Here is a 57,671-nt window from a genome sequence, read left to right on the forward strand (position 1 = left end):
ATGCGACACTAGCTCAGTTGGTAGAGCGCAACCTTGCCAAGGTTGAGGTCACGAGTTCGAACCTCGTGTGTCGCTCCAAACATGAAAGCTCAGCAGCAATGCTGAGCTTTTTTGTTTTCACCAATTCTTGAGGCTGATGTCGCCCGCGTAGCATTGTTTCCTCTCGTTTCTTTTTGTTCCGCTCTGTTGTTGTGTTTCATAGTGCGAGCTAATCGGCAAAATTATTAGTAAAACTTGTTGCCAGTTGATTTCTTATTGTGCTAAATTCGCGCGCAATCTCGGACGGTAGTTCTGGGGGACACGCGTAGTGACCATTCAAGCTGATTGTGACACTGCGTAGGGTAGGTATCGATAAAACCTTTTGTCGATAGACGGGATACTAATGTTGCTTAAGCAGCGGCATGTAAATGGGAAACCCAACGTTGAACTTTTTTAATAATCTCTCATTAATCAGCTTCATACTTCCTAAATGCCCTGTTTTGCAAAACAGAAGCATTACCGAGCCTTGATTTTAAGACCGACGCTATCACCATTTTTTTAGATGGTTGCTATTCCGTACCCGTTGTTTTGACGTTAATCGGAAGGCTTGGTCATGTCCCGAACACGTACTAAGAATTGCTGAGTGCGCGAGGGGGCGAGAATCATTTTTTTTATTTCAAGGGAAAATGTATGAGCACCGCCTTTGAAGTCGATACGAAAACTATCGCGACAATTTTTTCTTCTCAAGTTCCTGTTGTTGAGGGAATCTATGATTTAGCGCCAGATCAAGTGTTACTTGATCAGGCTGAACACGAGTCAGAAGTACGTTCTTACCCACGTCGTCTGCCCATCGCTATTAAGCAAGCCTATGGCTGTTTAGTGGAAGATACTCGTGGTCAAATCTTTTTGGACTGTCTTGCTGGTGCGGGTACGTTGGCTTTGGGTTACAACCACCCGGAAATCAATCAAGCGCTAAAAGAGCAATTAGATTCTGGTCTCCCGTACCAAACTCTGGATATTGCGACGACAGCAAAAACCCACTTCATCAAATCAGTGAAAGCCTTCCTACCTGAAGAGCTCGGCAACAACTGTGTGATCCAGTTCTGTGGCCCATCTGGTGCGGACGCTGTTGAAGCGGCCATCAAGCTGGCGAAACAAACCACAGGTCGCAACACCATGTTTGCTTTCCGCGGCGCATACCATGGTATGACTAACGGTACCATGGGTATGATGGGTAACTTGAACACCAAGGCTCGTCGTACTGGTTTGATGTCGGATGTGCATTTTATGCCTTTCCCATACAGCCTACGCTGTCCGTTTGGGCTGGGTGGTGACGAAGGTGCAAAAGCGAGTATCCGCTACATCGAACGTCTTCTTAACGATGATGAGGCGGGTATCATGAAACCTGCAGCAATCATTGTTGAGCCTGTTCAAGGTGAAGGCGGTGTCATCCCTGCTCCAGCGTTTTGGTTACGTGAACTTCGTCGTATCTGTGACGAACACGGTATGCTATTGATTTTCGACGAAATCCAGTGTGGCGTCGGCAAATCAGGTTATCACTTCGCGTTTGAAGAAGCGGGCATTGTTCCTGACGTATTGTGTCTATCTAAAGCCATTGGTGGTGGTCTACCAATGTCGCTACTAGTGATTAACAAAAAGCATGACACATGGCGTCCGGGTGAACACACAGGTACCTTCCGTGGTAACCAGCTCGCGATGGTTTCTGGTGCAAAAGCGCTTGAAATTATCACGCGTGATAACCTTGTTGAACACGCAAATGTGGCAGGTCAGTACCTACGTCACGGCTTAGAAAAAATTCAACAACGCGTGGATTGTATTGCGGAAGTTCGTGGTAAAGGCTTGATGCTTGGTGTCGAGATCCGTAAGCCAGGCACAGAACTGAACAAATTTGGTGAGCCTGTTTCTGATGGAAAATTGACTCTTGCCATTCAACGTGCTGCGCTAGAGCGCGGTTTGATGGTCGAGAAAGGCGGTCGTGACGGTTCGGTTATCCGTTTCCTTCCTCCTCTGATCATCTCTTTTGAGCAGCTTGATTTTGCCCTACGCATTTTGGAAGAAGCGATTCTCGCTGCCGGTGGCAATTTGAAAGCTGTTGAAGAAAATGCCGAGTGGAAAAAACACTTTATCCACACAGGTGTAAACGGCAGTAAAGAGTTCGCCTCGGTGATGAACCACACTACTGCGGCACTAAAGGACGCGTTTGAAGAAGTGGATGCACCGTACTCAGGTATGGATCCGAAAGCGTTAGAATCTGCGATTTACGCGGTTGATCTAGACAACAAAAACGCGCCTCTAAAAGAGATCATCGACGAAACAACAGAGCTCGTTGTTAAGAACTCTATCTTTACTCAGCACCCTGACTGTATCGCGCATTTGCACACGCCACCACTAATGCCAGCGGTGGCTGCAGAAGCAATGATCGCGGCACTGAACCAATCAATGGATTCATGGGATCAATCTTCATCAGCTACTTACGTTGAACAGAAAGTAATTAACTGGCTGTGCGACAAGTATGAGTTGGGTGCGAAAGCAGACGGTATCTTCACCAGTGGCGGTACTCAAAGCAACCAAATGGGCCTAATGCTGGCTCGTGATTGGATTGCAGACAAGTTGAGTGGTCACTCAATCCAGAAGCTTGGTCTTCCAGATTACGCTGACAAACTGCGCATTATCTGTTCTAAGAAGTCGCACTTCACAGTGCAAAAATCCGCTTCTTGGATGGGCTTGGGCGAAAAAGCCGTTATGACCATCGATGCACACTCAAATGGCACAATGGATGTGACTAAGCTGGAAGCCGCGGTAGAGCAGGCGAAAGCTGAAGGTTTGATCCCATTTGCTGTCGTGGGTACAGCAGGTACGACAGACCACGGTGCGATTGACGATTTGAACACCATCGCGGACGTGGCAGAAAAACACGATCTGTGGATGCACGTTGACGGTGCTTACGGTGGTGCTCTGATTCTGAGCAGTCAGAAAGCGCGCTTGAAAGGCGTGGAGCGTGCGCAATCAGTGAGTGTTGATTTCCACAAACTGTTCTATCAAACAATCAGTTGTGGTGCTGTGCTTGTTAACGACAAGCAGAACTTCAAGTTCTTGTTGCACCATGCCGATTACTTAAACCGCGAACACGACGAACTGCCAAACTTGGTGGACAAATCGATCGCAACCACTAAACGTTTTGACGCTTTGAAAGTTTTCATGACGATGCAAAACGTAGGTCCGAAAGCGCTAGGCGCGATGTACGACCACATTCTAGGTCAAACACTTGAGGTGGCGGACTTAGTGCGTAATACAGAAGGCTTCGAGCTATTGGCTGAACCTTCACTATCCACTGTCTTGTTCCGTTCCACTCTAGGTTCGGATCTGGATGAGTTGAATAAAACGCTGAGACTGGAGGCACTGACTCGCGGTGTGGCAGTCCTGGGTGAAACAATCGTAGATGGCAAAACAGCGCTGAAATTCACGATTCTTAACCCATGTCTGAAGATGTCAGATTTTGAATCTTTACTATCTAAAATCAACACTCTAGCGGCTGAGCTAGCGCAATAAAGGTAACGGAAAACTATGGCAATTTTACAAATTGGTGCAGGCGGCGTAGGCTGGGTAATTGCACACAAAGCAGCACAAAACAACGATGTTCTAGGTGACATTACTATCGCTTCTCGCACTTTAGACAAGTGTGAAAAGATCATTGAGTCGATTCATGGTCGTAACAACCTGAAAGATTCAAGTAAGAAACTTGAAGCTCGTGCTGTGAATGCTGACGATGTGGACTCGCTGGTTGCACTAATTAAGGAAGTAAAACCTGATTTGGTTATCAATGCAGGTCCTCCTTGGGTAAACCTGACCATTATGGAAGCGTGTTACCAAGCGAAAGTGTCTTACCTAGATACATCGGTAGCGGTTGATCTATGTAGTGAAGGTCAGCAAGTACCAGAAGCTTATGACGAGCAATGGAAATACCGTGCTAAGTTCGAAGAAGCGGGCATCACGGGTATCCTTGGTGCAGGTTTCGATCCTGGTGTTGTTTCTGTTTTCGCTGCGTATGCAGTGAAGCACCTATTTGATGAGATCGACACCATTGACGTGATGGACATCAACGCAGGCGATCACGGTAAGAAATTTGCAACCAACTTTGACCCAGAGACGAACCTATTGGAAATCCAAGGGGATTCTTTCTACTGGGAAAATGAAGAGTGGAAGCGCGTTCCTTGCCACACTCGTATGCTAGAGTTTGATTTCCCGAAATGTGGCAACTTCAAAGTGTACTCAATGGCGCACGATGAAGTTCGCTCGCTGAAAGAGTTCATTCCTGCTAAGCGCATTGAATTCTGGATGGGCTTTGGTGATCGTTACCTAAACTACTTCAACTGCATGCGTGACATTGGTTTGTTGAGTCCAGAGCCACTAACACTCCATGACGGTACGGTGGTTCAGCCTCTGCAAGTATTGAAAGCGATGCTGCCAGATCCAACGTCTTTGGCTCCAGGTTACACCGGTTTAACGTGTATTGGTACTTGGGTTCAAGGTAAGAAAGACGGCAAAGAGCGTAGCGTGTTTATCTACAATAACGCAGACCACGAAGTCGCTTACAAAGACGTCGAGCACCAAGCAATTGCCTACACCACAGGTGTTCCTGCGATTACTGCTGCACTGCAGTATTTCCGCGGTGCTTGGGCTGAGGCTGGCGTATTCAACATGGAACAGTTGGATCCAGATCCGTTCCTAGAAACCATGCCAGCTATCGGCTTGGATTGGGATGTGCTAGAGCTAGCTCCTGGTCAACCAACGATTCATACACTGAAGTAAGCCTTTCGCTGTATTATTCAGTCCTATCTTCAAGCCGGTGCGTTGCACCGGCTTTGTTCAGTTAAAGTGATGATAAATATGAACAAAGAGCAATTGAAAACACCATTTTTCATGATTGACGAAGCAAAGTTGATCCAAAACCTAGAGATTGCTAAGCAGTTAAAAGAAATTTCTGGGGTTAAGTTGGTATTGGCACTGAAGTGCTTTTCTACTTGGGGTGTATTCGACATCATCAAACCTTACCTAGACGGTACGACGAGCTCAGGGCCGTTCGAAGTGAAGCTAGGTTATGAAAAGTTTGGTGGCGAAACGCACGCTTACAGTGTGGGTTATAGCGAAGATGATGTTCGTGAAGTCGCGGATCTGTGCGATAAAATCATTTTCAACTCACAGTCTCAGTTAGCTGCGCACCGTCATATCGTTGAAGGCAAAGCGTCTATCGGTCTGCGTTTGAACCCGGGTGTGAGTTACGCAAGCCAAGATTTGGCAAACCCTGCTCGCCAATTCTCACGCTTAGGTGTACAGGCTGATCATATTGATCCGGCGGTATTTGATAGCATTAATGGCGTGATGTTCCACATGAACTGTGAGAACAAAGATGTGGACGCCTTCATCGCGCTACTGGATTCCATCTCTGAGCGTTTCGGTGCTTATCTCAACAAACTTGATTGGGTCAGCATGGGTGGAGGCGTGTTCTTCACGTGGCCAGGTTACGATGTAGAAAAGCTGGGTCTAGCGCTGAAAGCGTTCTCTGAGAAGCACGGCGTACAGATGTATTTAGAGCCAGGTGAAGCAATCATCACTAAAACAACCGATTTGGTTGTGACGGTGGTGGATTTGGTTGAAAACGGCATGAAAACGGCGATTGTGGATTCAGCAACAGAAGCACACCGCCTTGATACGCTGATCTACAAAGAACCAGCATCAGTGCTTGAAGCATCAGAAAATGGTGAACATGAGTACGTGATTGGTTCTTGTTCATGTTTGGCTGGTGACCAATTCTGTGTGGCTAAGTTTGACCAGCCTCTGCAAGTTGGCCAGCGTCTGCACATTCTTGATAGTGCAGGTTACACTATGGTGAAACTGAACTGGTTCAATGGCCTGAAGATGCCTTCCGTATACTGTGAACGCACCAATGGTGAGATTCAGAAACTCAACGAGTTTGGTTACGAAGACTTCAAGCGTACATTATCTCTATGGTCGGTACAGTAAGTCCGGTTATATAGATAAGATAATAGAGGAGAGCAGCCAGTTGGCTGCTCTTTTTGTTTGTTAAGACTCGATAATCACGCGAGTGTCTTCACTCAAGGATTCTAGCTCGTTGGCGACGTCTTCTATGTCAAGCTCGACAGGTAATTTAATCGCCATATTAGCGGTAAATAAACTCGAGCTTACACCACCACCGCCAGCAATGAATACGCGTTGGCAGTCCATATCAAGAATGCTGATGCCTTGATTGTCAAGCACGTGAGTAATCTCATTGACAATACCGGCACGATCATTCGAGTCGAGACGAAGTTGGAAGATGGTTTCTTTGTCGTGAGCAGTTGAATCTGAATCAACAAACTGAACAATCAAATCTGGGTGAGAGCTGAAGGCATCTTTAACGGTTTGAACGTGCTGTGATGGCATGTCAATTTTAATCACTGCGGCCACTTGGTCTTCAATGAAGTTAACCTTACTGATGAGCCATTTTCCCCCATTTTCATGAGTGATCGCCGCTAACTGTTTGATTGTTGTTGGCGAGGCTCTGCCAACGAAATTAACGATGAATAGACTGTTCATAACTTCCCCCTAGCACATCAAGCAACTTGTTGATTCAAAGAAATAATCTTTCTGTGTTCAGTGTAGAAGCTATCGATGCTGGCTAGGTTTGACTAAGGTCAAGTTTTTTAATTAATCCTTAAAGTGGAGTGACAAATTCAATCCTCGGACACAAAAAAGCGACCGGATGGTCGCTCTATGTAAGAAGTGGCTTAAAATGTGACTTTGAAATCAAATCCGTAGAACTGATTGTCGTATGCGTAGCCTGAGTCTAAAGCAAACTTTGCGGCATCTTGATTGCCAAACCAAGGGTTAGAGACGAAATTCACTTCGGCACTTCCTCCCCACGCATCAGTGACCCAATAATGAATATGGCCTACAGGGTTGAGGAAAAACAAGGAAACATCACCCATGGTCGCTGAGCCGAGCACTTCACCACCATTGGCGATAATGTTCTGCTCAGTTTCGAGCATGATTTCACCGACTACCGCACCGAAGAATGGTGTGATGAAAAGGTCCTGCCAAGATGGAATTTCGGCAAACGCTTCGACGCCATATTCCCAAAAAAAGGCAGACATAACAGAAGAGTAGAGAAACGATTCGAACTCATTGTATCCGGCGTGGCGTGCAGCAGTGTAGTAGACACCACCAAAATATGGGTGCATGACATAGTTTAAGAAATGCTCGTCTCTGTCCCAAATAGGGCCATCTGATACATTGTCTTTCCATTTTGAACCTAAATTGCTAAGGTTGCGCGCTTCGTCATCCCACTTGGTGATACTCTCAGGCAGTAAGGTCATCAGACCAACTGTCGCGACACTCAGACCAAGGATTGTGTAAGTTTGGCCCATCAAATAGTCCCAGTCTTTATCTTGCGGGACAATGTAGTGCTTAGGTTGCTTACCTGCGTCTAGATTCAACTCGTTGTTCGATTCATCTAAAGATAGCATCGGAGTAGACTTGTAACTATACAGGTTGTCGTTAGCGCAGTACTCTTGAAGACAGTTTGTGGTGTAAGAAAAATCTATGTGCTTACTGAAGTCATATTGTTCGGAAGCAGATGCAGAAGCGCTCAGGATGAGTCCGCTTAAAACTGTAGTTTTTAAGATTTGCTTTGACACAAAGGGTCTCCACATTGTGGTTAGATGATCAAGTTCACAATTATCCCTTAAAGTCGGGGATATGGGAACAGTAATCCGTCATTTAGCCGAAACAATTGGCATATAAGTTCGGTCTAACTCAAGCTGAACTGCTCCAAGAGAGAGTAAGGCTACATATTTTAAGGAACTTGATTCGTGAAAATTGCTATGTTGAGTACGGGTGAAGAAGTCCTTCACGGTGACATTGTCGATACCAATGCTGCTTGGCTTTCAAGCGTGATGTATGAGCAAGGTTTTGCCCTGACTAAGCGTTCGACGGTCGGGGATCAAATGAATGCCTTGGTCGAAGAGCTACTTATGCTGAGCTTTAACAATGATGTGGTCATCGTTAATGGTGGCTTAGGGCCAACCACGGATGATATGAGTGCGGCAGCGGCAGCCAAAGCCGCCGAATGCAAAATTGTGCTGTTTAAAGCGTGGTTAACTCGCATGGAAGAGATGTACCGTGAGCGCAATCGCCCTATGCCAGACAGCAACCTCAAGCAAGCCATGTTGCCTGAAACAGCCGAAATTGTAGACAACCCGATCGGTACGGCTTGCGGCTTCAAGATGCATATCAATGATGCCCTGTTCTATTTCACGCCGGGTGTTCCACGTGAATTTAAAGTCATGGTGGAAACGCAGATTTTGCCGGATCTCAAAGTCCAGTGGCCAAACAATGAAGCGTATCAATGTAGCCGGTTGTATACGTTTGGGCTGTCTGAGTCGGGAATTTCTGACAAGTTAGACGCACTGAAATTGCCACAAGGCTACGAGTTAGGTTACCGCTCAAGTTTGCCATTTATTGAAGTGAAATTGTTTGGACCAAAAGATGCCCTTGATGAGCGCGTCAAAGTGATGCAATTGATCTACAAATTACTGGAAAGTAACGTAGTGAGCGTGGACGAGCCGATGCTAGAACACATTGGCCATATGTTGAAAGAGAAAGACTTAACTTTAGCGACGGCAGAGCAGAGCAGCTATGGTTACTTAACCAGTTGGCTGCAATCTGAGCAGAATATTGCGGAGCAGAGTGGTCATGGCTGGGTGCTTTCGGCCAAAGGGAGTGAGACCATCGATCACAGTAATCCGCTTGCTGCAGCTTTTGCTTTAGCGGGTGCGACGCGTGAAAAATGCGCGACAGATCTTGCTTTGGTGACCGGTAAACTCAACGGAAAACAATTCTCTGTGGCTTTATCATCGCATGGTGGTGAGTGGGGGATGGTGCTGGAGTTAAACCGTGAGTATGCGCGAAACGAAGCGAATAAGCTGATCAGCACGGTCGCGGCGGATGTATTGCGTCGTTACTTAGAAAAGAAACCCATGTTTGGGGACTATTTCTCCGTCACGAAAGTCAAAGAAATGTTTGTACCGAGCAGTCTAGTGAAATAAATATGTTGAGTTAAGCGCGATTTGTTTTTGTTCACACGCTTACACAGAAAGAAAAAGAGCCAGCATATTTTTGCTGGCTCTTTGTTTCTTGGTCAAAAAAGACTAAGCGCGTTTTTCTTTTAGGACATAATTGACGTCACTCAATACCACATCTGTTTTCGCGCGGCAGATACATGGCAAAATCTCATTGCCTTGCGTATAGGCCATGGCAAAACCCACATACTCTACTTCGCCAGACTCAAGCTTGCAACGACATGCACCACAGTGCCCGTCACGACAGTTATATTCTGGTTGCAACCCTGCTTGTTCCATCGTTTCCAAAATGGTGTTGGATCGATTGGATTCAATGCTGCGTAGTTTGTTGATGCGGATTTTTGGCATTAGAGTTCAAAGCCCTCAAAATCGTCAGAGTGAACTTCGTTGTCAATTTGGCCTACCAAGTAAGAGGAAATTTCCGCTTCTTGTGGTGCCACTTGCACGTTGTCAGAAGACAACCAGGCATTGATCCAAGGAATTGGATTCGAGGTTGCATTCGGGTACGCCACTGGAAGACCAACGGCTTGCATACGAATGTTGGTAATGTATTCAACGTACTGACAAAGAATGTCTTTATTCAGGCCAATCATCGAACCATCTTTGAACAGGTATTCTGCCCATTCTTTCTCTTGCTCAGCCGCTTCTTTGAACAGATCAAAACACTGTTGCTTCGCTTCTTCTGCAATTTGCATGAAGGAGAAGTCATCTTGACCATTACGCAGTAGGTTGATCATGTGCTGAGTGCCGTTAAGGTGCAGGGCCTCATCACGAGCGATCAGCTTGATGATTTTTGCGTTGCCTTCCATAAGCTCACGCTCTGCGAAAGCAAATGAACATGCAAAGCTCACGTAGAAGCGAATGGCTTCGAGCGCGTTAACGGACATCAGACACAAGTAGAGTTTTTTCTTCAGTTCATACAGGCTAACTTTAATGGTTTCGCCATTCACCACGTGCTCACCTTCGCCAAAGCGGTGGTAGTCGTTGGTCAATTGAATCAAATCATCGTAGTAGTGCGCGATGTCTTTCGCACGCTTAAGAATGTGTTCGTTTTCGACGATGTCATCAAACACGACACTTGGATCATTGACGATATTACGAATGATGTGCGTGTAAGAACGAGAGTGAATCGTTTCAGAGAAAGACCAAGTTTCAATCCATGTCTCTAGCTCAGGAAGAGAAACTAACGGAAGCAGTGCCACGTTCGGGCTACGGCCTTGGATCGAATCAAGCAGCGTTTGGTACTTCAAGTTTGAGATGAAGATGTGCTTCTCATGATCAGGCAGTTTGTTGTAGTCAATGCGATCGCTTGACACGTCGACTTCTTCTGGGCGCCAGAAGAAAGACAATTGTTTCTCGATCAGCTTTTCAAAGATCTCGAACTTTTGCTGGTCGTAACGTGCAACGTTAACCGATTGGCCCAAGAACATCGGTTCTTTGAGCTGGTCATTTTTAGTTTGGTTAAAAGTACTGTAAGCCATGATGCCTCAATTCCTTTTAACCTCCCCTACAGGGGAGGCATTCGATAGTCTGTATTGGTTTCGATTATGAGTGGGGAAGATTAAATCTTACAACCGCCGCCTGCACAATCGTCATCTTGTGGTTGAACTGCGTCTTTTTGCTCATCTTTCGCGCCATCACGGGTGTTATGGTAGTAAAGCGTTTTTACGCCAAACTTGTACGCGGTGAGCAAATCTTGAAGCAGCTTCTTCATTGGTACTTTGCCGCTCTCATAACGAGCAGGATCATAGTTCGTGTTTGCCGAAATGGCTTGGTCAACGAACTTCTGCATAATACCAACAAGATGTAGGTAGCCATCGTTTGAGCCGATGTTCCACAACAGCTCATAGTTGTTCTTCAACTCGATGAAGTCAGGCACAACCTGCTTCAAAATACCGTCTTTCGATGCTTTGACCGACACATAACCACGTGGTGGCTCGATACCGTTCGTCGCGTTAGAAATCTGAGAAGAGGTCTCAGAAGGCATTAGCGCGGTGAGTGTCGAGTTACGTAGACCATGTTCCATGATCTCAGCACGCAGTGCATCCCAGTCGTAATGAAGGGGTTCATCACAGATCAAATCGATGTCTTTCTTGTACGTGTCGATCGGCATTAAGCCTTTTGCATAGTTGGTTTCGTGGAACAGTGGGCACTTACCTTGTTCTTTCGCCAATTCAACCGACGCTTTCAATAGGTAGTACTGAATCGCTTCAAACGTACGGTGAGTCAAACCATTGGCACTGCCATCTGAGTATTTCACACCGTGTTTGGCAAGGTAGTAAGCGTAGTTGATCACACCCACACCCAAAGTACGACGGTTCATCGTTGATTTGTACGCCGCTGGTAGTGGGTAATCTTGATAATCAAGCAGTGCATCCAGAGCACGCACCACCAATTCCGACAACTCTTTTAGATCGTCAAGTGTGTTGATTGCACCAAGGTTGAAAGCAGACAAGGTACAGAGCGCGATTTCGCCTGAATCATCTTCAACGTTCGCAAGCGGTTTGGTTGGCAGCGCAATTTCCAGACACAAGTTTGATTGGCGAACTGGTGCCACTTCCGCATCAAACGGGCTGTGTGTATTACAGTGGTCCACGTTCTGAATGTAAATACGGCCAGTCGATGCACGCTCTTGCATGAGCAAAGTAAACATCTCAAGGGCTTTAACCGTCTCTTTCTTAATTGACGGATCGTTTTCGTATTTCACATACAGACGTTCAAATTCCGCTTGGTTCTCGAAGAACGCATCGTAAAGCCCAGGTACATCTGACGGAGAGAACAGCGTGATGTTACCGCCTTCAACCAGACGTTGGTACATCAGTTTGTTCAACTGAACACCGTAATCCATGTGGCGGACACGGTTTTCTTCAACGCCACGGTTGTTTTTCAGTACCATGAGTGAGCGAGCTTCGCCGTGCCACATTGGGTAGAACACCGTTGCTGCACCGCCACGGACGCCACCTTGAGAACAGCATTTTACGGCAGTTTGGAAGTACTTGTAGAACGGAATACAACCCGTGTGGAACGCTTCACCACCGCGAATTTCAGACCCCAAAGCACGAATACGACCAGCGTTGATACCGATACCCGCACGTTGAGAAACGTAACGTACGATAGAGCTTGCTGTCGCATTAATCGAATCCAAGCTGTCACCACATTCAATCAGAACGCATGAGCTGAACTGACGAGTCGGTGTACGCACACCAGACATGATTGGCGTTGGTAGCGAAATCTTAAAGGTCGATGTCGCATCATAGAAGCGCTTAACGTAATCTAGACGCGTCTCTTTTGAGTATTTTGCAAATAGGCAAGCAGCTACCAAAATGTACAGGAACTGTGCACTTTCGTAGATTTGGCCACTTACGCGGTTTTGTACGAAATACTTACCTTCCAGCTGCTTTACTGCCGCATAAGAGAAATCGAGATCACGTTTGTGATCAAGGTACGCATCCAGTTCATCGAGCTCTGCTTTGGTGTAATCTTCAAGGATATGCTTGTCGTATTTGCCCATATCAACGAGGCGCGCAACGTGATCGTACAGCGTTGGTGGCTCATATTGACCATATGCTTTTTTACGCAAGTGGAAGACCGCAAGACGAGCCGCCAAATATTGGTAATCTGGCGTCTCTTCAGAAATCAAGTCAGCAGCAGATTTGATGATAGTCTCGTGGATATCGCTTGTCGTGATGCCGTCATAAAACTGAATGTGAGCGCGCAGTTCTACTTGTGAAACGGAGACGTTATTTAGGCCTTCGGCAGCCCAAGTAATTACTCGATGGAGCTTCTCTAGGTCGATGTTTTCTTTACGGCCATCACGCTTAGTGACGGTAAGTTGTTGGTTCATTCTGCTTTCTTTCCCTAACAAAACTGATAAAAGCCTTATTTTTGAGTGTTTCTATTGAAACGACTGTAAATTTCTTCGTGGCTTTGTGATCAAAGTCTATCTACATATTGTAGTTCAAACACAACATATAGGGGTACTATTGTTTTCGGGTTACAAGATAGTGCTATTGGCATCGGTTTTCAAGGCACAGTCTCTGGATGACTTGTGGATAACTTGCAAAATTACAAAAAACTGTAAGTAGACACTTACCGATGAGAAAAGAGCACACTTGGATGAAGAAAAGTGTGTTTTTTGGATTGGTTTATTCTTAACCGCAAACGAAAATATTTTTCTTGATCTTTATGCGCTTTTGTATGCGAAAAACGGCGTGATTAAAATGGAATCGCCAGCACAAAAAACGTGCATGCTTTAGCTAAAAAAGGCAGTAGTTTTGTGCTACTGCCTTTAAAAATAACATTCACTTTACTTTAAAACTTCTGAGTGTGAACGATGTAATTGACATCAACATTGTGCCCTAATTTGTAGGTGTCGCTCAGAGGGTTGTAGTGCAACCCAGTGATGCCTTGTTCACACAAATCGGTTTGGTCGATCATCTTAATCAGTTCAGAAGGACGGATAAACTTGTTATGGTCGTGTGTCCCTTCTGGAACGATTTTCAGGAGTTTCTCGGCGCCAACAATCGCAAACAGATACGATTTGATATTGCGATTTAAGGTAGAAAAGAACACGTGACCACCAGGCTTAACCAGTGCGGCACAAGAACGAATCACAGACAGTGGGTCGGGAACGTGCTCTAGCATTTCCATGCATGTCACAACATCATACATTTGCCCATTTTCAGCAGCGTGATCTTCAATGGTGCTTTGGATATACGTGAGTTTGGTACCCGTTTCAAGCGCATGCAGACGAGCAACCTCAAGGGGTTCTTTGCCCATGTCCAATCCCGTCACAACAGCGCCTTCTTTTGCCATGCTTTCGGCTAAAATACCACCGCCGCAGCCGACATCGAGCACTTTCTTGCCAAATAAACCATCTGCTTTTGACAGTACGTAATCCAAACGCAACGGGTTGATTTGGTGAAGCGGTTTAAATTCACCTTCTAAGTCCCACCAGCGAGAGGCCATGTCTTCGAATTTTTTGATTTCGTTTGGGTCAACGTTTTGTGTTTTAGTCATAAGCGCTGCTCTGGATGATACTGCTTCCTTGAAAATAGGACGGCATTATAACGCCTTCACTTTTTTCCTCCATAGAGAAACGACTTTTTGTGCTGAACTGGTCAAAATTACACCCTTTATCAGCAGCATAGACAAAAAATGTGCAATTTCTCTGCGATTGATTCTCAACCGAGGTCACAACCTGATAAAAGGGCGGGGAAAGTGATGCCGAACTAGGGAATTGTGTGTTATATTTTTGCACCTTACACGTATTGTACATACGATCAGAAAATAGAGGGATAATGGCTCTATGAGCGATCTAGCTAAAGAGATCACGCCCGTAAACATTGAAGATGAGCTAAGAGGTTCTTACCTTGACTACGCGATGTCCGTAATCGTGGGTCGTGCTCTTCCGGATGTGCGTGATGGCCTAAAACCAGTACACCGCCGCGTGCTTTACGCGATGAATGTACTAGGCAACGACTGGAATAAACCATATAAAAAATCTGCCCGTGTCGTCGGCGACGTAATCGGTAAATATCACCCTCATGGTGATAGTGCGGTATACGACACCATCGTACGTATGGCACAACCGTTTTCGCTACGTTACATGCTGGTCGATGGCCAAGGTAACTTTGGTTCGATCGATGGTGACTCCGCGGCAGCAATGCGTTATACCGAAGTTCGCATGGCGAAAATCGCCCACGAGCTTTTGGCTGACCTAGATAAAGAAACCGTGGATTATGTACCAAACTATGACGGTACAGAACAGATCCCTGCGGTTCTTCCTACGAAAATTCCAAACCTGCTGGTCAACGGTTCTTCCGGTATCGCAGTAGGTATGGCGACCAACATCCCTCCGCACAACTTGACGGAAGTGATTGATGGCTGCCTTGCATACATCAATAACGAAGCCATCACGATTGATGAGCTGATGGATTACATTCCTGGTCCAGATTTCCCTACGGCTGCTTTGATTAGCGGACGTAAAGGCATTATTGACGCGTACAAAACTGGTCGCGGCAAAATCTACATGCGTTCAAAAGCGGAAATCGAAGTCGAGAAGAATGGCAAAGAAACCATCATCGTTACTGAGATCCCATATCAAGTGAACAAAGCTCGTTTGATCGAAAAGATCGCTGAGCTAGTGAAAGATAAGAAAGTTGAAGGCATCAGTGCACTGCGCGACGAGTCGGACAAAGACGGTATGCGCATTGTTATTGAATGTAAGCGCGACGCAGTGGGTGAGGTGGTTCTAAACAACCTTTACGCCCAAACTCAGCTGCAAACGACTTTCGGCATCAACATGGTTGCGCTTGATAATGGTCAGCCAAAGCTATTCAACTTGAAAGAGATGTTGAAGTGCTTCGTTGATCACCGTCGTGAAGTGGTCACTCGTCGTACTATCTTCGAACTGAAGAAAGCTCGCGATCGTGCCCATATCCTTGAAGCGTTGGCGCTGGCTCTTGCGAACATCGATGAAATCATCGAATTGATCCGCAACGCAGCGACCCCGGCAGAAGCGAAAGCGGGCTTAGTGGCTCGTGGTTGGGATCTTGGCAACGTGGCTGCCATGCTTGAAAGTGCGGGTACAGATGCTGCTCGTCCAGATTGGCTTGAACCTCAATATGGCATCCGTGATGGTCAGTACTTCCTAACGGAAACCCAAGCGCAAGCGATCCTTGATCTACGCCTACATAAACTGACAGGCCTAGAGCACGAGAAGATCCTAGACGAGTACAAAGCGCTATTAGACGAAATCAAAGAGTTGATGCATATCCTTGCAAGCACTGAACGTTTGATGGAAGTGATTCGTGAAGAGCTTCAATCAGTTCGTGATACCTTTGGCGATGTACGTCGTACAGAGATCACCGCTGCGACTCACGATATCGATTTGGAAGAGTTGATCGCTCGTGAAGACGTCGTTGTTACACTGTCTCACGAAGGTTATGTTAAGTATCAAATTCTAAGCGACTACGAAGCACAGCGTCGTGGTGGTAAGGGTAAGAGCGCAACCAAGATGAAAGATGAAGATTACATCGAACGTCTATTGGTCGCGAACACGCACGACAACATTTTGTTGTTCTCAACGCGTGGTAAGACTTACCGCATGAAAGTGTACCAATTGCCTCTCGCAAGCCGCACGGCTCGTGGTAAGCCAATTGTGAACCTACTACCGCTGGAAGAAAACGAACGTATTACCGCAATTCTACCGGTAACAGAGTTCAGTGCTGATAAGTACATCTTCATGGCAACTGGCGATGGTACGGTGAAGAAGACCTCACTAGACCAATTCTCCAACGTTCGTGCAAATGGTCTTATTGCTGTGAACCTGCGTGATGAAGATTCGCTGATTGGTGTTGATATCACTGACGGTGAAAGCGAAATCATGCTGTTCTCTAAATTTGGTAAAGTGGTGCGCTTCAAAGAAGCAGAAGAGAGCCCAGTATTGGATGAAAATGGTAACCCAGTTCTTGATGAGAACGGTCAGCCAGAGATCAAGTTCAAAGGCGTGCGTCCTATGGGCCGTACCGCGGCAGGTGTTCGTGGTATGAAACTCGCTGATGGCGATCAAGTTGTATCACTGATCGTACCGAAGAATGACGGCGATGTCCTTACTGTGACTGAAAACGGTTACGGTAAACGTACTGTGCTTTCAGAGTACCCAACCAAAGGCCGCGGCACTCAGGGTGTTGTGTCTATTAAGGTTTCTGAGCGTAACGGTAGTGTTGTTGGTGCGGTTCAAGTTGAAGACGGTGACGAATTCATGATGATCACGGACGCTGGTACACTAGTACGTACTCGTGTGGCGGAAGTGAGCCAAGTGGGTCGTAACACTCAAGGTGTCACCCTGATCCGTACTGCAGAAGACGAATCGGTCGTGGGCTTACAGCGCATTGATGAAGTTGAAGAAACTGAGTTGCCAGAAGGCGAAGAAGCGGACGCAACGGAAGCGACTGAGCAAGCACCTCAGGCACAAGATCCTCAAGCAGACAACGATGACGCAGCCGACCAAGAGTAATCTTGCTTAGCAACGACATAACAAAGCCAGATAGTGCAAACTATCTGGCTTTTTTTTATTTTTGTCGATAGGAAGTTGGCAATGGGTCAAAGCAGTTGCTTAAAAAGTTTGCTAAGCTAGCCGCTCATTTTCTAAAGGATAATCATATGGATAGCTGGTTAATTATCGCGACAATTATGATGCTGTTTTTTCTGATCAGTATCTGGATGGCGGCCGCGAAATGGGCAGCGAAACAATGGTATTTACTTAGCTTATTAACGATGATCGGCGCTGTAATTACCTATGGTGTACTGCAGAGCCCCCGCCCCGAAACAAAGCCAGAAAATGCGATGTTCAGGAGCATGACGGCAGAGGATTTGATGGCGCAATTGCAAGTTCAATTAAAAGAGAATCCGAATGATGCGGGGTTGTGGTTTCAACTTGGGCAAGGGTATTTGCTCAATAAAGAGTTGGATGCTGCTTTGATCTGTTTCGACTATGCAATACAGCTGACCGAGCACCCTTCCTCTACTCAACTTGCGGCAAAAGCAACCGCATTGTACTACCTTGGGTCTCAGCAAATGAGTGGTGAGGTAAGCCTTTTGCTTGAGCAAGCCTTACAACTTGAACCTTACAATGAAGCCGCCTTGTCGCTGCTCGCGAATGATCATTTTATCTCTTTTCGTTTTCAGCAAGCGATTGATACATGGACCTATTTGCTGGATTCTAATGATCCTAAATTGGACAGAGAAGCTGTTATCCGCTCCATTCATCAAGCCAAGGCATTGATGCAAACTTCAACTCGTTAAGCGTATTGTGGCTAAGCAATACATTAATTAGCGTTGTTCAAGTAAATGTTGCCAAACATGGGATGCGTTTCGGTATTTTTGAAACTGAGTGCTGCCATATGACCATTTTCCTAACCAACTCTGCTATCCTCCTCAGGTAACTCCTTGGCACAAGCGTCAGAAACGTTGTTGTTTGGCTTACTCACTCCAAGCAAAGAGTTTGCTGTGTTTAAACAGATGGCCTGAACGTGAACTGTAACGCTAAGCTGCTAGGGTATTGTTTTAGGTATATATGGAAGTATTCTTATAGGGAGGTGACCAGGATGGAATTACTCTCAACCTATATTACGATCATTATGGCAATGCTCATTGCTTATCCGTTTGCTTTAGTTGGATTAAAAACAGCCAGTAACGGATGTGAGGTTACGAAAGTCAAAGTAACCAATCGTTTTAACTATGGATTTTCGTTGATTCTTTTGATTTTCATGATTGCGCATATCCAGACAGAAACTTTTTACGCCGCAGGTTTGTTTGAAATGTTCAAACCAGAATAAGCAACAATCGCTCAATAAAAACGTCAGCCTGAAGGCTGACGTTTTTGGTTAATTGTACTTTGTTAGTATTTAGACTCACGTTCTGCTGCGGCTTTATCCCAGTCAGGCACAACGGTTTTTAAGAAGTGTTGTTTCTCGGCGTTCATTTTCTCCATATCCATACCGAGTGCTTTTTGTGCTGCGGCTTTGCTGGAAATGTCTGGAATTTGAACTGGCTCGGTGATGCCTTTTGTAGCAAGGAGACGAACAAGCTTGGTTCTGGCATCTGCTGCACGATCGACCGCAGTACCTAACACTTCAAGTGCCACTTCAGGTGCGTGCATATGGACGCCGTGTGATGCGATTGCATAGTCCCAACGCCATTGAGCATGACGAATATCTTGCAAAATCGGCTTCATTTCTTCTTCAGTAGCGCCAGCTTTCCACGCTGCTCCCGCTTCAAAGTGAGCCGCAACGATTTGTTTTTCAGCAGTCAACTTCATGTTTAGTACTTGTGCTTTGCGGGTAGAGACAATCTCACGCAGCTGATCTTTGCTCTGGGTATGGCACTGCGCACAAGTATCTTCGAAACGGTCGAAAGGATTACCGACTTTGTGATCAGTGTAGACGGTGCCATCTTCTTTCTTCACTTTTGGCATATGGCAATCAACACAAACCACTTTATTTTTGCCATGAATACCGTCCCGCCAGGTTTCAAAACCGGGGTGCTGCGCTTTTAACATGGGTGCTTTAGAAACCGCATGCGTCCAGTCAGCAAAGCCTAGAGCGTCATAATACTCTTCCATTTGTTGTACGCCAGTACCCATGTCCCAAGGGAATTTGACCGCTTTGGTTGGGCCAGTGAAGTAGTATTCAACGTGGCACTGAGCACAAACTGATGCTTGTTTATCTAAGCGAGATTGTTGCTCAAACGGTTTGTTGATCGCTTGGAAAGCGCGTTCAACATAAGGGCGTGTCAGCGCTAGCTCAGGCTCGCCATTTTTGAACTTCTCGCTACGGGTATCGTGACAGTCGGCACAGCCAATAGGATTAGCAATTTCCGCCCCTAAACGTGCCCACTTACCTTCAAAGTAACCATCTTCGCCACGCTCATCAATGACGCGGGCAACATCTGGGCTCTTACAGCTCCAGCAAGCCATCGGCATTGGGCCTGAGTTTGCATCTTGTGGTGCGCCAGTACGCAACGTTTGTCTTACATCATCGAGCGCGTAATAGTGACCACGGGCCTTATTGTAATCTTTGGCAAAGCCATAGCCTGCCCAAAGAATCACCATATTCGGGTCTTCTGCTAAGGCATCTTCAATTTCGACGCTTTCAGAGGTTTTTTTCCAAGATTGATATTGGTCTGGGTGATTTTGTTCAAACGCGTCGTTACGCGGATCAACCAGTCCTTTTTCTTCTGCAGAGACTGCAGTGATATTCAGCAATGCTGTCATCACAAGGGCAGTCACTGAGACTGAGGAAGCCATCCAGTGTTTTATGCTCACGGTGTTATCTCCATATTCGTTTTTATTAGCAGCGTTGTGAGTTTGCTATTTCCAAATAAGAATTGGAGATCTGATGTTTATATTAGGTCAGTAACATTTAGAAAAAAATTGGCGAAAATATATTCATTGTCTTAGATCAATTTAGGCAGGTGACCGCTGTCACGATAAATTCAATATACCCCCAAAGGGGTAGTTCTATTGTTTTTTAACTCAAACAGTTAGCTTAACAACAAAGAGTAAATAGGGTGATTAATATCTCTTTTTAAGCAAATATTAGGTACTACTAAAGAGTAGTAGTTGTATGATTATCTTTAGGTATAGCGTTGTGGCTTTTCCGAAATAAGAATTGATGTCATTTGAAATAATCGTGTTATTTCGAAGGAATTAATTTATCACCAAAGAAATAATTGAAAATGATTCTCAATTATTATTTGGATAAGGAAAGGATAAAATGGGCAATATAAAATTGGCCATAGTCATAATGCTGAAATCTATTCTCGCATTCTCTTTCTATGGCTATTCATTCTCAGCGATAGCAGACACTTCTGTAGCGACAGAAGCCACTGACTCGTCGCGATTCCAGGTTGAACTGATCCGTGACCGTGATTACAAATGCGTTCAATGCCATAAGGACTCGAAGGAAACACTTTCTGGTTCTCATGGTGAAGATGCGCATAAAATTCTCGGCCGAGAAGTGAATTGTACGGAGTGTCACAACAACATTGGACCAGACCATCGAGAGGGCGCACCCCTTGTTACTAAATACTCTTCTGCGCAATCTAAACAAGGTACGGAAAAAGTGTTCATGGACACCAGTGCTATTCTGAAAGCCAACAGCGCTTGTACCGACTGTCACCAACCTCAGTATCTACAAGCAGATAGCTGGACCCATGATGTGCACGCGAAAAATCTAACTTGCTCGAATTGTCATGATGTTCATGCCAATAAAGCCAAAGTGTTGGGTTTGGAGCGTAAAGAGAAAATTAAGATGTGTGTGGATTGCCACTCTGACTTTAACCAGAAAGAAGAGGAGAGGTAATATGAGTTGTTCAAGACGAAATTTCCTTGCTGGTGGTGGCGCGTTGATCATGACAACGGGCATTGCTGGCACTTCTATGGTGACTGGGCGCTTAGCATTTGCGGAAGAGGATAAGGGCCAAGCAACTCGTTATGGCATGATCCACGACGAGACCGCCTGTATCGGATGTACGGCTTGTACCGATGCCTGCCGAGAAGTGAATAAGGTTCCTGAAGGTGTGAGTCGATTGGAGATCATACGCAGTGAGCCGCACGGTGAGTACCCGAATGTCGATTACCGTTTCACCCGTAAATCTTGCCAACACTGTGAAAACCCACCTTGTGTTTACGTGTGTCCTACCGGTGCGGCGTACAAAGATGAAAAAACCGGCATCGTGGATGTACACAAAGAAAAATGTGTCGGTTGCGGCTATTGCCTTGCCGCGTGTCCCTATCAAGTGCGCTTCTTTAACCCAGTGGATCACTCGGCCGACAAATGCAATTTCTGTCGTGACACCAATTTGGCTCAAGGCAAACTACCCGCCTGTGTGGAATCTTGTCCAACTAAGGCACTGATTTTTGGTGATTTAAATGATCCGCAAAGTGACGTGAATCGAGTATTGACTGACAAGGTCTATTACCGAGATAAAGTGCACTTAGGCACGAAACCCAAATTATTCAAAATCCCACATCAAAAAGGGGAGGTGTAGCATGAACGGATTTGAATCTGCATTCCACTTTGATTCTCTGGTCTGGGATTGGATCATTGCGATCTATCTTTTCCTTGCCGGTATGTCTGCAGGAGCGGTGATGATCACTGTGTACTTAAAACGCAAGGTGATTGTCGGCGATCCAGCACAAAATGGCATCATGAAAGCGATGGCTTGGCTGGCGCCGTTTGGCATCATTTCGGGTTTAACGATCTTGATTTTCCACTTAACCAAACCTCTTGAGTTTTGGAAGATCATGATTTTCTACAATCCAACTTCCGTTATGTCGATGGGGGTTATTCTCTTCCAAGTGTACATGGCTGTGTTGTTTGTTTGGATTGGGATTATCTTTCAGAAAACGATCGTTGATTTTCTCGGTGATAAGTTGACCTTTGTTGATGGCTTGTTGACCTGGTTCAAGCGTTTTGAAAACAGCATCGAGTGGTTCTTAGCCTTTTTGGCGTTAGTGCTCGCAGCTTATACGGGTTTCCTCCTGTCTGCATTGAAAACCTATCCGATGCTCAATAATCCGGTGTTGCCACTGCTGTTTCTTTTCTCCAGTTTGTCTTCAGGCGCTGCCGCGTGTTTGATGTTCGGTATTTTGGTGTTTAAAGAGTCAGTGAAAGATCCAAGTGTCAGTTGGGTACATGGTTTTGAGCGTCCTGTGGTCTTGTTTGAGTTGTTTGTATTGGTCACCTTCTTTACTGGGTTGATCTTTGCGGGTGGACAAGCAGAAATGGCGGCTTGGAATGCTATCTCTGGTGGATTTTGGGCGCAGTGGTTTTGGGTTGGTGTGGTGCTGATTGGTATGTTGCTACCGCTGACACTCAACTGGTTAGTACCAGCCGAAGTGAGGCATAAACATGCTTATATTTTTGTGGTCACGACACTTAGCATGGTTGGCGTTTTGATGCTGCGTACGTTTATTTTGTACGCTGGCCAGATGACGGTTGTCTAATTAAGGAGTATAGATGGAGGCAGAACTGGGCCTAATTTGCCTGATTTTTGCGGCAGTCGGCAGTAGCTTCGCAGTGATATTGCATGCCATGAATCGACTGTTATCGAAGCAAACACCCCTCGCATTAATGTTGGGTTGTGGGTATTTAGTGGCGCTCAGCTCTGCTTTTTCCTTGTTGTATCTGATTCTTGCTTTTGTTGCCGATGATTTCGCATTGGCTTATGTGGCAAGCCATTCCAACAGCCAATTACCCGTGATCTTTAAAATTGCGGCAAGTTGGGGAGGACATCAAGGCTCGATGCTGTTTTGGGTCGTCACCTTAAGTTTGTGGGCTTGCTTGATTCGATCTCGTGATGAGTTCTCATCGCAGTATAAAGCCGATTATATTGCGGTAATGCTCGTGCTTACCGCCATTTTCGCCTGGTTTACTCTGTTAACTTCGAACCCATTCGAGTACGCGCCATCACTGGCTAGTGATGGACGCGATCTCAACCCAATGTTGCAAGATGTTGGGCTCATTTTGCATCCTCCGCTACTGTACCTTGGTTATGTTGGTTTCGCTTCTATCCTAGCGTTGGGCGTGGCGGCGTTGTTACAGCCATCGGCCATCCATCATTGGTTTCAGGCAGGCCGTGACTGGGCGATGGTTGCGTGGGGCTTTCTCACCTTAGGCATTATTGTCGGCTCCTGGTGGGCATACAATGAATTAGGTTGGGGCGGTTGGTGGTTCTGGGATCCGGTTGAAAATGCCTCTTTGCTACCTTGGTTAACAGCAACCGCCTTGTTACACACACTTGTGCAATCAATGCGGCAAGGTGGGGTCAATAAATCCAGCTATGTGCTCGCGTTTTTGACCTTTGGTTTCAGTGTTCTCGGTACGTTTATTGTCCGCTCGGGGATTTTGACATCGGTGCATGCTTTTGCCGTGGATCCAACCAAAGGTATTGTACTTTTGCTGGTCATGGCGTTCATTTTTCTACTCACTTTTGCGTTATTGATCCTCAAAAGCGATAGCATTCCCGCTAAAGCCATTACCCATTGGCTAAGTCGCCAATACCTTACGCTGCTGGCGATGGGATTGTTACTGATCGCAACCAGTACCGTGTTCCTTGGCACCTTCTACCCAATGATTTATGAGCTGTTGCGACTTGGTACCATCTCAGTGGGCGCACCGTATTTCAATACGATGATTGCGCCATTAAGCCTTTTAGGGCTGCTAGCAATGGGATGGGGGCCGTTACTAAAATGGCAGCAAGGACTGTTTCAGCGACGTAAGCGCGTTTTGACGGAGTTTGTGCTCTCCGCTGTACTCGGTGCCATGCTCTATGTGCTGCAAGTGCAGGTATGGGTGCCGATGACTTTGTTGTTCTGGTGTGTTACGACTTGGGTGATCGTCAGTCACCTTCGGCTATTGTTTGTTATGCCACCAACAAAGAGGCGCCAAAAACTGCCAATGGTGCTTTCTCATATTGGTATTGCATTGGTGTGCCTCGGCGCGATGATGAATGCCCAACATTCGTTTGAACGAAATGTTCGTGTGGAACCAGACTCGTACCATCAGTTCGATGGCTTTTCCATTCGTTATCAGGGTATTGACTGGTCCATTGGACCAAACTACACCGCAGAGCGAGCGTCGGTCTCACTCATCCTCGCCGATAGGCAATTTCAATTGTTACCCGAAAGACGGCATTATCCGGTGAGGGTTATGAACATGACAGAGCCCGCTATCAAGTCTTTTTGGCATGGGGATTACTACCTGACTCTGGGTGAGAAAGTCGGGCTTAAAGCCTATGCGTTGAAGATCCAATACCGTGCTTACATTTGGTGGATCTGGCTAGGTGGTTTGATGGTTGTTGCTGCGGTGTTCACTGCATTACAGCCAGTTCAGCAACGCGTTAAGGTGGAGCGCTACTGTGAACAACAAAGTTATTAAGTTGCTTGTGTTGGTGAGCATCGTCGGCATCGTTACGTTTACCGCAGTCTTGGGCATTGAACGACAAAATGCTGGTCACACAACGCCTGCCACTGTGATTCCTTTGCCCAATATTGACGCAAAAGATCTTTTTTCGGCGAATACGATCACAACGCAAGATCTTATTTCCGATCAATACCGTGTGATGAACGTTTGGGCATCTTGGTGTGGGATTTGTCGAGATGAGCATACGTTTATTATGTCGCTTAAACAGCAGGGTATTGACGTGATTGGCTTAAATTATCGTGATAATAAGCGAGAAGCGTTGGACTATTTGGAAAGTGAAGGTAACCCTTATTCCAAGGTGATTTATGATCCAGACGGGATCGTCTCAATCGATTTTGGCGTGATTGGCACTCCGGAAACCTACTTAATAAACCCTAATGGGGAAATAATGATCAAATTTCGAGGTAAATTAGATCAAAAACAGTGGAATAAACATTTTGCTACGTATTTTAAATAGAACGTTATTATCGACATGGATTGTCTTATTCATTGCTTTTGTCTCTTTCTCTAGTCAGGCACAGAACGAGAATACAAGCTCTAATCACGTTGATTTGTTTCAGTTTCATAGTGTCGAGCTGCAAGAGAGAGCAATACGTTTATCCAAGGAATTGCGCTGCCCCCAATGCCAGAATCAGAATCTGCTTGAGTCGAATGCGCAAGTGGCGCGAGATCTGCGTTTTATTGTGTATCGCCAAATAAATGATGGGAAAAGCGATCAAGAAGTGGTGGACTTTATGACCAGCCGATATGGCAATATGGTGTTATATAATCCGCCAATAAATAGCAGTACATTATTACTTTGGATCTTTCCTGTCGTTATTTTGATCATTTTCTTTGTTATTTCGATCCGAAATATTCACACAAAAAGAATGTGACAATTATTCCATAATAAGCAATTAATTGTGCAATTATCATGCAAGCTGTTATCATTTTTGAAAATTATATGAATTAATCGTGAGATACTGATAGGTAATCAGAGTGGATACAATTAAGACGCAATTAAAAAAGGATTTTTATTCGCAAATTTATTCACTGCAATCAAGTGCAGCGTCTCACACCACGTCAACCTTGGCGCTTTTGACTGAAGAGGAAATCAGCGAGCTAGAAGCGATTTGGATAGAGCTTGTCGTGTGGAAGAAAAGCCAAACGCATTGATTGATATAGCGATTTATCTGGAACCCCAAACTGTGTTTGGGGTTTTTCATTTGTGCGCTAAGGTGAGTTACATCGGAAGTCTTGTCTTTGTATTAAGCGACTTCCGGAATAGGTTTAGGTGGTTCTTCCAGGTCGGGTTCTCTTTGCACGTTTGGAACTTGTCCTTCACCTACTGCACTGAGATAGCAGCCACTGAGTTTTATCGCAAGGTACATATCGGCACGCAGCAAAATACCCCCTTCAGTGGTACTGATCCCGGACACCTCACACCATTGACGAAGGCTTCGTTTTCGTCCGGCGAGTATTAAACGTATGCCTCGCTTTTTCAAAGTTTCATGAACGTCCGAGAGTGTGGCCATCACACTTAAATCCAAGTGGGTAAAGCTCGATACCGCGTCTACAACAACACACCCGATATCTTTGCTGTGCTCGGTGTGCTCAAGAAGACGACGCTTGAAATAGGGGGCGTTAAAGTAGGTGAGTGGCGAGTTGAAACGATATATCACCATTCCGGGAATTGGAGAGGCTTTTCCTGTGCTGTCTACTGTTCGAATGGTGCCTTCTTCATCAAGGCCAAGGAGTTGATCGCTCGGGCGCATAACGATACGCAAAAATTGGAAGAGACCCAATAGCACTGCCAAAGTAATGCCGGGAATCACGCCAACCACCAACACTGAAACAAAGGTGATCGCCGCGAGGTAAAAAGCGTCTTTATCACGTTTCCGTAACGTCCAAATACCTTTCAAATCCAGTAGGGATAGCGAAGCGATAATCAAAACAACGCCGAGTGAAGCTATAGGAATGAACTGCAACGGCTGATAGATAAACACTGCGATGATCGCAATGGTAATCGCTGCGATGATGGACACCAACTGAGACTTACCGCCGTTTGCGTCGTTCACTGCAGTACGAGAATCCGCGCCACTGATGGCAAAACCTTGTGAAAATGCGGAAGCGAGATTGGCAAACCCCAACGCGCGAAACTCTTTATCGGCATCGATATCATAGCCATTCTTGGCGGCGAAACTTCGTGCTGTCAACATCATACTCACAAAGCTGACCATGGCGAGGTTGAGCGCAGGTACGACCAACTCACGCGTGACGCCGAGATCGAACTCGGGTGTTTGAAAGTTAGGAAATCCACCTTGGGTGATCCCCACCACTGATACGCCTATTTCTTGTAGACGCAGTAACCATACTGATGCCGTGGTAACCAAAATTGCCAACATAGCAGCAGGCCATGCTGGCTTGAATTTTTTGGTCAGTAAGTAGACCACCACAGTTGCAAGGCTGAGGAGTAACGTTGGCCAATGCAAATCTGCGAGACGCTGGGGCGCTTCCCATAAACGCTCCAGTAGGTAACGCTGCTCATATTTCCAGCCGACGACTTTCGCAAACTGGCCAACAATAATGGTTAAGGCGACACCGTTGAGCAGGCCGAGCAAAATGGGGCGAGAGAGAAAGTCCGCGAGGATGCCAAGTTTCAGACGGCTGGCCAAAACACACCAAATTCCCGTCATCGCCGTCATGGTCATAACCAATTGCCAGTGTTTCGTCGGGTCACCAGCAGCGAGAGGTGTCACCACTGCAGCAATCACCGCACAAGTGGCCGCATCAGGGCCGACAATGAGCTGTCTAGACGTGCCCATCAATGCGTAAACCAGCATAGGTAGAACACAGGAGTAAAGTCCCACAATCGCAGAGACGCCTGTTAATTGTGCGTAGGCGATCGCGACGGGAAGCGCAACGGCAACAACGGAAAAGGCTGAGCGAATGTCATCGACTAGCCACTCTTTCTGGTACTGTTTCAGTGCGACAAATCCAGGAAACCACTGCGAAAATAATATTTTTGCCAACGAGATGCCCTAATGAGATGGGGTTAAGTTGCTGTAAAGTATACAGCGTATTTTTGTAACATTTGTGAGTAATTTGAGGGGCATCTCTGTTTAATTACCGTTTGGTGGGAATTTACGTTGATAACGAGGCAGCATCGATTCATTGCCAAGCAATCCGCCTTGATGGACATAGAGTAACGTTTTATCTGGATGTTGTTCTAACCAAGGCAAAAGGCAGCGCCACATTAATGGATCATAAAGCAGATCAAATTCGATATCTGTCTGCTTGAGCAGCGATTGCCAGATCTCATAGTCTGCTTGGTAGAGTTTTCCAAAATGGTGCTTGTTTGTTGGTGTAAGAATAGTGGGATGATCTGGTTCACCGAGTTCGGCAAATTGTGACGTTAAGTACTCGTCGCCACCGACACACGCACAGGTGACAACATCGATGTTATGCGGTTTGAGGTACTTGTGCAGATACAAGGCGGTCGTACCCGTACCCGACGGCAATGCCACGGCAAATTGTTGCTTGGGTTCAAAGCGAGACCAAGCCAACAGCTCAAGGGCAAGTTGTTTAATGCCTTCCTCTGCCAACGCAAAGCGCCCACCTTCAGGCACAACGTAACAGTGTGGATCAGGCTTACGAACATGATCAATGTAGTCGCGAGGATGAAACGTTGGCGCAAGCTTAGAGACTTCGATGATCTTAGCACCCAGCTCCAATGCACCGCGATAGTTGCCTTGTGGGCGTTCTATGAGCCATTCAGGAAGATGATCAACATAAAACTCGAGTTGCCACTTTTTAATGCGAGCGAGTGCTGCGAGGGAGTACAGGGAGTTGGCTTGGGCAGAGCCGTAACTGATCAATGTATTGACATGAGGTAAATCCATGCATAATAACTGCATGAATTTTCGGGCCTTATTACCCGTGAAATGAGAATGCAACAAGTCATCGCGTTTTAGATAAAAGGTATGACCCGCGTAGCAATGTTGAGTAATAGGACTGTTATCAATATTCATAACGTGTGATGTTATTGACTTAAAAGAAAATAACTAAAAAATATAAGTTGGAAAATAAGCCGATGCGATTTTAAGCGTTAGAGAAAAAAGTCTCAACACTAAGACGAAAGAGATAGGGATACTTCATCGGCTTATTGCATACAACGTTAAGGCTGGAGCGTTAGGAAACGTGCATTCGATTTCAGATCAAAAAATACTGCGGCTTATACGCATCATTCCGCTAGGTATTGTCACGATTTTTATGTTGGTGCTGGTGGTGATGGTTGTGAGTGGCAACAATACTAGAACACATCAACTGGTGGACATTCTGCGACAGGACTTTACCGACAGTCAAAAAGCGGATGTGGCTAGGCAAGTAGAAAGTGTTTACCAACAGCTTGAATATGAGCGTAGTCAAGCCCTCCCTCTTCTTAAAGAGTCTGTCAAAGCGAGGACTCTGGAGGCGTATCAGATTGTTCAAAGCATTTACAATGCCAACATCCACCTTCCGCAAAGTGACGTTATCCAACTGGTGATGGACGCACTAAGGGATGTTCGTTTCAACGAAGGGCGAGGTTATTATTTCATCTATCGGATGGATGGCACCGCAATCATGCACCCTTTACGTCCAGAGTTAGAGCAAACATCCGTGTTGGGAATGCAAGATGCCCAAGGTAGCTTTGTCGCCCAAGATATGATTAAAAAGATACGCGCCTCAACGGATGGCGGGACCTTCCTAAGTTGGTGGTTTCAAAAGCCAGGTTATGGCAAAGAGGAATTTCAAAAAGTCGGCTACGCGAAACATTTTGCTCCCTACGATTGGTTTATCGGTACAGGGGAATACGTTGTTGATGTAGAAGCCTACATTCAAAAACGCATGCTCCAATGGCTGTCTGAGTTCCGTTTTGATCGCAATGGTTATATTTTTGTCCTCAATTTAGAGGGGGAAACGATCGCCCATATCGATCGGAGTCTAGTCAACATCAATCAACCAGATCTCGTTCAGCTATTTCTCAATGAACTGAGTCAAACCGACCAGCCAAACGCTGCCTTTGTCCGTTATACCTCGGCCTATGTTCCTAGAGAGGTTGCTGATGGAGAGAAAATGAGTTACGTCAAGCTCATGCCTGAATGGGGATGGGTGATTGGTGGTGGTCTCTATTTGTCAGAAATTGAAAAGTTTATAGCGAAACAGGCTCGAGAACTAAAAGAACGTAACCGTTCTGAGTTGTTTAAAATCTTAACGTTGTGTCTACTTTTAGCATTTATCCTAGCCTCGCTTTCGCTCGCGGTTAGTCACTACATTGGTAAACGTTTTAATCAATATCAGAAGCGTATTCGTCATGATTTCAAAAAACTAGAACAGAGTCAGAAGCTGCTTTCGTACCAAGCGAAACATGATTCACTCACCAAATTGCCAAATCGTTCATTGCTGGAAGAACAAATCGTCACGGGGATGAAGCGTTGCCAGCAAACGGGCAAGCACCTTGCGGTCATGTTTGTCGATCTCGATAACTTTAAGAAGGTCAATGACCAACACGGTCATAAAGTGGGGGATGAGCTGTTACTTAAAGTTGCGGAGAAGTTTAGTAGCCTATTGCGTCCAACCGACAGTGTTGCCCGTTTTGGTGGTGATGAATTTGTTTTCTGCTTTGGTGATATCGAGAACCATCAACAAGCGGAAGTTCTGGCGGAAAGCGTGCGTAGTTCGTTAAGGGAACATTTTATTTTGCACGGTGCATTAGTGTCCACCTCATGCAGTATCGGTGTCGCCATGTATCCAAGAGATGGCGACAATGCGGAGCAGTTGATCGGCAATGCAGATATTGTCTTGTTCCGCTCGAAGATGCATCACAAGGGACAGGTGATGTTTTATGACCAGAGCATCAATGAACAGGTTCAGTATGATTTCTTGTTGGAAGATGAGCTTAAGTACGCGATTGAGCGAGAAGAGCTTGAACTTTACTATCAGCCACAAGTGAACCCTAGAACTGGGGAAATAGAAAGCGTTGAAGCATTGTGTCGTTGGACAAATGGTTATTTAGGTTCGGTTTCGCCATTGAAGTTTATCCGTATTGCTGAGCTTTCAGGACAAATATTGACTATTGGTGATTTTGTGTTGAGAAAAGCCTGTTCTGACATGAAGTGGTTATCGAAAATGACAGGTAGGACCTTGCCGGTGTCAATTAACATATCGCCGAAGCAGCTTATTCAGAAAGGCTTTGTTAATGACGTCTATTGCGTAACGCGCGAATTTAATATGGATAGTCGTTTGATCACCTTAGAAGTGACCGAAAACGTGTTTATCGAAGAGCTAGATAATGTCAAACCCATCATAGAGGAACTCCGTCATTTGGGATTTCACATTTCTCTTGATGATTTCGGCACAGGTTTCTCGTCACTCAGCTATCTCAACGCTCTACCTATCAGTGAAATCAAAATTGATCGCTCTTTTGTCAATAACATGCTCAGTAGCGAGCAAAGCGAAAGCTTGGTTAAAACCATCGTGGCGATTGGCCATTCCAATCGTATCGCGGTGGTGGCAGAAGGGGTAGAAACGGTGGAACAACAGATTCGTCTTCATCAGTTAGGCTGCGATCGTCTGCAGGGCTACCTTTTCCACAAGCCACTAACCTTAAGCGCACTCGCGGAATTATCGACAGTCGACACACCGGTTTGATTTTCGCCAATGACAAGGCTGCTAGGTCTCTTGCATCTAAGTTGATCTCGCAGTCTTTCTTTATTGCACTCCCTAACCATCTCATCCATCGACACCGCAGGCAAATTTTCTGCCACTCTAGTTTTTATACGCTAGGCTATTTATAAGCATATCAATTTAATGGTGGACTATGACCGCGCATCTCAAATTGTTGGCAAAGATAGCGTTGGCAAATTGGTTGGTGATATCTCTGATGGTTGGGTTCAACCTGCTTTCTGCGATGAGTGCGCTTATCGCTTCGATGGTCATCACAGTACTGATTGCTCAGGATAGGAAAGAACATGACGTAGAAGGAAAACAGCTGCAGTGGTTACGGCATTCGATGATCCCATTTCAACAACAGCAGCTTAAACGTTCGATCGATCTCTCTGAAACTGCAGTGGCTGAGCTACTAACAACAATTAATCAATGTACGTCACCGCTGGTTTCGCTAAATCCACCTTATTCATTAAATCCTACACAGATTGACGAAATACAAGCACATCAAAACCGTCTGATTACCTTGCTGCAGTTTGCTGACACCTGTCATCAACTCCAGCAAGGGGTGCTCGACCTTTCAGAACAATATCAACACGCTTCACCGACATTGAATGAACAGCAATGGCAGCAACACTGCGTTGAGTTACAACAGCGTCTCAATGACATCGCGAATCGAACCGAAAACGCATCCTCTGCATGGGCAGAAGGAGGGGAGGTCATTGTGTTTCATGAGCAGGGCAAATAAATGAAGAAAAACATTTTAATCGTCGATGATTCGGAGTCACTCAGACAAGTGGTGAGTATTGCGCTAACGGGAGCTGGGTTTAGCGTCATTGAAGCAAAAGATGGCGTGCAAGGGGTGGAACGTTTAAACGGCGAGCGAATCCATCTGATCATTAGTGACGTCAACATGCCAAACATGAACGGCATCGACTTCATCAAACAAGTCAAGCAGCACACCAAGTACCGTTTTACGCCCATCGTGATGCTCACTACCGAGACGCAGCAATATCTGATGGAAGAATGTAAGAAAGCGGGGGCAAAAGCGTGGCTGGTGAAGCCATTTCGTCCAGAACAGATGTTGTCCGTCGTATCGCGCTTTTTAATGGACTAAGAAATCAAGATGCAGGGAGTCGCTTGATGGCGCTGAAGAGATTTGTTTTACCTGACTGCATCACCATTTACGAAGTAACGCAGATTTATGAAGAACTCGTTCAATCGCATGAGACGTTAAATCGTATGGGGCTAAATGGGGAAAAGGTTGAGGAAATTGATACTGCAGGAATCCAGTTGCTGCTATGGCTTAACCAACAGTACACGATGAAAGTCGACCCGTGTTCGTCACTTTTGCAACAAAAACTGCACTTTCTTGGGTTAGAGCGACTCATAGGTAAGCGAGATGAATGATCCACGATTTGCGAAAGCACTGTTGATTTTCATTAATGAAGCTGAAGAGCTGTTAGATGAAATGGAGCAGGCTCTGCTGGAAAATAACGCAGAGTGGATAAACACGGTGTTTCGCGCAGTTCATACCATCAAAGGCAGTGCGGGGCTATTTGGTTTAGACGACATGGTTCGCCTGGCGCATCAAACCGAAGCGTTTTTAGTGCCCTTGCGAGAGACGAATGCTGAACTTGACGAAACGGTGCTTGCGTATCTACTTGACCAGCATGACGAGCTAAACAAGCAGATGCAAACATTGGTTCTTCAATCTAAGTCTGCCAATTCTATTTGCGACGATCTCATCGCAAAGCAAAGCGATCACCACAGCGTCTCGAATGTGATGGAATCGCGCTGGGTAATCCATTTCAAACCGAATGCCAATGTGTTCAAAGATGGTCTCGATCCAATCTCTTTCATCCGCTATTTGCAAAAACTGGGCACGGTATGCCAGCTTGAAACCCACTTTAGCGACTGCCCAACACCGCAACAGTTTGATCCAGAAGCTTGCTACATCAGTTTTCAGCTTGAGTTTCAGGGCTCGGTGAGCCAGCAGGCGATTGAAGATGTGTTTGAGTTTATCGCTGCCGATGCGCAAATCTCGATTACGCCCATTGTTGATAAAGCACTCCCTCTAGCCCCTGTAATAAAAGCGGAAATGCCCCGATTAACACAGCCCACGTTGCCAAAAGCCAGAACATTGCGTGTTGAAGCGGATAAGTTAGACAAACTGATCGATCTGGTCGGTGAGATGGTGATTGCTGGAGCAAGAACCAACTTGCTCACCCATCAAACCGGTGATGAAGCGCTAATTGAAGCGGTCGCTCAGCTGGAGCGACTGGTCGAAAGCATCCGCGATCACTCACTGCAATTGCGCATGGTGCAAATTGGCGACAGCCTCACCAAATTTAAACGGGTGGTGCGTGATGTGGCCTCTGAACTTGGAAAGGAGGTTCAACTCGTGGTTGCAGGTGGTGACACTGAGTTGGACAAATCCTTTGTCGAAAAACTCAGTGATCCGCTGACGCATATCATCCGCAACGCCATTGATCACGGTATTGAAAATATCGAAGAACGGCTGGCGAAGGGAAAAAAGCAACAAGGGGTGATCAAAATAAACGCATATCACGAGTCAGGGTTAGTGGTGCTCGAAATATCGGATGATGGGCGAGGGTTAAGCAAGTCCGCGATTGAACAAAAAGCTCGAGAGCGTGGGTTGCTCGCAGAGGGGGATGAGTTAACCCCGTTGAGCCTGAACAATTTGATTTTTGAACCGGGATTTTCCACCAAGCAAACAGTGACAGATCTCTCTGGGCGAGGGGTGGGCATGGATGTGGTGAAACGCAATATTGAATCGCTGCGCGGCAACATTGAAGTTCATAGTAAAGAGGACGTCGGCACTACGTTAACCATTCGCTTGCCGCTGACGCTTTCTATTATTGATGGCTTCATGTTTCGTGTGGCGCAAACCGATTATGTCATTCCACTAGATAGCGTGGTGGAGTGTCTTGAACTGAAAGAAGTGATTCAAGAATCAAGCATTAATGCCAATCGTTACCTCGACCTAAGAGGCGAAGTTCTCCCATTTATAGACCTTTGTGAGTGGTTTGCTGTCGAGTCTCACACACCATTCAATCGGCGTTCTTTGGTCGTATTGCAATACGGGACATTTAGGGCGGGCCTATTAGTGGATGAGCTGATTGGGGAATATCAAACGGTAGTTAAGCCACTAGGGCCGTTATTTGACGGTGTTCGTGGCGTGAGTGGCGCGACGATTTTAGGCAGTGGCGAGGTAGCGGTGATTTTAGATGTGTTTGCCCTTATCCAAACCGTAGTTGACAAGACAGAAACCAAATTAGACAGAGCGGGAATATTGAACGCTTAAGCGCCTGTTAAAAGGAAGGGGAAAGGTATGTTCGGTAATTTATCGATTCGCAATAAAATTATTGCGGCCATGGTGATGATGGTGCTTTTGCTGCTTGTTTTAGCGGTATCGATGCAAATGAGAAATACGCAAATAAGCCAGTTTGCTCAGTCGGTCGGTGAAAGTGAAATCCCCAAAGTTCGCTTGTCGCTGAGCCTGTTAGAAGCGCTGGGAGACATGAACTCCAATGTACTTGAGTATTTGACTGGCGAAAAAGAAGAAAAGCCAGAATTTTCATCCAACTACAAGGTGTTCACCAGTAATCTTGATGAACTCAGTGCTTTGCAGTCTGTTTCTCCAGATAAAATGTCTAAAATCAATGAGTTATCAAGTCGATATTATTCAGACATCAATCGCTTGGTGTTCGAAATATTCAATCCAGAAAACGAGATGCAAGCAATTGAAAAATATAACTTGTTACTCAATGAATATGCTCGACCGATGGAAATGTTGCTTGATAAGTTAAAAGACGACGAGATTTCTGAAGCCGGTGTTTCAACGGATTTTAACGAAGTGGTCAATGATGATTTGCCAGGTGTTCGTTACTATTTAGAGTTGATCGATGAAGAAGGGGACATGCTCGTTTCTTTAAACGCTTACATGCGCGGAGATACTGATGCGGTTAGTGCTTTTGAGAGCGATGCTGCGAGTTTTATTAATTTCTTAAATACTTTGAGGCCGTTAGAGCAACGGCCTCAAGAAGTGAACGACCTGGCTAAATTGGAGCATATGTATCAGGCGCTTTACAATGGCGGTAAAGAGATCTTCGCAATTTATAACCCAAAAAATAAGATACGTGCAGCTAAGGCAATCGACCAGCTTGAGCATGAGGTATTTAGCGAACTGGAGGCTATATTAGAAGAAATATCTCAGCGGGCTAACTCCGAAAGCCGTCAATCCCTTTCTCAACTCATCATACTCTCAGACAGCAGCATTACGCTTGTCTGGGCTCTGTTGAGCGTTGCTTTTGCAATAGCGGTTGCAACCGCTTGGCTTTTAATTAAGGGAATCGTATTACCAGTACGCGCGTTGGCGGAAGCGGCAGAGGATTTGCGATCCGGTGAAGGAGACCTCACTCGTCGTTTGCCCGATTTTGGTCAAGACGAAATCGGCAAAACTGCAAACAGTTTCAATGGCTTTCTCGAAAAGTTGCAAAAGATTATGCAGGATATTCATTTCTCGGTGGAATCCATTTCCCACAGTACCTCTGAAGTGTCGTCCACCTCACAGATGCTCAGTACCACGTCAAGTCAGTTGGCGGCCAGCGTTGAGGAAACCAGTGCGTCGCTGGAGCAAATGAGCTCATCAATTTCAATGAACACGGAAAACTCCAAAGTCACCAATTCTATTGCTAAGCAAAGCAGTTCCGAAGCCAGTGATGGCGGCAACGCTGTCAATGATACTGTCGCGGCGATGACCTCGATCGCTGAAAAAATCGGCATCATCGAAGACATTGCTTACAAAACCAATCTGCTCGCACTCAATGCCGCGATTGAAGCAGCAAGAGCCGGTGATCATGGCAAAGGCTTTGCTGTGGTTGCTGACGAAGTCCGCAAGCTAGCAGAGCGCAGTCAATTGGCCGCCCAAGAGATAAGTTCGCTCGCTGATAGCAGCGTGAAAGTGGCACAGCACGCGGGCGAGATGCTCAACCGTATGGTGCCAAACATTCAAAAAACCGCCGATTTGGTCCAAGAGATCACCTCCGCCTCAACGGAGCAAAGCACCAGTGTTGCGGAAATTAATCGTACCGTTTCTCAGCTTGATAGCATCGCACAAAAGAACGCCTCCGCTTCTGAAGAGCTCGCCACCACGGCCTACTTAGTTGAAGAACAAACGCAAGAGATTCGACGTATCGTCAGCTTTTTCAAATTGGGCAACCCGCAAATTTCACCCTCGCGGGCTATGCGACCACCAGAAGGCAAGCAAAAAAACAAAGCCAGTGAGGCAGGATCGGGTTTTATTCCTTTTGAACAGTAGCAGAGTAAGGTAACTGAAGGGGAGAGTGGAGAGCGACAGATGGCAGAGAAATATCTTGAGTTCAACATTGCGCACCGTGCATTTGCGTGCCCGATTAGCCAAGTCAAAGAAATCATCGAGTATCCGCTGATCGAGCCAGTTCCAATGGCGCCTAAATCACTATTAGGCACGATGAATTTACGTGGTCGCTTAGCCCCTGTCATTGAGTTAGCGTCAATTTTGGATATGGAACCACAGCCCATTAGCAAGCGGACCTGTGTGATCGTCACTGAAGGGAATAACAGCGAGCGCTATCTGCTCATCGGCATGAAAGTCGATCAGGTTTCACGTGTGCTGGATATCCATTCTCAAGACATTGAGTTTATTCCTGAGCTTGTTAGCAAGGAAGCTCTGGTGCTTGGGGTCGCGAAGTTAGAGCAAAAGATGCTGACCGTGTTGGATGTTAGCGTGGCGCTATCTTGCCATCATGCGAGACAAATACTGAACCATCAGACGAGTGGGGAGGTCAGCCATGAGTGATGTTTTGCCTAATTTTATCGCCAGCGAGGAACCGGGGTGGAGTGCTTTGCTGTTAGTTGAGGTGGCGGGGCTTCCATTTGCCATAGAAATCGATGCGATACGTGAGGTGATCGAGTACCGGAAAATGACTCGCGTGCCGCTGTGTCCTCCGCTCATCAGTGGCGTGATCAATGTGCGTGGTAGTGTTGTTCCGGTGATCGACGCTGGTCTTCGATTGGAGTTAGAGCAAAGGATTCGTTATACCAAATACAGCTGCATAATTCTTTACGAAATTAAGGACGAGCCATTAAACCAAGGCACCGTGTTGGGATTGCTGGTGGATTGCGTACGGTCGATTGAAACAATCAATCGGCAAGAAGCGAAACCTAAGCCAGCATTTGGTTGCCAAGTTGACGAGGCGTTCATAGAGCAAATGATTTCAGTAAAAGGTGAGTTTGTGCCTGTTCTTTCGATGGAGCACCTACTAGCTGTGTCATTGCTCGCTGAAAGGGTTCAAGCATCCATTCCTCCCTATTTAATGAATGAGAGGAGGAGATGAGTATGACCGCCCAGCAATTTAGGCTGGTCCAAAAGCTGTTCGAGAAGCAAACCGGGATTATTTTGGGTGATCACAAGAAACATATGGTGGAAAACCGCTTAAGAAGTTGTTTGAGACGTTTTGAGTACGATACGTTTGAACCCTTTTTCAACGCGTTAACGAGTGATGCGCACCACGAGATCATGGACTGCTTAGTTGATAAGTTGACGACCCATGAGACCGCATTTTTCAGAGAAAAATACCAGTTTGACCTGCTTGCGCAGACATTACAAAACCGAGTGTATGCAAGTGAAGTCAAAGCTTGGAGTGCCGCCTGCTCAACGGGTGAAGAAGCGTACAGCATTGCCTTACTGCTCGATAAGTACAGCAAAAATGGCCATTGGCAAGTGAGGGGAACAGACATCAGTCGCCAATCTATTGAAACCGCGCAAGCCGCATTGTATCGCTTGGCGGATGCCGAAAGCCTTCCTGCAGACATGCGCAAAAAAAATGCCTTACAAGGCACTGGCGAATACCTAGGCCTGTTTACCTTCAGTGAGCACCTTAAGCGTCATTGTCGATTCCATATCATGAACATATTGACCGAACCCGATGGCGAAATGTTTGACTTCGTCTTTCTTAGAAATGTCTTGATCTATTTTACGCCAGTGAGGCAGCAGCAAATCATTGCCAACGTAGCAAAAGTGATAAAGCCAGGTGGTTTGCTTTTTTTAGGGCACAGTGAGAATGTCGTAAGGGGAGAGACTGGACTCATGATGGTGGCCAACTGTGTCTATCGGAAGGTGATGTCATGAATAAAATTAAAGTGTTTATTGTTGATGATTCCGCGGTCATACGCCAAGTGCTCGGTGAGATTATTAATGCTGATCCGAATTTAAGTGTGGTTGGCGTTGCGCCTGATCCTTTGCTGGCGATGAGAAAAATGTCGAAGAATTGGCCCGATGTGGTGTTGTTGGATATCTCGATGCCTAAAATGGACGGCATTAGCTTTTTAAAAGAAATAATGACCACACGGCCCACGCCAGTCGTTATCTGTTCTGCCTTAACGGAAGCAGCGCCTCAGCTTACGCTAGAAGCGTTGTCATCCGGTGCGATTGAAGTCATCAATAAACCTCAGGCGCGTCTCATTGACTATCTCCATTCACCGGAAGCAAAGCAAATACTGAACACATTGAAAGAGGCGGCGAAAACCAAGGTCAAGTCGCTCAAATACCTTGCTGAGAACAACTATCGCACCAAGCACTCACCCGATGTCATTTTGGATGCGCACGATAACGAAACGCATCACCACCCGCTTGAAAAATCAAAACGTATCATCGCCATTGGCAGTTCAACGGGGGGCACCGATGCCATTGAACACCTTTTGAAAGAGCTGCCACCCTTGGTACTGCCCCCAATCGTGGTGGTTCAGCACATGCCTGAACAGTTTACGCGCGCATTTGCCGAACGGCTCAATAGCACCACGGCTCACCAAGTCAAAGAAGCGCAAGATGGTGAAACCTTGAACCATGGCACTGTGTACATTGCCAAAGGTGGGGTGCATTTGCTGGTTAGAAGCGAAAATGGGCAGTATCTTCTAGAGTTAAAAGATGGGCCGCTAGTATCACGGCATAAACCCTCAGTGGATGTACTGTTTCGTTCAGTGACTAAGGTTGCTGGTCAAAATGCACTTGGCATTATTTTGACGGGGATGGGCGACGACGGGGCGCAAGGGATGCTTGAGTTGTTTAAGGCTGGTGCCGTGACCTTTGCGCAGGACGAACAATCATCCCTAGTGTTTGGGATGCCAAAAGAAGCGATCGCAAAAGGCGGAGTCACGAAAGTGTTGTCGCTTGAGATGATCCCCCTTCATATTAGAAAACTAGCAGGTGAACTATGAATAGTTGGATCGATCACATGAGGGCGATGGATATCGCGTACGTGATTTTTGATGCGTCGATGAACATCACTGAAATTTCAGAATCTGCGACCGATATTCTGCGTTTACGCCTAGGGGACTCTCTCAAAGACTTTTCTATCCAATGTGTGGATGAGGAATATAACCCATTTTCTTTCCACACCATGCTCAAGCGGAGTGTTGTTCACGACACCGAGCAAACTTGGGAGCTTGGAATTAACTACCCAGACAAAAACATTGAATGGGTTCGCACTCAAGTGATTCACTATAAACATCAGTATCTTTTGCATTTTACTTCGATTGCTGAACTGATTGCCACGCGTCGTTTAAACAAGCAGCTGTCTACCTTAGATCCCCACACTGGGCTGCTGTATCGTGAAGCATTTTTAGCCAAAGTATCGCAACAAAGTGAACCGGGCATCATGTGTTGCGTTCGGATTTTCAACTACCAGCGTATCAATGAAATCTGGGGAATTGCCGTAGCCAATTTGGTGTTTATGGAAATTCTTGCTCGTGTGTATATGGAGTTAGAACAGGCTTTATGCTGCAAGCATTCCAATGATAGTTTCAATGTTTTTGTTCCTGCCAATCAGTCATTGGATATAGAGACGTTTTACGCCAAGCTCAATGAACCGTTTCACTTTAATGGCAATCAGTTCTTTAGCAATGTGGCACTCGGGTACTATCAAGAAAAAGGGGCTGATGTCCGAGAACAGAGTTTAAACAAAGCGGAAATGGCGATTCTCGATACGCTCTCTCAGCGAGTTCGCTTGGCCGAGTTTCACGAAGATATGGCGAAGCAAATCGAACATCAAAATACGCTAGAGACTGAGTTTCGCAGCGCCCTTCATCAAGACGAACTCGCTGCTTCGTTTATGACGCTGCTACAACCCATTCACGAAGCGCAATCAAAGCGTGTGATTGGCGCAGAATGCTTGATTCGATGGCGATTGCACGACCAATGGGTATCGCCAGTGGAGTTTATTCCGATTGCGGAGAAACTTGGTGAGATTGAACAGTTAACGCGCTTCAACGTGTCACGTTTAAGCCGCGTGGTGAAAACGTTAGAAAAGCAAGGTATCGATACGTTGAAGATGGTGTTTGCCCTCAACATCAGTGTGGTGGAGATTCTCAATGTCGATTTTGTTGACGAAATTCAGCAAGAGATTAATAAAGTGGGGCTCTCGCCAGCACAGATTAAATTGGAGTTAACAGAGTCTGCCTTGATAGATAACTTCAACTATGTCAATCAAGTGCTTGAGCAGCTGCAAACACTAGGCTTTCGTATTTCCATTGATGACTTTGGCACCGGCTTTTCCAGTTTGAGTTATCTTTGTCGTCTGAGCTTTGATGAAATTAAAATTGATCGCGCATTTGTGGCGGAAGTGGTCAACGATAGTCGTCTGCAGACGGTGTTTAACTCGATAGTCTCGTTGGCGTTGAACCTTAACAAGCCGGTGGTTGCCGAAGGGGTAGAAACCCGTGAACAGCTGGCTTATGCACGAGCAAAAAAAGTGGATTGCATTCAAGGCTTCTACTTCAGCAAGCCACTGACTGAAGACGATTTTATTGCCTACGTGCTGCAGCATCAAATGGACTGATCAATCCTATCCTGCGGTATTGACTTGATCCGCAGGGAAACTGCTAGCCACACTGTGGATTGCGTTAACCGAACACCCAATGTGGTCAACATTTAGTTACTAGTTACCGGCACAACGAAAAAGATAAAGGCGCGGATGCGCCTTTATCCTTTTTAGTTAGCGTGAACCAGAATCAGAGTTTAAAGCGCGCAACCACGGCTTCAAGTTCCTCGACTTTTTTGTACAACAAGTTGACCGCTTTGGCACCATCCTGAGTGGAACGGACCGAGTTGTCTGCGATTTGGCTAATGGTGCTGATATCGCGGGACATTTCTGCGGTGGCAGTAGCTTGCTCGTTGCCCGCGTTGGCAATCATTTCAATCATGTGGTTGACATCTTGTGCTCGAGAAACGATTTGTGTGAGAGCCTGCCCGGCAGAGTTAGAAAGATTTACTCCCTCGGCAACAAGTTGCGTGCCTTCGCTCATCCGTTCCACCGCTTGGCGCGTTTCATGTTGAATCGAGGTAATTAAACCACCCACTTCTTCGGTTGCTTTTGAGGTGCGCTCAGCAAGACCTCGCACTTCATCCGCCACGACTGCAAACCCGCGGCCAAGCTCTCCCGCCCTTGCTGCTTCAATGGCTGCATTCAGCGCGAGTAAGTTAGTTTGTTCAGCAATGTCGTTAATCACTTTAATCACATTGCCAATTTCTTCCCCACGTTTACCTAAGCTATCCACGGTTTCGGCCGTTTCGTTGACCACAGAGGAAATCCGGTTCATGCCATTGACCGTTTCTTGCATCAATTTTCCACCATTGGTTGCTTCCTCTCCGGCGACTCGAGCGCTTGCCGCGGCCTCTTGGCTTTGATCGGCGACTTGTTTAACCGTTACCGTCATCTCTTCAACGGCACTTGCGATCAACGTGGCTTTATCTGCTTGCTCTTGAATACCACTTGCTACTTCTCGGCTCATGGCATCAACGGTTTGTGTGTTGCTCGCGACCTCTGTTGCTACAGACGCTATATCAGACATCACATTGCGCAGCGAAATCTGCATTTCATCAATCGCGCTTGCGAGATCACCTAACTCGTCTTCGTTATTGTCTGCAATCGCTGAAGTGGATAAATTTCCTGCTGCAATCGCTCTTGCTTTCGTCACGAGTAAATTGATCCGCTTTTTGACGCTGTTGGTTAGCCACCAAGCAACAAACGCACCGATGATCACTACACTGACAACATTAATACTTAACCAGACTATGATCGTATTCATGTTGTCATTTAAAACACCAAGTGCCCATACGGCGTCATCTTTTTCTTCTTGAGAAGATCCATCGAGAATATCTTCAAGGACATTGATATGTGATTTTTTCAATTGCCCTAGTAAGTCGATCGCTGCAAACTTATCACTTGGTTTGTAACTATCGAACACCTCTTGAGCCACTTTAACGATTTCCAAATAGTATTGTTCTATTTGGTTAATATCTCTTAGTTCATTGGGTTTCTGCTCTAATGGCTTGAGTGCTTGCAAATACTCGGAAAATGACTTTGCATCCTTGGTAAATGCGGCTTGTGCATCAGGTTCGCCCATCATATAGCTGTTGAGTGAGGCAAGCATATCACCCGCTTCATCGATTAACTCAAGGTAGTAGCGCACGCCGGGTAAGTCATCGTTGAGTGATTCCGCTAAATCGGTGGTGTTGTAGGCATCGGAAAACTCTTGTTCTTTTGCGGTATCGAGTAAGGTTTCTAAAGGCGCTCCGACATTTCTGTTTAGCATGGCAATTTTTTCTCTCGCCATTCTTTCTTGGTCTGGAGAGTATTTACCGAAGACATTGGTTGTGACCTGAGCAACATAGTCATTCGTTAATGATAAAATTTTATCCATCTTCTCGATGTCACTCGCTTTGTTCGATTCCAAAGGACGTAAGATGGAATAATAGTGCTTAAATTCTTCAGCATTTTGCTTGAAGTCGGCTGCTTCTTCCGTTGACCCATTCATGTACTTCAATGCATTGGTTTGCAGATCGCCCACTTCGTCAAGTACGTTCAAGTAAGCGAGAACACCAGGAACATCATCAGATTCAATTTCTCGTGAGACGGTTGCCGATTGGTCGACAAGAGACCAAACCATAAAAGCCAGTGCCAAAGTGGTGGCGACAATAATGGAAAAACCTAAATATAAAGAGTGGGACAGTTTGAGTTGCATTATTCTCTCTCCAATAAGAGCAAGCTTTTTGAATAAAGTATGGAGAGGATTTGGGTAAGTGCAAAAATAAACTGATAAAAATATCGATATGGAAAGAGTTGTCCAACTTACCAGAATATTTTAGGGATAAAAAAACGCGCTCGCGCGCGTTTTTTTATCGGCTTAACGTTGTCGACTCTGGGTTGGTCGAGAGCCTTGAGATTGTGAGCTACCGCCGCGAGGGTTTTGCTTACGTTGGCCATTGTTTGTGACGTTCTGGCCACCTGTTTTGGCGCCACTGCGTTTGGCTTGCCCCGGATTGGCGGGCTTTCCGCCATTTTGACGCTGTTTATCACCTGGGAAACCCGGTTGGGTGCTGGTGTGTTTGGTAGCAAAACGGTTGGCACCATGGCGGCCTGATTTACGACGCTGCGCTGGCGTGCGAGCATCCACATCTTCCGCTGGCACCAAACAGCCCGGTTTATCACCGATCAAATACTTTTTACCCATGCTGATCAGTGCTTCTCGGATTTGCGGCCAGTTGGCTGGATCGTGGTAGCGCAGCAGTGCTTTGTGCAGACGACGCTGACGTTCCCCTTTAGCGACAGGCACATCTTCACGCTGCTTATACTTAACGCGCTTCAACGGGTTAGTCTCAGAGTAATACATCGATGTTGCGTTACACATCGGCGATGGGTAGAAGTTCTGTACCTGATCGCACTCGTAATTGTTCTTTTTCAGCCACAGTGCCAAGTTCAGCATATCTTCATCGGTCGTGCCCGGGTGAGCAGAGATGAAGTAAGGGATCAGGTACTGCTTCTTGCCTGCTTCTTGGCTGTACTTATCGAACATCTCTTTGAAGCGATCGTAAGTGCCCATACCCGGCTTCATCATCAGGTCGAGAGGGCCCTTTTCGGTGTGCTCAGGCGCAATTTTCAAGTAACCACCAACGTGGTGTGTAACCAGCTCTTTCACGTATTCTGGTGATTCAATCGCGAGATCATAACGAACGCCCGAGGCGATCATCACCTTCTTCACGCCCTCTACCTGACGCGCTGCGCGGTAAAGGTCGATGGTGTGTTTATGATCGGTATTGAGTTTATGACAGATACCTGGGAAGACACACGATGGGCGACGACAGTTGGCTTCGGCTTTTGGATCGCTACAACCGAGACGATACATGTTGGCCGTTGGCCCGCCTAAGTCAGAAATGGTGCCTGTAAAGCCGGGTACTTTATCGCGGATCTCTGCCAGCTCGGTCAAAATCGACTCTTGTGAACGGTTTTGGATGATGCGTCCTTCGTGCTCGGTGATTGAGCAGAATGAACAGCCACCAAAACAGCCACGCATGATGTTGACGGAGGTTTTGATCATGTCATAGGCAGGAATCTTCGCTTTACCATATTTCGGATGCGGAACTCGCGCATATGGCAACCCGAACACATAATCCATCTCTTCGGTGGTCAGCGGGATCGGCGCTTGGTTTACCCACAGCTCGCGGTTTCCGTGACGCTGGATCAGTGCGCGGCCAGAATAAGGGTTGGTTTCCAAGTGGAGAATACGGCTGGCGTGCGCATAAAGAATGCGGTCGTTTTGCAGCTTCTCGAAACTTGGCAAACGCACCGCCGTGGTCGCAGCGTCGTGACGCGAAGGGCGAATAGTAATCGGCTGCGCTTTGGGCTCTTCCGATTTGGTTTCACACTGCGTTTCCACTTCGTATGGATTTGGCGGAATAAAGGCTTCTTTACGTGGCTTCTCGATGCGTGAGGAATCGATGATGGTGTAGCCTTCGGGCTCTGCCGAAAGGTTAACCGCGGTGCCACGAATGTTGGTCATTTGAGCGATCTCTTCGCCCTCAGCCAAACGATGCGCCACTTCCACCAGTGCACGTTCTGCGTTACCAAACAACAAAATGTCTGCTTTGGCATCAAGCAAAACAGAGCGACGCACTTTGTCGGACCAGTAATCGTAGTGAGCAACACGGCGTAAGCTAGCTTCAATGCCGCCTAAAACGATAGGCACGTCTTTATAGGCTTCACGACAACGTTGCGAGTAAACAAGTGTGGCGCGGTCTGGGCGCTTGCCGCCTTCGTTGTTTGGCGTGTAGGCGTCATCGTGACGTAATTTTTTGTCTGAGGTGTAGCGGTTGATCATCGAGTCCATGTTGCCTGAGGTAACACCAAAAAACAGGTTTGGTCTACCCAGCGACATGAAGTCGGTTTTATCTTGCCACTGTGGTTGAGCAATGATGCCCACGCGAAAGCCTTGTGCTTCCAGTAAGCGACCGATGATGGCCATACCAAAACTCGGGTGGTCGACATAGGCATCGCCGGTGACTAGGACAATGTCACAGCTATCCCAACCCAATGCGTCCATCTCTTTTCTGCAGGTTGGCAGAAAAGGCGCGGTGCCAAAACATTCGGCCCAATATTTTTTGTGGGTATGGATAGGGGTAATATCGCTGTGCATAAAATAACCTCAGATTTTGCGAGCGCGAATTATAGCGGCTTGTGAGACCACTATCCACCACTACATAACCCTAGTTTTATCACGTATTTTCGCTAACTAAAGTCCACTAGTAAGAAGCAAGCTAAAAACTGTAGGGGCAGTCAAGGATAGCGTTGGGCAACGACTCTATAATTATGAAACAAGAGTCGTATTTGGCATGGAGTTGGCCCATGAATGAGAAGTTAGTTGGTTCGTCGAGTGAAGTTCAGGCTCATGAAAATGTCATTGGTGTCGCGTATGACTGGCGGCTCAACTTTGTTACTCAACGGTTTGAATGCGAAGAGAGTGCCGCCTATGCCTTATTTGGTGTGGAGATCTTTCCCATTACCACCAAGCAGCTCATTCAGTGGTTGCCGATTTCTCAACGGAAAAAAGCGATCGACGCTTTTCGCCAAGTGTTAACGACAGGTGTCAGTCAACGTTATCAATGTGCGCTAGTGACGCCGTTAAACATTGTCACTTTTGTTGAGTTTGATATTGAAAGGCAAGGAGAGAATCAGCTTGCTGGAACCGTCACACCATTGTTGCTCCTGCGTGATGCCGATGAAGTGGCCGAGCTGTTTTATCGCTTGTTTGAAAACGACCACCACGGCATTTTAGTGACCGATGAAGAGACTCGCATCCTCGCGTGTAATGCCTATTTTGAACGCCTCACTGGGTATCATCGCCGCGATCTTATCGGTCTTAAATCTCGTATTTTTAACGCAGACAAACACTCCGAGCATTTCTATCAGTCGATGTGGCACGCCCTTGCGACGGAAGGCAGTTGGTCTGGGGCGATTTTGACCCGAACCTCTGGGGGAGAGAACACGCCACAAGATCTTACCATCCAGAAAGTGACTTTAGCGGGGCGAGACTATTTTATTGGGTTTAGTGCCGATCTCTCGACGCATCTCAATCGCCTTAATGATCGGGAAAAAGGAGGTATTGATCTGCTCACTCAGTTGCCCTCTAAAGAGAAGTTCCTGCGCTTATTGGAAGTGTGGCACCAAAGCGAGAGAGACAAATCAACGCTCCTCCTTCTGGCGATACAGCCGAATTTCTCTTACAGCACCGAGTTGAACGTCAAAAGAGAATTTGCTCAGTTTCTGTTTGAGCACAGCCATAACCACTTAGTGGGTTATCTTGGCAATGATCGCTTCGTCGTCGGGCTGGAGATAACACATCATCCTCATATCTCAGTCATCCGTCAGGTTCGCCAGCGCATGAAGCGTTTTTTTCACGGTTTCAAGCAAGCCAAAGGCGAGGTTTCACAAGCGTTAACCCAAGGGAAAACCGGTGTTTCGGTTCTCGGTGTTGACGCAAAAACGCCAGCGGCACTGTTCACGCATGCTAATCAGGCTCTGTTGGAAATGCATTCTGGTCAGCAACGGCACATCAGTTTTTATGATCACGCTATGCACTTACAAATCGAAAAGAAAAAGCGCTTAGAAACCTTATTGCTTGAGTGTATCGAGCAGAAAACCATTGAAGTGCATTACCAGCCGATTATCGATCTGCAACAGTGGCGAGTGGATAAATTCGAAGCCTTGTGCCGCTTTCCCTCTGCATTGAGCCAAGAAGCCTCGGTTCAGGAGTTGATCAATATCGCCGAGGACTTGGACATGATTGAAGTCCTCGACCAGCAGGTGGCAAGGCAAGCATTAAGCGATCTTGAGTATTTGCAGTGTTGTTTTGGGCCACAAGTGGGTATTTCGTTTAATCGTTCCATCAGTTCGTCAACGGGCGTCAGCCAGTTGTTGATGCAAACGGCGTTGCTGATTGATGAAAGTGGTGTACAACCTGAGCAAGTGACGGTGGAAATCACGGAAAATGCCTATTTTGAAAGTGAAGAACACAAAGCAGATGGCCTGAAGCTGCTACGTAAAGCGGGCGTTTCTATTGCTGTTGACGATTTTGGTACCGGCTACTCTTCGTTTCAATACCTCACACAATGCCATTTTGATGTGCTCAAAATCGATCGCGCGTTTGTGCAAAATATTCGTGTGAACTCCAATCAATACCGTATTGTGCGCTCGCTGACAGAGCTTTCGCATCAACTGGGCTTGCGGGTGGTGGCTGAAGGGGTAGAAAGCGAAACCGAGCTGCAAATTTTGGCGCAAATCGGTGTGGATAGCGTTCAGGGGTACTTTTTTGCTAAGCCTTTTGCCCTCAAAAGTGACGCCCAGCAGCAATTCGAAGCGCTCTCTTTAGCATCCTACCAGAAGAAATACGGCTCAAAAGGGTGCGTTTGCGATCTTGCCACGCCCGCGACGCCTCATCTTGACCCGGGGGACCCAATCTCGTTAGCGTTTGAATATTTACAGCGAGATGAGCTCAATATAATTCCGGTGGTGGACGGTCGGAAATGTGTAGGGTTTGTCGATAGAGAAGCGATGAACTTGCATTTAACGCCAGGGATGGGCACAGAGCTGGAAACCATGAAAGAAGCCGGTTTGTGGAACAAGCGCGTCAATCAAGTGATGGTGTTGAATTTTTCAACGCTGCATTGGCACACACAAATGAGCGCGTTGTCGGTGGTCATTAACCAATTGGAATTGTTTCCTTGGATCATGGTGGATGACGCTGGAGACTATAAGGGTGTGATTGAAATGCACGCGGTCCTTAAATATTTACGCAAGAATCTTGGGTAGTTCGGCTGGTGTAACCGCGCCCCATCACCTAATTTTAAAGAGGCTAGGGTTTTTACTAACGTCAACGCAGTGGCTAGCGTGAGATTCGTTAAGGAAAAACTATGTTACGACGCACCAGAGGGGATCCGAGTTCTGGCGATAGTGCTGCTCGTCTAGAAACGTATGAATGGCATTGGAAGCACGGTGAGTCTTGTTTGCAGGTGAGCGAAGAATTATTTCGTCATTTTTGGCGTGTCGGACTGAGTGATGACGTCAGCGCATTGTTTTGGTCTTCGTTTACTACCATCGATAAACTGCAATTGCTCAACTTGCTCGATCGAGCATGCCAAGCAAAAAAATCAGGCAGCTATCGTTGTTGGATTAGTCTCAACTCGGTCAGTCACTATGTGCTGTTTCGATTTGTTCCCCAAGCGGAAAATGCCGTAGCGGGGGAAATCCGCAAGCTGTTTAGTGTCGATAGCAAAGGAAATGAGTTTTCGACGCTGTTTCGCCAAGCGTTCGACAATGATCATCATGGCATTTTGCTCACGGATGCCGCGACACAGATCTTGCTGTGCAATCGCTACTTCGAAAATCACACAGGTTACAAACTCAATCAAATTGTTGGGCAGTGCGCGTCGATTTTGGATTCAGGCAAACACAGCGATGAGTTTTATCAAAGTATTTCTGAAGAGGTAAACAGCAAAGGGCTGTGGCAAGGCGTGGTGCTTATTCGTACCTTTGGTGGTGCGATTGTGCCGCAAGAACTGACGCTGCAAAAACTCACTTGTGACGACAAAGTCTATTACCTTGGTTTGTATGTTGATTTCTCTGACCGCCTCTATCGTCTGGCCGATATGGAGCATGGTGGTGTGGAGTTGTTGACACAATTGCCCACAGAAAAACAGTTTACCCAGCAACTGACGGTGCGCTGGATGGACTCGAATAATGATGACTTGTTAATGGTGCTGGCATTTTTGCCCAATTTCGCGGCAGGTGATGAATATGAACTGAAACAACGTCTGTCGGAAAGCTTAGAGAAAAACCGCGTCAGTAGCACCGTGGGCTATTTAGGCGGCAACCACTTTGTTGCGGCGATTGAATGCAACAAAAGCCAAGGACCGAATCAGGTTCAAATCATTCATCAAACCATCCGTAAGTTTTTCGCTCAGCTGACCCATTTGAGTGGTGAGGAAGTGCAAAATGCGGTGTTGCGCGGCAAAGTGGGTGTCTCGATACTGGGGCATGATACACAAAACCCTAAAGTGATGGTGTCACACGCGGTACAAGCGATGCTGAACCACGAAGGGGCTTACAAGGGGATGATCACCTTTTACCACGGCTCCATTCACCGGGAAGTTTTGCGACGCCGAGAGCTGGAAGAGTTAGTGGTGCGGTCTATTCGTGAAGAGTCGGTTGAGGTGTTCTATCAACCCATCGTTGATACGGTAACGTGGGACATTGCTAAGTTTGAAGCGCTGTGCCGTTTTAAAGACAAACATGGTCAGTGGCAAAATACTCAAGAAATGGTCGGCATTGCGGAAGATCTTGAAATGGTCGCTGATCTGGATTGGACAGTAGGCAAGAAATCGTTGGAAGGGTTAAAGGCGATCCATCAACGTTTTGGCCAGCGGATTGGCATCACCATCAATCGCTCACTCAACACCAAGTTAGGTGCAGAAGAGGTGTTACAAAACGCGGAGCAGATGGTTTGCATGTACGCCGATACGCCGGAACTCGTGACAATAGAACTGACGGAAAGCGCGTATTTTGATAGCGAATCGAACCAATCGGAACTGATAAAACGCATTCGTCACTTAGGCGTTAGTGTCGCCATTGATGATTTCGGAACGGGTTATTCTTCGTTCACCTACCTCAGTGATTGCAACTTTGACTTGCTCAAAATCGACAGAGAGTTTGTGACCAATATTCGTATAGGTACGCATAAGTACCACATCGTCCGAATGATCACGGAGCTATCCCATACCCTTAACGTGAAAGTGGTGGCCGAAGGCGTGGAAACCAAACAGGAATTGGAAGTCTTGTGTGGGTTAGGGGTGGATTTCATTCAAGGCTACTTTTTCTCTAAGCCCCTGCCTTTGGATCAACTGCACTTAGCTTGGAACTATCAAGCTCAACTGAGTGACTTCCTTGAAAGTAACGAGAGTGTGCGAAGCATGGGCGTGCTAAGGCTCTCTTTAGCGACGCAAAGCACGCTTGGGCCTCAAGACACCCTTGGGCAAGCAAAAGCGCTTTTGGATGCGGGCACCCTTACGGTGATACCGATTGTGGATGATGATGAATGCCTTGGCATTGTTGATAGCGAAACGCTCAATTTGCATCTTTCCGCGACGTTAGGCACAAAACTGGAAACCATGAAAGATCTCTCGATCTCGAAACGGACGCTAAATCAGGTGATGAAGACCCAGTTCTCGAGCATCAGCTACCAGACCAAAGCGGTGGATATCGGCGAGTTGATCGTTCAAGAGTTGCCATTCCCTTGGGTGGTGTTGGATGAGTTGGGCAAATACATGGGCGTTGTGACGCAAAAAGAGGTGCTGCGTTACTTTGCTCAGGGATGTTAGGCATGTGGCAATCTTAAGGACATCAATTGCTGTTCGATAAGGCTTTGGGTATCATGCCTGCCCAGTTTTAATCGCATAGCGTTATTCATCATGGTTCAGTTCTTACTCTCTTCGTTTGCTCCAATGTTACTAGGAGCACAACTTGTTTTGACTCTTGTTTTGGTTAAAGGCGATATTTGCCCGGGCCAACGTGGCCGCATTCATAAACTGCTTCCTGCGATTGGTTTGATGTGGATGGCGGTCTCTTCCATTGAGATTGCTGCATTTTTAGTGGTGTTTGCCATTTTCTATTTCTACTCCAAAGTACAAACTGGCAAAACGCGTGATGCAGGGCCACTTTGGGTTCTCTACTTAGCCGATGGCTTAGCGGTGTCGTTTGTTGCGATTCAGGCGATGAAGCAACCCATGTGGGGGGCGTCTGTGGCGACGGTGATGATGGTGGTACTGCTTGGCGCGGCGTTTGCGCACTTGTTGTTAGTGATTGCTCGCTCACGTTTGCAAGCCTTCCACCGCATTTTGCCGTTTAGCGGTATTGTGGCGGCGATGGGCCTAGCGCTTTCGTTGCTGGCTGTTGCGTCTGGCTTTGATGAACAGGCACAGACTCAAGCCATCACCTTGATTCTCACCAGCCTAGCGCTGGTCATTGGCGGCATTGTTGTGTGGTGTTGGCATATTTTCACCGGAAAAACCGCCAGCAAACTTCAGCTTTCAACCTCGTGGCTGATGGTAGTGGCTGCCACTGTCTCTATGCAGATTTTGTTTGTGGTGAATGGATAAGTCTCATCTCTGACGAACATTCAAACATTTAGACCCGCTTCACTTTATCCACTTGAAATAGTGACTACGCTTAATAGAGATGTACCAACAAAGGAGCGTAGTCATGGATCTGAGTAACGTCGCCCGTTTAGACAGCATTATTCTACTGGGCATCGTCAACGAGAAGTTACGACTGGAATGCGACAGCTTTGAAGATCTGGTCAGCATGTACGAAATGGACGTTGAGCAAGTGGTTGGCAAACTGGATGTCTTGGGCTACCAATACGATCCGCTCACCAACCAATTCAAATCATACTCTCGCTAGTGACCATTCCCTTAAGCCATCTTGATGCCATCAAGATGGCTTTTGCATTGTTGTCTTGCCGTCGCAAAGAAGGCTTGAAGATAGCGTTTGTCTTTATCGGCATTGCGTGTGGCGGCAAACAGTCGTCGCCACAATCCCTTACCTAATGGAATACTGGTGATCAGCCCTTGGCGAGAAAATTCGCTGATCGCCCAGTTGGGCAGAGCCGCAACCCCTAAACCAGCCGAAACCATCTGCACCAGCATCAGTGTGTTGTCTGCTTGTTTCCAGCGAGCGGGCTCGATACCGGCGGGCGCCAAAAAGTGTTTCACCACGTCTAAACGTTGTTTTTGTACCGGATAAGTCAACATGGTCTGATCGGCGAGATCGTCAGGTTGTAAGCGCTCTTTGCTTGCAAGAGGATGGTTGGTGGCGGTAATCAGGCGCATTTCAAAATCAAACAGTGGCTCGTAATGCACTTCAGAGCGAGGCTGGATATCGGACGTGATCACCAAATCCAGTTCACCAGCCATCAAAGCGGGTAGGGGCTCAAAGCCAAAACCGGAGGAAAAATCGAGGGTTACGCTCGGCCAGGCCAACTGATATTCCTTAAGAGCCGGCATGAGCCACTGGAAGCAGGAGTGGCATTCAATCGCCATGTGTAAGCGGCCATTCACGTCTTCTTTTAAGCTCGCCAACTCATTCTCTGCTCTGGCTAACTTTGGCAAAATCTCGTCGGCTAAGCGCAGCAAAATTTCCCCTTCTGAGGTGAACTTAACGGGGCGAGTTTTGCGCAAAAAGAGCTGACCACCAATACGCGCTTCCAAATCTTTAATTTGATGCGAGAGCGCCGATTGAGTGAGATGCAGTGATGTCGCTGTGGCGGTTAATGAGCCTGTGTCTCGCAATGACGTTAGTGTTTTTAAATGTTTTAGCTCAATCATGAATCCCTCTCAACCAATCGCTCGTTACATGAGCCTTTTTAACTTACCCAGTTTTTTTGGAGCTGTAAACATCTAGACGTCTATTTATTTTGGTTGATGTTTCTTTTCTTATGATGAATTTTTCTAATAAACAAGTTGAATAAATGGAGATTGTCGAAACGCGAGGTTAGCGAGATAGTTTAGCCATCCAGACATCTTGTTGAATGAAGCGAACGAGATGCAACGAACGAGATGTCATGCATCCGCTCAGCAGCAGTTTGCGAGCAGCATAATCATCCCAGCATAGAAAAATCACGCATAAAAGAATAAGGAATTTGACATGACAACGACCACGCATATCCTTGGCTATCCCCGTATCGGCGAAAAACGCGAACTCAAATTTGCCCAAGAAAAATATTGGCGCGGTGAAATCGACCAAGCTGAGCTGAAAAAAGTCGGTGCGGAGCTGCGCCACAAAAACTGGCAAACTCAAGCCACAGCAGGGCTTAGCTTTGCCGTTGCAGGGGACTTCGCATGGTACGACCATGTTCTGACCACCACCTTGTTGCTTGGCCATGTGCCAAAACGCCATCGTCATGGCTTCCCTGATTTGGATACCTTGTTCCGAGTGGGCCGTGGTCAGTCGCAATCGAGCTGTGCGTGTCATGGTGCGGCGGCGTCAGACATGACGAAATGGTTCAACACCAACTATCACTACATCGTGCCAGAGTTCAGTAAAGAGGACACCTTTGAAGTCAGCTGGCCGCAACTGTTTGAAGAAGTGAACGAAGTCGTACAAGCTGGCCACAAGGTAAAACCGGTGTTGCTTGGCCCACTGAGTTACCTCTACCTTGGGAAGGAAATTGAAGACGGATTTGACCGCTTAACACTGTTACCTCGTTTGCTCACCGCTTACCAAGCGATTTTGGCCAAGTTGGCCAAGCAAGGTGTTGAGTGGGTGCAAATTGATGAACCTATTCTTGCACTTGAGTTGGAAAAGCCATGGCTTGATGCATTTAAGCTTGCTTACCAAGTGATCCGCAGCGATGTAAAAGTGCTGCTGACCACCTATTTTGACTCTGTTGTTGATTCGCTTGATCGCATTGTCGAGCTCTCAGTGGACGGCCTTCATGTCGACCTTTCTGCCGCACCTGAGCAGTTGGATGCGGTGCTGGCTAAGTTGCCGCAAAATTGGGTGCTGTCGCTTGGGGTTGTCAACGGTCGTAACGTGTGGCGTTCGGATGTTAAAACGCAGCTAGAGCGCCTTCAGCCCGTGAAAGCGGAATTAGGCGAGCGCCTTTGGGTCGCCAGTTCATGTTCGCTGCTGCATTCTCCGGTGGATTTAGAGCTAGAAGCGGGTTTGTCTGCAGAAGTGCGTAGTTGGTTTGCTTTTGCGAAACAAAAAGTGTCAGAAGTGGTGCTCCTGGGTAAAGCGCTGGATGGTGATGCGGCGTCGATTGCACAGTGTGAGGCGTACAGCCAGCCAATCCAAGCACGCAAATCGGCTGCTCATGTACACAAAGCAACGGTACAGTCACGAGTCAATGCGATTACCGCAGAGCTTGCACAGCGCAGTGTGCCTTATGCTGAACGTGCGCGACACCAAGCTGAGGTGCTGCAGTTGCCACTATTACCAACCACCACCATTGGTTCTTTCCCGCAAACCAGCGAGATCCGTGTTCAGCGCAGTGCCTATCGCAGCGGTCAGCTTTCCTCAGCAGAGTATGAACAAGCGCTAAAAGGCCACATAGCGGATGCGGTCAAACGCCAAGAGGCGCTCGATCTCGATGTGCTTGTGCACGGTGAAGCGGAGCGCAACGACATGGTTGAGTATTTTGCTGAACACTTAGCGGGCTTCCAAACCACGCAATTTGGTTGGGTGCAAAGCTACGGCTCGCGCTGCGTGAAACCGGCCATTGTGGTCGCGGATATTGAGCGCGAGCAGTCTATCACGGTGGGTTGGTCTAGCTACGCCCAGTCACTCACTTCAAAACAGATGAAAGGCATGCTGACGGGCCCGGTGACGATTCTATGCTGGACATTCCCACGTGAAGACATCAGCCGTAAAGCGATCGCCCAGCAATTGGCGTTGGCGCTTCGTGATGAAGTATCGGATCTGCAAGATGCAGGCATCAATATCATTCAAATTGATGAACCTGCGATTCGTGAAGGTCTGCCACTGAAAAAACGTGATCATCAAAACTACCTAGATTGGGCAGTCGAAGCGTTTCGCATTTCAGCGGCGAGTGCGAGGCCAGAAACGCAGATCCACACTCACATGTGTTACAGCGAGTTCAACGAAATCATTGAGTCGGTGGCGGCATTGGATGCGGATGTGATTACCATTGAAACGTCACGCTCGAACATGGAACTGCTTAAAGCATTTGAAGAGTTCAACTACCCAAATGAAATTGGCCCAGGTGTGTATGATATCCATTCGCCAAACATTCCAAGCGAAGAGTGGATTGTCGATCTCGTGAAGAAAGCGGCGCAGAAGATCCCAGTAGAGCGTTTGTGGGTAAACCCAGACTGCGGATTGAAAACACGCAACTGGCCAGAAACCGAAGCGGCATTGGCAAACTTGGTGTCTGCCGCAAAACGCTTGAGAAAAGAGTTCGCCAAGGAGACTAGCGCTGTGAATAGCGAGGTAGTGGCAGAGGTAGAAACAGAAGCTTAAAGCGAGTGTGTAAGAAAACAGAATGAGTCATAAAACAAAAGGGGTTGGCATAGTGCCAACCCCTTTTTCTTTGTTATCGCTGCTCAGTCTTACTGACAAGAGACAAAAGATTCAGTGGATTATTGCTGATCTTGAGTCGCTTGGATTGCAGTTAGAGCGATGGTGTAGACGATATCGTCGACTAGCGCGCCACGAGACAGGTCGTTTACCGGCTTGCGCATACCTTGCAGCATTGGACCGATAGAAACAAGGTCTGCTGAACGTTGTACCGCTTTGTAAGTCGTGTTACCCGTGTTGAGATCTGGGAATACGAATACAGTCGCCTTACCTGCTACTGGAGAGTTAGGCGCTTTAGACGCTGCCACGTTTTCCATGATCGCTGCGTCGTACTGCAGAGGACCGTCGATGATCAGATCAGGACGTTTCTCTTGAGCCAGTTTGGTTGCTTCACGCACTTTATCAACGTCTGCACCCTTACCAGATTCACCAGTCGAGTAAGAGATCATTGCTACGCGTGGGTCGATACCAAAGGCTGCTGCAGAATCCGCAGATTGAATCGCGATTTCTGCAAGCTGTTCAGCAGTTGGGTCTGGGTTGATCGCACAGTCACCGTAAACCAGTACTTGATCAGGCAGAAGCATGAAGAATACAGAAGATACGATAGACGCATTTGGTGCAGTCTTGATGATTTGGAACGGAGGAACGATGGTGTTTGCCGTCGTGTGGACCGCGCCAGATACGAGACCGTCAACTTCGTTGTTCTCAAGCATCATAGTGCCTAGGAACACAGAATCTTGCAGCTTCTCACGAGCGACAACTTCCGTCATGCCTTTCGAGCCACGTAGCTCAACAAGACGAGCAACGTAGTTTTCGCGAATCGCGTCTGCATCGATGATCTTAACGCCAGCGCCCAGTTCAACACCTTGTTGTGCTGCCACGCGCTTGATCTCTTCAGGGTTACCTAACAGCACACATTCTGCGATACCGCGTTCAGCACAGATCGCTGCCGCTTTCACAGTACGTGGCTCGTCACCTTCAGGAAGAACGATGCGTTTACCCGCTTTACGAGCAAGCTCAGTCAACTGGTAACGGAATGCTGGAGGACTTAGACGACGAGAACGCTCAGTACCTTCCGTCATTGACTCAATCCAGTTGCCATCGATGTGACCCGCAACGTGGTCGTTGATGAACTCGATACGCTCTTTATCGTCGGCAGGTACTTCTAGGCTGAAGCTCTGTAGATTGAGCGAAGTCTGCCAAGTGTTACCTTGTGCTTTGAAAATAGGAAGACCAGTTTCAAACGCTGGCTTACATAGGTTTTCGATCTCTTTAGGAATATCGTAACCGCCAGTTAGCAGTACTGCACCGATTTCCACGCCGTTCATTGCCGCTAGAGAAGCCGCAACGATAACGTCTGGACGATCTGCTGAAGTCACCAGCAGTGAGCCTGGCTTGAAGTGCTCAATCATGTGTGGCAGAGAACGTGCACAGAAGGTGATGCTCTTAATACGACGAGTGTTGATGTCGCCTTCGTTGATCACTTCTGCTTTCAGGTGTTTCGCCATATCGATTGCGCGAGTTGCAATCAGGTTGATGCTCCATGGCACACAACCTAGAACGCGAATTGGGCTAGAGTTGAAGATCTGCATCACTTCTAGCTGGTTTTGTTTCGCGCTGTCTGCGTCATCGAAGATCTCTGATAGATCAGGACGCGTACGGCCTGCTTCATCAACTGGCGCGTTTAGCTTGTTGATGATAACACCAGAGATGTTTTTGTTTTTCGTGCCACCGAAGTTTGAACAAGCCACTTCGATACGCTCTTTTAGCTGTGCTGGGTTGTCAGTGCCTGGGGTCGCCACGAGAACAATTTCAGCACCAAGTGTTGCTGCGATTTCCGCGTTCACCTGGTTAGCAAATGGGTGCTTACGAGT

The 57,671-nt window shown here is 46.8% G+C and carries 43 protein-coding genes and 1 tRNA gene (1 of these 44 running past the window's edge); 31 read left to right on the forward strand and 13 right to left on the reverse strand.

The window, feature by feature from the left end; genetic code table 11:
* The first annotated feature begins 2 nt into the window (after window positions 1-2).
* The 4 genes from FC652_RS01375 (at window position 3) to nspC (ending at window position 6,021) form a co-directional block, all read left to right on the forward strand.
* Window positions 3-78: transfer RNA gene (locus FC652_RS01375), tRNA-Gly, on the forward strand.
* 591 nt (window positions 79-669) lie between these two features.
* A complete protein-coding gene (locus FC652_RS01380; RefSeq protein ID WP_176297201.1) occupies window positions 670-3,549 on the forward strand; it encodes a pyridoxal phosphate-dependent class III aminotransferase in 2,880 nt (959 codons plus the stop codon).
* A gap of 15 nt (window positions 3,550-3,564) precedes the next feature.
* Window positions 3,565-4,809, forward strand: a complete 1,245-nt coding sequence (locus tag FC652_RS01385) for a carboxynorspermidine synthase (protein WP_011080853.1) — start codon at window positions 3,565-3,567, stop codon at window positions 4,807-4,809.
* 78 nt (window positions 4,810-4,887) lie between these two features.
* Window positions 4,888-6,021, forward strand: a complete 1,134-nt coding sequence (nspC, locus tag FC652_RS01390; protein WP_176297202.1) for a carboxynorspermidine decarboxylase — start codon at window positions 4,888-4,890, stop codon at window positions 6,019-6,021.
* Between the two features lie 60 nt (window positions 6,022-6,081).
* Here nspC and FC652_RS01395 read toward each other — a convergent pair whose 3' ends face one another.
* The gene (locus tag FC652_RS01395) at window positions 6,082-6,594 is read right to left on the reverse strand and encodes a glycine cleavage system protein R (RefSeq protein WP_176297203.1); all 513 of its coding nucleotides are present in this window, start codon (window positions 6,592-6,594) and stop codon (window positions 6,082-6,084) included.
* A gap of 191 nt (window positions 6,595-6,785) precedes the next feature.
* On the reverse strand, window positions 6,786-7,709 hold the full coding sequence (locus tag FC652_RS01400) for a DUF3943 domain-containing protein (protein ID WP_176297204.1): 924 nt from the start codon (window positions 7,707-7,709) through the stop codon (window positions 6,786-6,788).
* A 159-nt stretch (window positions 7,710-7,868) separates the two neighbouring features.
* Here FC652_RS01400 and FC652_RS01405 point away from each other — a divergent pair, with 159 nt between their 5' ends.
* Window positions 7,869-9,104 carry a CinA family nicotinamide mononucleotide deamidase-related protein gene (locus FC652_RS01405; RefSeq protein ID WP_176297205.1) on the forward strand — a complete coding sequence of 412 codons (1,236 nt, stop codon included), beginning with the start codon at window positions 7,869-7,871 and terminating at the stop codon, window positions 9,102-9,104.
* A 102-nt stretch (window positions 9,105-9,206) separates the two neighbouring features.
* Here the strand turns inward: FC652_RS01405 and yfaE are convergent, their stop codons facing one another.
* The 4 genes from yfaE to ubiG form a co-directional block, all read right to left on the reverse strand.
* Window positions 9,207-9,485, reverse strand: a complete 279-nt coding sequence (gene yfaE, locus FC652_RS01410; RefSeq protein WP_176297206.1) for a class I ribonucleotide reductase maintenance protein YfaE — start codon at window positions 9,483-9,485, stop codon at window positions 9,207-9,209.
* Complete coding sequence (nrdB, locus tag FC652_RS01415; protein ID WP_011080847.1) at window positions 9,485-10,618, reverse strand: class Ia ribonucleoside-diphosphate reductase subunit beta; 1,134 nt, start codon at window positions 10,616-10,618, stop codon at window positions 9,485-9,487. The genes yfaE and nrdB overlap by 1 nt, the downstream gene beginning before the upstream one ends.
* A gap of 80 nt (window positions 10,619-10,698) precedes the next feature.
* A complete protein-coding gene (nrdA, locus tag FC652_RS01420; RefSeq protein WP_176297207.1) occupies window positions 10,699-12,981 on the reverse strand; it encodes a class 1a ribonucleoside-diphosphate reductase subunit alpha in 2,283 nt (760 codons plus the stop codon).
* A 467-nt stretch (window positions 12,982-13,448) separates the two neighbouring features.
* Window positions 13,449-14,156 carry a bifunctional 2-polyprenyl-6-hydroxyphenol methylase/3-demethylubiquinol 3-O-methyltransferase UbiG gene (gene ubiG / locus FC652_RS01425; protein WP_176297208.1) on the reverse strand — a complete coding sequence of 236 codons (708 nt, stop codon included), beginning with the start codon at window positions 14,154-14,156 and terminating at the stop codon, window positions 13,449-13,451.
* A gap of 289 nt (window positions 14,157-14,445) precedes the next feature.
* Here ubiG and gyrA point away from each other — a divergent pair, with 289 nt between their 5' ends.
* From gyrA to FC652_RS01440, 3 genes are all read left to right on the forward strand, one after another.
* Window positions 14,446-17,157: a DNA topoisomerase (ATP-hydrolyzing) subunit A gene (gyrA, locus tag FC652_RS01430; protein WP_176297209.1), complete on the forward strand. Its 2,712-nt coding sequence runs from the start codon at window positions 14,446-14,448 to the stop codon at window positions 17,155-17,157.
* A gap of 146 nt (window positions 17,158-17,303) precedes the next feature.
* Window positions 17,304-17,945: a cytochrome c gene (locus FC652_RS01435; protein WP_011080843.1), complete on the forward strand. Its 642-nt coding sequence runs from the start codon at window positions 17,304-17,306 to the stop codon at window positions 17,943-17,945.
* 302 nt (window positions 17,946-18,247) lie between these two features.
* A complete protein-coding gene (locus FC652_RS01440; RefSeq protein WP_176297210.1) occupies window positions 18,248-18,478 on the forward strand; it encodes an NrfF protein in 231 nt (76 codons plus the stop codon).
* A 62-nt stretch (window positions 18,479-18,540) separates the two neighbouring features.
* Here the strand turns inward: FC652_RS01440 and nrfA are convergent, their stop codons facing one another.
* Window positions 18,541-19,965, reverse strand: coding sequence for an ammonia-forming nitrite reductase cytochrome c552 subunit (nrfA, locus tag FC652_RS01445; RefSeq protein ID WP_176297211.1), 1,425 nt, complete (start codon window positions 19,963-19,965; stop codon window positions 18,541-18,543).
* Window positions 19,966-20,416: 451 nt separating this feature from the next.
* Here nrfA and nrfB point away from each other — a divergent pair, with 451 nt between their 5' ends.
* The 7 genes from nrfB to FC652_RS01480 all read left to right on the forward strand — a co-directional run bounded on the left by nrfB (window position 20,417) and on the right by FC652_RS01480 (window position 25,783).
* On the forward strand, window positions 20,417-21,004 hold the full coding sequence (nrfB, locus tag FC652_RS01450; protein WP_176297212.1) for a cytochrome c nitrite reductase pentaheme subunit: 588 nt from the start codon (window positions 20,417-20,419) through the stop codon (window positions 21,002-21,004).
* A 1-nt stretch (window position 21,005) separates the two neighbouring features.
* A complete protein-coding gene (nrfC, locus tag FC652_RS01455) occupies window positions 21,006-21,692 on the forward strand; it encodes a cytochrome c nitrite reductase Fe-S protein (RefSeq protein WP_176297213.1) in 687 nt (228 codons plus the stop codon).
* A gap of 1 nt (window position 21,693) precedes the next feature.
* Complete coding sequence (nrfD, locus tag FC652_RS01460; protein WP_176297214.1) at window positions 21,694-22,650, forward strand: cytochrome c nitrite reductase subunit NrfD; 957 nt, start codon at window positions 21,694-21,696, stop codon at window positions 22,648-22,650.
* Between the two features lie 13 nt (window positions 22,651-22,663).
* The gene (locus FC652_RS01465) at window positions 22,664-24,583 is read left to right on the forward strand and encodes a heme lyase CcmF/NrfE family subunit (RefSeq protein WP_176297215.1); all 1,920 of its coding nucleotides are present in this window, start codon (window positions 22,664-22,666) and stop codon (window positions 24,581-24,583) included.
* Window positions 24,564-25,085: a DsbE family thiol:disulfide interchange protein gene (locus FC652_RS01470; RefSeq protein WP_038940255.1), complete on the forward strand. Its 522-nt coding sequence runs from the start codon at window positions 24,564-24,566 to the stop codon at window positions 25,083-25,085. The genes FC652_RS01465 and FC652_RS01470 overlap by 20 nt, the downstream gene beginning before the upstream one ends.
* Window positions 25,066-25,503 (forward strand): heme lyase NrfEFG subunit NrfF, encoded by a 438-nt coding sequence (gene nrfF, locus FC652_RS01475; RefSeq protein WP_176297216.1) that lies wholly within the window; start codon window positions 25,066-25,068, stop codon window positions 25,501-25,503. Before FC652_RS01470 ends, nrfF begins: the two co-directional genes overlap by 20 nt.
* 103 nt (window positions 25,504-25,606) lie before the next feature.
* On the forward strand, window positions 25,607-25,783 hold the full coding sequence (locus FC652_RS01480; RefSeq protein ID WP_176297217.1) for a hypothetical protein: 177 nt from the start codon (window positions 25,607-25,609) through the stop codon (window positions 25,781-25,783).
* A gap of 92 nt (window positions 25,784-25,875) precedes the next feature.
* Here the strand turns inward: FC652_RS01480 and FC652_RS01485 are convergent, their stop codons facing one another.
* Both FC652_RS01485 and FC652_RS01490 read right to left on the reverse strand, forming a co-directional pair.
* A complete protein-coding gene (locus FC652_RS01485) occupies window positions 25,876-27,639 on the reverse strand; it encodes a SulP family inorganic anion transporter (RefSeq protein ID WP_176297218.1) in 1,764 nt (587 codons plus the stop codon).
* Between the two features lie 90 nt (window positions 27,640-27,729).
* A complete protein-coding gene (locus FC652_RS01490; protein WP_176297219.1) occupies window positions 27,730-28,638 on the reverse strand; it encodes a 1-aminocyclopropane-1-carboxylate deaminase/D-cysteine desulfhydrase in 909 nt (302 codons plus the stop codon).
* Between the two features lie 169 nt (window positions 28,639-28,807).
* Here FC652_RS01490 and FC652_RS01495 point away from each other — a divergent pair, with 169 nt between their 5' ends.
* The 11 genes from FC652_RS01495 (at window position 28,808) to FC652_RS01545 (ending at window position 41,211) form a co-directional block, all read left to right on the forward strand.
* Complete coding sequence (locus tag FC652_RS01495; protein WP_369597873.1) at window positions 28,808-31,297, forward strand: cache domain-containing protein; 2,490 nt, start codon at window positions 28,808-28,810, stop codon at window positions 31,295-31,297.
* Window positions 31,298-31,466: 169 nt separating this feature from the next.
* Window positions 31,467-32,060, forward strand: a complete 594-nt coding sequence (locus FC652_RS01500) for a hypothetical protein (protein ID WP_176297220.1) — start codon at window positions 31,467-31,469, stop codon at window positions 32,058-32,060.
* Complete coding sequence (locus FC652_RS01505; protein WP_176297221.1) at window positions 32,061-32,429, forward strand: response regulator; 369 nt, start codon at window positions 32,061-32,063, stop codon at window positions 32,427-32,429.
* 26 nt (window positions 32,430-32,455) lie between these two features.
* Window positions 32,456-32,722, forward strand: coding sequence for a hypothetical protein (locus FC652_RS01510; RefSeq protein WP_176297222.1), 267 nt, complete (start codon window positions 32,456-32,458; stop codon window positions 32,720-32,722).
* Complete coding sequence (locus tag FC652_RS01515) at window positions 32,715-34,640, forward strand: chemotaxis protein CheA (RefSeq protein ID WP_176297223.1); 1,926 nt, start codon at window positions 32,715-32,717, stop codon at window positions 34,638-34,640. Before FC652_RS01510 ends, FC652_RS01515 begins: the two co-directional genes overlap by 8 nt.
* Window positions 34,641-34,667: 27 nt before the next feature.
* Window positions 34,668-36,656 (forward strand): methyl-accepting chemotaxis protein, encoded by a 1,989-nt coding sequence (locus tag FC652_RS01520; protein WP_255199117.1) that lies wholly within the window; start codon window positions 34,668-34,670, stop codon window positions 36,654-36,656.
* Between the two features lie 39 nt (window positions 36,657-36,695).
* Complete coding sequence (locus tag FC652_RS01525; protein WP_176297224.1) at window positions 36,696-37,175, forward strand: chemotaxis protein CheW; 480 nt, start codon at window positions 36,696-36,698, stop codon at window positions 37,173-37,175.
* Window positions 37,168-37,713: a chemotaxis protein CheW gene (locus FC652_RS01530; RefSeq protein WP_176297225.1), complete on the forward strand. Its 546-nt coding sequence runs from the start codon at window positions 37,168-37,170 to the stop codon at window positions 37,711-37,713. Before FC652_RS01525 ends, FC652_RS01530 begins: the two co-directional genes overlap by 8 nt.
* A gap of 2 nt (window positions 37,714-37,715) precedes the next feature.
* A complete protein-coding gene (locus tag FC652_RS01535) occupies window positions 37,716-38,507 on the forward strand; it encodes a protein-glutamate O-methyltransferase CheR (RefSeq protein ID WP_176297226.1) in 792 nt (263 codons plus the stop codon).
* Window positions 38,504-39,592, forward strand: coding sequence for a chemotaxis response regulator protein-glutamate methylesterase (locus tag FC652_RS01540; RefSeq protein WP_176297227.1), 1,089 nt, complete (start codon window positions 38,504-38,506; stop codon window positions 39,590-39,592). Before FC652_RS01535 ends, FC652_RS01540 begins: the two co-directional genes overlap by 4 nt.
* Window positions 39,589-41,211, forward strand: coding sequence for a bifunctional diguanylate cyclase/phosphodiesterase (locus tag FC652_RS01545; protein ID WP_176297228.1), 1,623 nt, complete (start codon window positions 39,589-39,591; stop codon window positions 41,209-41,211). Before FC652_RS01540 ends, FC652_RS01545 begins: the two co-directional genes overlap by 4 nt.
* A 172-nt stretch (window positions 41,212-41,383) precedes the next feature.
* Here the strand turns inward: FC652_RS01545 and FC652_RS01550 are convergent, their stop codons facing one another.
* Window positions 41,384-43,396 (reverse strand): methyl-accepting chemotaxis protein, encoded by a 2,013-nt coding sequence (locus FC652_RS01550; RefSeq protein WP_176297229.1) that lies wholly within the window; start codon window positions 43,394-43,396, stop codon window positions 41,384-41,386.
* 162 nt (window positions 43,397-43,558) lie between these two features.
* Window positions 43,559-45,844, reverse strand: coding sequence for a YgiQ family radical SAM protein (locus FC652_RS01555; RefSeq protein WP_369597874.1), 2,286 nt, complete (start codon window positions 45,842-45,844; stop codon window positions 43,559-43,561).
* Window positions 45,845-46,053: 209 nt separating this feature from the next.
* On the opposite strand from FC652_RS01555, the gene FC652_RS01560 reads away from it, so the two are divergent.
* The 4 genes from FC652_RS01560 to FC652_RS01575 all read left to right on the forward strand — a co-directional run bounded on the left by FC652_RS01560 (window position 46,054) and on the right by FC652_RS01575 (window position 52,161).
* Entirely contained in the window at window positions 46,054-48,516 is a 2,463-nt protein-coding gene (locus tag FC652_RS01560) for an EAL domain-containing protein (RefSeq protein WP_176297230.1), read from the forward strand.
* Between the two features lie 101 nt (window positions 48,517-48,617).
* Entirely contained in the window at window positions 48,618-51,080 is a 2,463-nt protein-coding gene (locus FC652_RS01565; RefSeq protein ID WP_176297231.1) for an EAL domain-containing protein, read from the forward strand.
* A 90-nt stretch (window positions 51,081-51,170) separates the two neighbouring features.
* The gene (locus FC652_RS01570; protein WP_017421927.1) at window positions 51,171-51,857 is read left to right on the forward strand and encodes a hypothetical protein; all 687 of its coding nucleotides are present in this window, start codon (window positions 51,171-51,173) and stop codon (window positions 51,855-51,857) included.
* A gap of 103 nt (window positions 51,858-51,960) precedes the next feature.
* The gene (locus tag FC652_RS01575; protein ID WP_039539839.1) at window positions 51,961-52,161 is read left to right on the forward strand and encodes a DUF4250 domain-containing protein; all 201 of its coding nucleotides are present in this window, start codon (window positions 51,961-51,963) and stop codon (window positions 52,159-52,161) included.
* A gap of 11 nt (window positions 52,162-52,172) precedes the next feature.
* On the opposite strand, the gene metR is transcribed toward FC652_RS01575, so the two are convergent.
* Complete coding sequence (gene metR / locus FC652_RS01580; protein WP_176297232.1) at window positions 52,173-53,084, reverse strand: HTH-type transcriptional regulator MetR; 912 nt, start codon at window positions 53,082-53,084, stop codon at window positions 52,173-52,175.
* 319 nt (window positions 53,085-53,403) lie between these two features.
* Between metR and metE the strand changes: the two genes are divergently transcribed.
* The gene (gene metE / locus FC652_RS01585) at window positions 53,404-55,740 is read left to right on the forward strand and encodes a 5-methyltetrahydropteroyltriglutamate--homocysteine S-methyltransferase (RefSeq protein WP_176297233.1); all 2,337 of its coding nucleotides are present in this window, start codon (window positions 53,404-53,406) and stop codon (window positions 55,738-55,740) included.
* A 119-nt stretch (window positions 55,741-55,859) separates the two neighbouring features.
* Here the strand turns inward: metE and pta are convergent, their stop codons facing one another.
* Window positions 55,860-57,671, reverse strand: the 3' portion of a protein-coding gene (gene pta, locus FC652_RS01590; protein WP_176297234.1) for a phosphate acetyltransferase. 333 nt of this gene lie beyond the right edge of the window; 1,812 of the gene's 2,145 nt are visible here — the last part of the coding sequence; the start codon falls outside the window, past its right edge; the stop codon is at window positions 55,860-55,862.

This window comes from Vibrio sp. 05-20-BW147, assembly GCF_013369385.1.
In the GTDB taxonomy this organism is placed as follows: Bacteria; Pseudomonadota; Gammaproteobacteria; order Enterobacterales; family Vibrionaceae; genus Vibrio; species Vibrio floridensis.

Bases quoted from the DNA above. Each gene is read 5' to 3' on its own strand.
- FC652_RS01380 (WP_176297201.1), top strand. From the start codon at position 670: ATGAGCACCGCCTTTGAAGTCGATACGAAAACTATCGCGACAATTTTT.
- FC652_RS01385 (WP_011080853.1), top strand. From the start codon at position 3,565: ATGGCAATTTTACAAATTGGTGCAGGCGGCGTAGGCTGGGTAATTGCA.
- nspC (WP_176297202.1), top strand. From the start codon at position 4,888: ATGAACAAAGAGCAATTGAAAACACCATTTTTCATGATTGACGAAGCA.
- FC652_RS01395 (WP_176297203.1), bottom strand. From the start codon at position 6,594: ATGAACAGTCTATTCATCGTTAATTTCGTTGGCAGAGCCTCGCCAACA.
- FC652_RS01400 (WP_176297204.1), bottom strand. From the start codon at position 7,709: ATGTGGAGACCCTTTGTGTCAAAGCAAATCTTAAAAACTACAGTTTTA.
- yfaE (WP_176297206.1), bottom strand. From the start codon at position 9,485: ATGCCAAAAATCCGCATCAACAAACTACGCAGCATTGAATCCAATCGA.
- nrdB (WP_011080847.1), bottom strand. From the start codon at position 10,618: ATGGCTTACAGTACTTTTAACCAAACTAAAAATGACCAGCTCAAAGAA.
- nrdA (WP_176297207.1), bottom strand. From the start codon at position 12,981: ATGAACCAACAACTTACCGTCACTAAGCGTGATGGCCGTAAAGAAAAC.
- ubiG (WP_176297208.1), bottom strand. From the start codon at position 14,156: ATGACTAAAACACAAAACGTTGACCCAAACGAAATCAAAAAATTCGAA.
- gyrA (WP_176297209.1), top strand. From the start codon at position 14,446: ATGAGCGATCTAGCTAAAGAGATCACGCCCGTAAACATTGAAGATGAG.
- FC652_RS01435 (WP_011080843.1), top strand. From the start codon at position 17,304: ATGGATAGCTGGTTAATTATCGCGACAATTATGATGCTGTTTTTTCTG.
- FC652_RS01440 (WP_176297210.1), top strand. From the start codon at position 18,248: ATGGAATTACTCTCAACCTATATTACGATCATTATGGCAATGCTCATT.
- nrfB (WP_176297212.1), top strand. From the start codon at position 20,417: ATGGGCAATATAAAATTGGCCATAGTCATAATGCTGAAATCTATTCTC.
- nrfC (WP_176297213.1), top strand. From the start codon at position 21,006: ATGAGTTGTTCAAGACGAAATTTCCTTGCTGGTGGTGGCGCGTTGATC.
- nrfD (WP_176297214.1), top strand. From the start codon at position 21,694: ATGAACGGATTTGAATCTGCATTCCACTTTGATTCTCTGGTCTGGGAT.
- FC652_RS01465 (WP_176297215.1), top strand. From the start codon at position 22,664: ATGGAGGCAGAACTGGGCCTAATTTGCCTGATTTTTGCGGCAGTCGGC.
- FC652_RS01490 (WP_176297219.1), bottom strand. From the start codon at position 28,638: ATGAATATTGATAACAGTCCTATTACTCAACATTGCTACGCGGGTCAT.
- FC652_RS01500 (WP_176297220.1), top strand. From the start codon at position 31,467: ATGACCGCGCATCTCAAATTGTTGGCAAAGATAGCGTTGGCAAATTGG.
- FC652_RS01505 (WP_176297221.1), top strand. From the start codon at position 32,061: ATGAAGAAAAACATTTTAATCGTCGATGATTCGGAGTCACTCAGACAA.
- FC652_RS01510 (WP_176297222.1), top strand. From the start codon at position 32,456: ATGGCGCTGAAGAGATTTGTTTTACCTGACTGCATCACCATTTACGAA.
- FC652_RS01515 (WP_176297223.1), top strand. From the start codon at position 32,715: ATGAATGATCCACGATTTGCGAAAGCACTGTTGATTTTCATTAATGAA.
- FC652_RS01520 (WP_255199117.1), top strand. From the start codon at position 34,668: ATGTTCGGTAATTTATCGATTCGCAATAAAATTATTGCGGCCATGGTG.
- FC652_RS01525 (WP_176297224.1), top strand. From the start codon at position 36,696: ATGGCAGAGAAATATCTTGAGTTCAACATTGCGCACCGTGCATTTGCG.
- FC652_RS01530 (WP_176297225.1), top strand. From the start codon at position 37,168: ATGAGTGATGTTTTGCCTAATTTTATCGCCAGCGAGGAACCGGGGTGG.
- FC652_RS01535 (WP_176297226.1), top strand. From the start codon at position 37,716: ATGACCGCCCAGCAATTTAGGCTGGTCCAAAAGCTGTTCGAGAAGCAA.
- FC652_RS01540 (WP_176297227.1), top strand. From the start codon at position 38,504: ATGAATAAAATTAAAGTGTTTATTGTTGATGATTCCGCGGTCATACGC.
- FC652_RS01545 (WP_176297228.1), top strand. From the start codon at position 39,589: ATGAATAGTTGGATCGATCACATGAGGGCGATGGATATCGCGTACGTG.
- FC652_RS01550 (WP_176297229.1), bottom strand. From the start codon at position 43,396: ATGCAACTCAAACTGTCCCACTCTTTATATTTAGGTTTTTCCATTATT.
- FC652_RS01555 (WP_369597874.1), bottom strand. From the start codon at position 45,844: ATGCACAGCGATATTACCCCTATCCATACCCACAAAAAATATTGGGCC.
- FC652_RS01560 (WP_176297230.1), top strand. From the start codon at position 46,054: ATGAATGAGAAGTTAGTTGGTTCGTCGAGTGAAGTTCAGGCTCATGAA.
- FC652_RS01565 (WP_176297231.1), top strand. From the start codon at position 48,618: ATGTTACGACGCACCAGAGGGGATCCGAGTTCTGGCGATAGTGCTGCT.
- FC652_RS01570 (WP_017421927.1), top strand. From the start codon at position 51,171: ATGGTTCAGTTCTTACTCTCTTCGTTTGCTCCAATGTTACTAGGAGCA.
- FC652_RS01575 (WP_039539839.1), top strand. From the start codon at position 51,961: ATGGATCTGAGTAACGTCGCCCGTTTAGACAGCATTATTCTACTGGGC.
- metR (WP_176297232.1), bottom strand. From the start codon at position 53,084: ATGATTGAGCTAAAACATTTAAAAACACTAACGTCATTGCGAGACACA.
- metE (WP_176297233.1), top strand. From the start codon at position 53,404: ATGACAACGACCACGCATATCCTTGGCTATCCCCGTATCGGCGAAAAA.